Genomic DNA, 54,660 nt, shown 5'->3' with positions numbered 1-54,660 from the left:
AGACCATCATCTTCGTCAGCCACGACCTCGAGGAAGCGCTGAAGATCGGCAGCCACATCACCATCATGGAGGGCGGCCGCATCGTCCAGACCGGCGCGCCGGAAGACATCGTGCTGCGGCCCGCCAACGACTATGTCCGCGACTTCATCGCCAATGTGAACCCGCTCTCGGTGCTGACCGCCTGGAACGTCATGCGCGACCGCCGCGATCTCGAACAGGGCAAGGACGGCTGGGTGTGGCTCGACCGGCGCAAGACGACGCGCTTCAAGATCGACGAGCACGGGCTGGTGGCGGCGGCCGAACGCGACGGCAAGCCGGCGGTATGGGTGTCCTGCGCCGATGTCGAAAGTCAGCCGGAGGAGTTGGCGCAAGTGTTCTGGGCCAATCCCGGCACGTCGCTGAAGACTGTGATGCTGGCCATGCACCGTTCGCAGACCGCGCCCGTGGCGCTGTTCGACGACCAGTCGCGCTTCGTCGGCGCGATCGGTATACGCGACGTGCTGTCGGCGGTGCTGCGGCGGTAAGCCGGCACATCGATCGAAGATTTTCGGGGCGCATCGGAGGCGCTTTGAAACGGATCTTGAACTGGTTGTCGACAGCGCGCGCCGCGCAAGTGGCGTTCGGCTTGCTGATCGTCATCACAATGCGGTCCATCACGGAGTTCTTCCGCGTTGGAGGCGCGAGCGGCGGACCGGTCGGCGGCGGACAGATATTCTATCTCGAAGGGGCTCTCGCCGCGTCGATCGCGGCACTGATCGTTCTCGTCATGCATGTGTTCGGACGGCACCGCTGGGCAACGCTGTTCACGGCGGCGGTCATCGTCGCTCTGCTGGCATGGAAAATCATTGTAATAGGCTGACGTGCGGGGCTGGCAACCAGCCTCAAGCCGCCAGCGGCAAGCGCAATTCCGTCAGCAGGCCGCCGCCCGAATGATTGGACAGGCGGACGTCGCCGCCCGCCGCGCGCGCGATGTTGCGGGCGATGGTGAGACCCAGGCCAAGGCCGCCTGTCTGGCGGTTGCGGGACTGTTCGAGACGCACGAAGGAGCCGAACACGGCGTCGATCTGGGCCTGGGGTATGCCCGGCCCCTCGTCGCGGATGGCAAGCGTGATCGTGTCGTCCGAGTGGCTGAGGCTGAGATGCGCCTTCGTGCCGTAAGTGACGGCGTTCTGCACCAGATTGGTGACGCAGCGCTTGAGCGCCACCGGCCGCGCCATGCAGATCAGGCCGCGGGGGCGGGTGTCGTCATTGTCGAAGGAGACGGTCTCGTAGCTGTCGGCGACCGATTCCACGAGCGACCAGAAATCGAGGCGCTCGGCCTTTTCCTCCGTGACCTCGAACTTGGCGAAGTCTATCACGGAACTCGCGATGCTTTCGATGTCGGCGAGATCATGGGCGAGCGCAAGGCGCGCCGGTGATCTGCGCAACAGCTCCAGGCGCAGCCGCATCCTGGTGATCGGCGTGCGCAGGTCGTGCGCGAGCGCTGCTGCCAGGTGCTCACGGTCCTCCACATATTCGCGCAGCCTCGCCTGCATGGCGTTGATCGCCTTGGCGGCGGCGCGCACCTCTCGGCTGCCGCTCTCGGTGACCGGCGGGCTCTTGAGGTCGTTGCCGATCCGGTTGACGGCTGTCTCCATCATCCGGTAGGGCGCTGTCAGCCGACGCAGCGACCAGATCGACATGATCACCACCAGCCCGGCGATCAGCGCATAGAGAGGCAGGCTGTCGAAGCTCAGGATCGGGCCAACGGGCGTGATCGGCTCCGTGAAGTTCAGCCACTGGCCGTCGGCGAAGCGCAGCGAGGCCGTCAGCTTCTCGCTCTGGGCGAAATCGGCGGCCAGCACCAGAAGGTCCCGCTCGACCTGGCCGATATCCGCCCCCGGCGCCGCGCCGCTGGTGTCGTCGGCTTCCTGTGTCGCCGGATCGCGGCGCACGCGCGCGTCGGTGACGCCGAATTTGGACAGCCGGCCGACAAGGATGTCCTCAAGCTCGGCCAGTTGGTCGTCGCCGGCGATCGAGGAGGTGACGGCGGGCGTGTCCGAGACGGTGAGCGCGTAGGTAGAGTTGAACAGGCCGATCGCCGTCGCCTTGCGCTCCTGCGGCGTGGCGTCATGCATCAGCTGAACGAGCGAGAAGGCGCGGTCATTGAGGCGGTAGAGGTCGACCACGTCATTGGCGGCGGCGCGGTCGCGCGACACGATGTAGAGCGTCGCGACCTGGCTGATCAGCAGGCCGGCAATGACGATCAGCAGCACCCAGACAGGCAAGGTCTGCGGCAGGAAACGTCTCATTCGGAGGTCGTCTCGGGCAGGAATTGGTAGCCGCCGCTGCGCACGGTGTGGATCAGCTTGGGCGTCTTGGGATCATCTTCCATCTTGCGCCGCAACCGGCTGACCAGGATGTCGATGCTGCGGTCGAAGGAATAGTCGCTGTCGCCGCCGGACAGCTCGATGAGCTGGTCGCGAGTCAGCACGCGTTGGGCGCTCTTGACGAAGGTCTGCAAGAGATTGAATTCGGCCATCGTCAGTTCGACCCTGACGTCGTCAGGCGCGGTCAGCCGGCGCCGCGAGCAGTCCATCGTCCAGCCGGCGAAGCGGTATATCTGCTTGGTGGTGGCGCGCTTCGGCTCGGCGGCGCCGTTGCGCCGCAGCACGGCGCGGATGCGGGCCAGCAATTCGCGCGGGTCGAAGGGTTTGGGCACATAGTCGTCGGCGCCCATCTCGAGACCAACGACACGGTCCGTCGTCTCGGTGACGGCGGTCAGCATGATGATCGGCGTCGTATACTGCGCGCGCAGGTCGCGGCACAGTTCCAGCCCGCTCCTGCCGGGCAGCATCACGTCGAGGACGATGAGGTCCACCTGCGAGCGGCGCAGGATGGCTTCCATTTCAGTGCCGTCGGCCGCAACCGAGGTGTGGAGCCCCCGCTTCTGGAAGAACTCCTGAAGCAGGTCGCGGATGTCCTTGTCGTCGTCGACGATCAGTATATGCGCATTGGATTTCACAGCTGCCCTGTCTGGTTTGCCGGCCAAGCCATTCCTGGCTGATGAGCCACACGATAGAATTCGGGCCATATGTTGGCCAGTGCCTTGCTTTTCAAGGGAGAATGAATTCCGCCTTCTCCACATGGAAAGCGACGCCCAGCTTGGCCCGGCCCGGCCAGACACAATCCAGAAACAAAATTCTACAATCGGGAAAAACTCCTGAAAAGGTAGGTCGGCATAACAGTGCCGTGGCGGTCAGGTGATCGGCTGCGACGCTCGTCTCCGGGTTCACGGATAAACCAATGCCAAGATTGTCAGTCAGTTTGTTGGGAGTTTTGCTGGGCCTTGGCCTGGTCACTGCCGCTGTCGGCCAATCGGATGCAAAGGCGCCGCTCACCCGGACCGAACGGTGCGCCAATCTCAGCCACCAATTTGATGAAGCCATCGAAACCCATGCCACGGCAACGCAGGTCACCGCGGCAAAGGCACTTCAGAGAAAGGGCAACCGGTACTGCGCCGCCAAGAAACAGGCGCAGGGCATCCGGATGCTCGCCAACGCTTTGAAGCTGCTTGGAGTGACACCGAATGACCCGGTCCAGTGACACTCAAAACGACCCGCATAAAAAGGAAATGAAGCCATGAACAAGTCCCTCCTGTCCGCCCTTGGTCTCGCCGTCGCCCTCGCCTTCTCGATGCCGGCTCTGGGCAACGCAGCCGCGACCACGACCGCTGCCCCGGCTGCCGCCACCACGACCACCGCTCCGGCCGCTGCCGCAACGACAACCGCTCCGGCCAAGGCCGCTCCGAAGAAGGTCGCCAAGAAGACCGCCTGCAAGGTGACCAAGAAGCACAAGTGCCCAGTCAAGAAGGCCCCCGCGAAAATGGCTCCCGCGAAAATGGCTCCCGCGAAGGCCGCTCCGAAGAAGCCCTGATCGGTTTCGAGGTCCGTTCCAGCAAGGCCGCCCCAGCCGCAAACCGGCTGGGGCGGCCTTCTGCCAAGGGCATGGTCGATGAGCTGAACGCCGACGGCTTCCAGCCACGCACCCGATCCTGCTTAACCCGTTTACAACGCCGGCCGTGTAGGCAATCCGCATGAAGAAGCGGCTTTCGTCCATCTTGCGCTCGATCGTGCTTAGCGGCCTGGTTGCCACCGGCGTTGCCAGGACACTGATCCTGTTCACCGCCAGCCCGGTGCCGGATCCGGCGAGCGGGCGCACCGAGCCCTCGCTGTTCGCGCCGGCCATTTCCAGCAACTGGGATTACATCACGCCGGCACAGACCTGGCTGCTGATCCTGCTCACCAGCGTGACGCTGATCTGCGTTGTCGCATGGCCGGTCGCGGCATGGATGGAACGCCGGGCGGATGCCGAAATGAATCGCCGCATCTTCGGCCGCCAGGGCCGTTGAACCGCGATCGACGATTTCCCACGTGATTGTGAAGGACCGGGCTTGCCCGCCGACGGGTCCGTAAATGGACGATCGCTGCCGCGCGTGGCAAAATGCGGATTGAGCTCGATCGCAAACCAGTCGGTTCGGATGCCTGAAAACACCACAAAGCCGCGCCTGAAGGTCAAGCCGCAGACCGAGCGGCCGAAGCTTTACAAGGTGATCCTCGTCAACGACGATTTCACGCCGCGCGAGTTCGTGGTGACGGTGCTGAAGGGTGAGTTCAAACTCAGCGAAGACCAGGCGCACCGGGTCATGATCACCGCGCACCGGCACGGGGTCTGCGTGGTCGCTGTCTTCACCAGGGATGTCGCCGAGACCAAGGCGACACGGGCCACCGATGCCGGCAAGGCCAAGGGTTACCCGCTGCTGTTCACGACGGAACCGGAAGAGTAGGGCAGGGGCTTGGCTCGCCTCTGTAAACGCCGACAATTGGCGAAACCATCCGCGACGGCGTCTTTTCTCCCCGCAGACGAGACAGGGAGAAGGCAAGAGCGCGCCGCTACCGTCCTTCGCGGTACCACATCGAGCCCATCGCCAGAAGCAGCAGGCCGAGGCCGAGGAAGCCGCCGAACAGCGGCACGCGCGAGACGGCCTTCAAGACGCTGTCGTCGGTGGTGCGCAGGCCGATCCAGTCGCTGCCCGACGCTTCGCCGGCCGAACGCACCGGCACGATGGAAGGCAGCGTCACGTCGCTGGGCGTGGACGAGGCCAGCCGGCGCACGCTGCCGCCGGTGGCTTCCGCCGGCGCCTTCAGCCGCTCCTGCGTGGAGACGACATCGGCGAATTCGGGCGCGTTGACCGGTCCGACATGGGCGAGCGCGGTGAGATCGCCATTGGCGACCTGGAAGAGGCCGATCTCGCTGGTCTGGACGCTGCCCAGGAAGACGCCCGGTTCGGATTTTTCGAGCTTGACGGTGACCGTCTTGCCGGACGGAGTGATGATCTGCGCCGGGCCGGGATCGTCGGCCATCGTCTGGCGGCGGATCTCCAGCACCATGCCGCGACCCTCGGCGGTCAGCCGCTCTTCCTCGAGCTCGGGCTCCTTCATCAGCCAGTGGGCGATGCGCCGGTAGAGCTGGACATGCGGGCCGCCGCCCTCGAAGCCGCGCGCCCACAGCCAACCCTGATCGGACAGAAGCATGCCGACGCGGCCCTCGCCCTTGCGGTCGAGCAGCAGCAGTGGCCGGTTGTCGGCGCCCTTCATCACCACTTCGCCTTGCGGGTTCTGCACGCCGATGGTGCGGAACCAGCGGCTCCAGTGCGGTGGCTCGGTGGCCGAACCGTCGAGGCCACGTGTCACCGGATGACGCTGGCCGAGTTCGGTGAGGCGGGGATAGAACGCCTTGTCGACGACCTCGCCGGTCGGCATGGCCGGCAGGGCCGACATCAGCGGCGTGCGCGCGATCGACGCCTCGCCGGCATATTCGGGACCAGCGGCGATCAGCAGCGCGCCGCCCTTTTCGACATATTCGGAGATGTAGTCGTAATAGAGGATCGGCAGCACGTCGCGGTGCTGATAGCGGTCGAAGATGATGAGGTCGAAATCCTTGATCTTCTCGACGAACAATTCGCGGGTCGGGAAGGCGATCAGCGACAATTCGTTGATCGGCGTGCCGTCCTGCTTTTCCGGCGGCCGCAGGATGGTGAAATGGACGAGATCGACCGAGGCGTCGGATTTCAACAGATTGCGCCACGTGCGCTCGCCCGCGTGCGGTTCGCCCGAAACGAGCAGCACGCGCAGGTTCTCGCGGATGCCGTCGACCAGCGCGATGGCGCGGTTGTTGGTGTCGGTCAGTTCCCCCGGCTCGCGGTCGATGGCAAGTTCGACGATGTTGCGGCCAGCGCCCGGGATGGTCACCTGAAGCGGCATGGCCTGGCCGACGGTGGCATGCTCGACCGCGACCTGCTCGCCATTGACCGAAACCCTGACATCGACCGGTCCAGCCTCGTTTTCGGTCGAGATGACGCGGTAAGTCATGTCGAGCGGCTTGCCGACAAGGCCGAAACGCGGCGCATTCTCGAAGCGGATACGGCGGTCCTTCTCGTGCTCGTTGCCGGTGATCAGGGCGTGCAGTGGGGCATTGAAATCGGGGGCTCCGGCCGGCGTGTCATGCACCTCACCATCGGTGATCATGATGGCGCCGCCGATGCGCGAGGGCGGCACGTCGCGGAAAGCGCCTTCCAGCGCGCCGAACAGCCGCGTTTGGGTGCGCTCCTCGGCGGCGTCGGACTTGCCGGCCTCGACGACGCGGACGTCGAACTGCTTGAAGCGGCCGAGACGCTGCTGCAGCCCCGCCACGGCCTCGTCGGTCTGCCTGGTACGGTCGCCGATATCCTGGCTCTGGCTGCGGTCGACGATCAGCGCGACCACGCTTTTCAGCGGCTCGCGCTCCTCATTGAGGAACACCGGGTTGAAGAGGGCGGCGGCGAGCGCCAGCAGAGCCAGCAAGCGCAGGACCGCGCCGCGCTGGCGAAACCACAGGCCGACGAGCGCCAGCAGTGCCAGCGGCACCAGCACCAGGGCCAGAAGCGGCCAGGAGATCAGCGGTTCGAAGGAGATCGACCAGTTCATGCCTTATCCTCCCGCATCAGCGGAGAATCAATCGACATGGGGAGTGCAAGAAAGAGCATCATCCTACTGCCCCAGACGTTCGAGCAGGACGGGGACATGCACCTGGTCGGATTTGTAGTTGCCGGTCAGCATGTACATCATGATGTTGACGCCGGCGCGCAGCGCGTAGACCCGCTGCATCGGATCGTTCGGCACTGTCGGCAATAGCGGATCGCCATTCTCGTCGACCGCCCAGGCGCCGGCGAAGTCGTTGGCGGTGATCATGATCGGCGACACGCCATCTCCGGTGCGCACCGGCCGGTTGTCGGCATTGCTGGCCTCGAGCGATGCCTCGACCCAGAGCGGGCTGCCGGCGAAGCGGCCGGGAAATTCGGGCAGGATGAAGAAGGACTTGGTCAGCACATGGTCCGACGGCACCGGCTCCAGCGGCGGCACGTTGAGGTTGCCGAGGATGTCGCGCAGCCGCTCGGTGGCCGGGCTGGTGGAATCGGCGCCGATACCGTTGGCGAACTGGTCGCGCGTGTCGAACAGCACGGTGCCGCCCTGCTGCATATAGGCGTCGATGCGGGCGATCGCGGCCTGGCTCGGCATGGGCGCCGCCGGGTCGATCGGCCAATAGATCAGAGGATAGAAGGACAGCTCGTCCTTCGAGATGTCGACGCCGGCCGGCGCGCCCGGCTCGAGCGCCGTCTTCTCGATCAGGAAGCGGGTCAGGCCCTCGAGCCCGGCGCGGCTGATCGAATCGACACCCGGCACGCCGGTCAGCACATAGGCGATGCGGGTTTTTGAAATCGCCTCGATAGCGGCCTGGTCGCCCGGCTTGGCATCGTCGGCACGGGCAAGGTCGGCATGGCCGAACAGTGCGCCAAGCGCGATCAGCACGGCGGCCGTTGTTGCCGCCGCACCGGCGCGGCGCGGCCGGCGCGAAAACAGGCCGCCCATCCACAACACCGCAAGGGTGTCGAGCAACATCAGCAGCAAAGCCGCCGCGACCAGCGCCCCTTTCAAATTGCGCGATTCATCAAAAGCATACTGGACCGTGGTGACCGGCACCGTCACTTGCGGGCGTGCCAGCGGCTCGAACGTGCTTGCGGCGTCGAGCAGATTGTGGGCGAAGACGCCGGTCTCCGAGCCATAGAGGCCTGGCGGGTTCTCGAAGGTCACCGGCAATGCGCCCGCGCCCGGCACCAGCGGCCGCGCATCCGGCGTCGGCGGCACCAGCGAGCCGTCGGCCGCGATCATGCGGTAGGGCGCCAGCGAGGTGGCGGCGGCTTCGGCGTTGGCGATCGCCGCGCCCTGGTTGCGCGACAGTTGCACGATGCGGCGCAGCATCTCGACGAAGCTGCCGGAGATCGGCAGGTTCGACCAGGTCGCCTCGGGAGTGACGTGGAACAGCACCACCGTGCCCTTGCCTTTCTTCATGCCGGTGACCAGCGGCGTGCCATCCGCAAGGGCTGCCCAGGTGCGCTCGACGATATCGGGTGTCGGTTCGGCCAGCACCTGCCTGGTCACGGTGACCTCGGTCGGCGGCGCCAGGTCGGCGAAGGGACCGGCCTTGGGGAATTCGGTGACCGGCTGTGGCGATGTCCACGACAGCGCGCCGCCCAGCGAACGTTCGCCGGTGCGCAGGCGAACCGGCAGCAGGTCGTCATCATTGCCGGCGGCGGCCAGCCGCGAGCCGGCGAAACGCACAAGCGTGCCGCCATTGTCGACCCAGTCGACCAGTCTCTGTCGAACCTGCGTCGGGATGGTGCCGATGTCGGCCATGATGATCATCGCCGGCTTCTGGTCGAGGATCTGCGGGATGGCGTCGGCGAGATCGGCGCTGGTCGGTTCGACCAGATCGGCGAAGGGCCGCAGCGCGCGCCTGATGTAGTAGAGTGGCGACAGAAGCGGCTGCGCCTGGTCGGCTTCGGCCTGCGACAACAGCCCGACACGGCGGCGTTTGGAGTTCTCATCGAGCACGCGCACGGCACCCGCATGCCGTTCCCCGTCGAGCGCGATGGAGGCGAAGTCGTTGCGCAATTCGAACGGCACCGCCATCGTGCCGGTGGCCGTGGCTTCGCCCGGCGCGAAGGTCAGGGTCGCATCGGCGATACGGCGTCCCTTGTCGTCGAAAGCGCCGGCGGTGACCTGCGCGGGGGCGGGATCGCCGGGCGCGCGGATGGCGGTCAGGGCAAAGCCGTCAACCTGGTTTTCGGCTGATGTCAGTCCGGTGAGGGAAAGCCGGTCGGCCACCGCCCAGACGACGCGGGCGGCATTTTTCGACAACAGCGTGTTGAAGGCGGCCCCGTCGCCACTGGCCGCAAGGCCATCGGCCAGCACGGCGACGCTGGCGCCGGGCAAGGTCTCCAGCACGCCGGCGACGCGGGCATAGACGGCGGGCCGGTCGGTGGGGATCGGCCGCGGCTTTGCGGCGCGCAGCCGGTCGAGCGCGGCGGCGGCATCGAAGGGGCCGATCTCCGCATTGGGCTTTTCGGCGGTGAAGGCGATGACGACCGGCACGCCGTTCGAGCCGGCGTCGTTGATCAGCCGCTCGGCGGTGGCGACGCGTTTGTTCCAGTCGGCGGCACTGGCCCAGTCATTGTCGATGACCAGGGCAAGCGCGGCACCCTCGGCCGGCAGCTTTTCGCGCGGGTTGAAGACCGGTTCGGCCAATGCCGCGACGACGAGGGCGGCCATCAGCAGCCTGAGCAACGTCAGCCACCAGGGGCTGCGCTGCGGCGTTTCCTCACGCCTCAGCACACGTGCCAGGATCTTCAGCGGCGGGAACACCTCGGCCTGCGGCTTGGGCGGCGTCAGCCTCAGCAGCCACCAGATCACCGGCAGCGCCAGCAGACCCCACAGCACCATGGGGGCGCCGAATGAGAGCGGCAGCCAACTCATGCGACGGCCTTTCCAAACGGATTGCCACCGGAAATCATGCCGGCATGCCCGCCATCAGCCGTCATTGCCATGTGCAGGCGCACCAGCGCGTCGGAAGCAAGCCGGTCGGTGTGGTTGACAGTAAAACTCCAGCCGAGCCGCTTGCACCAACTGGCCAGTTCATGGCGGCGGGCGGTGTAAAGCAGGCGGTATTCGTCGGCGAGCATCTCGGCGCGGCCGGCGGTCAGTTTGTCGCCGGTCTCCGGGTCGGTGAATTCGGTGCGGCCGGCATAGGGGAAGGTTTCCTCGGCCGGGTCGGCGACCTCGATCAGATGGGCGCGCACGCCGTGACGGGCGAGCACGTCGAGCCAGGCCATGGTCTCCTCGACCGGATCGAGGAAATCGCTGGCGATGACGATGTCGCAGAAGCGCCTGATATCGGAGAAATCGGGTTTTGCCGGCAGGTCGCCGGCATGCATCAACCGAGTGGCGATGCGCTCGGCGCCGTTGCGGGCGGTGAATGGATCGGTCAGCCCCGGCCACGCGATGCGCTCGCCGCTGCGCGACAGGAGCTCGGCCATGGCCAGTGCCAGCACCAGCGCGCGCGACTGCTTGGAAACACCGACAGCGGTCGATTTGTAGAGCATGGACGGCGAGGGGTCGGCCCATAGCCAGACCGTGTGGGCCGCTTCCCATTCGCGGTCGCGCACATAGGTATGGTCGTCACGGGCCGAGCGGCGCCAGTCAATGCGCGAGGAATCGCCTTCGACGTAGGGCCGGAACTGCCAGAAATTCTCGCCTATGCCGCGCTTGCGGCGGCCATGCCAGCCGGCGATCACGGTGTTGACGATACGGCGCGCCTCGACCAGCAGGTCGGGGATAAGCGAAGCCCGCAACCGGCCGCGGGCGAGCGCGTCACGCGTCGCTGCCGGAGCCTGGACCTCGCCGATACGCGCCATCAAACGCCTTTCACGAGCTTCGCCACCACGTCGCGCACGCTGGTGCCTTCGGCACGGGCGGCGAAGGTCAGCGCCATGCGATGCTGCAGTACCGGCTCGGCCAGCGCCCTGACGTCGTCGACCGAGGGCGCCAGCCGTCCGTCATAGAGCGCGCGGGCCCTGGTGCACAGCATCAGCGCCTGGCTGGCGCGCGGGCCGGGGCCCCAGGCGACATGCTTGTCGGTCTCGGCATTGCCCTGGCCCGGACGCGCCGAACGCACCAGGGTGAGGATCGCCTCGATGACGCTTTCCGGCACCGGCATGCGGCGGATCAGTGTCTGGATCTCCTTCAGCCGCGCCGGCTGCAGCACGTTGGTTGCCTTGGCGTCCTCGACGCCGGTGGTTTCCAGAAGGATGCGGCGCTCGGCCTCGATCTCGGGGTAGAGGATATCAACCTGCATCAGGAAGCGATCGAGTTGAGCTTCGGGCAGCGGGTAGGTGCCTTCCTGCTCCAGCGGGTTCTGCGTCGCCAGCACATGGAAGGGCGCCGGCAGGTCGTAGCGCGCGCCGGCAATGGTGACATGGTATTCCTGCATCGCCTGCAGCAGCGCCGACTGCGTGCGCGGCGAGGCGCGGTTGATCTCATCGGCCATCAGCAACTGGGCAAAGATCGGGCCGGCGATGAAGCGGAAGGAACGCTTGCCGGTTTCGTCCTGCTCCATGACCTCGGAACCGAGGATGTCGGACGGCATCAGGTCGGGGGTGAACTGGATGCGACGCGAATCGAGGCCGAGCACGACGCCCAGCGTCTCGACCAGCTTGGTCTTGGCGAGGCCCGGCACGCCGACCAGCAGCGCGTGGCCACCGGCCAGCAGCGCCACCAGCGTTCGCTCGACGACGTTCTCCTGACCGAAGATCACCCGGCCAACCCCGTCGCGGATCCTGGAGATGTCGGCAAGCGCCTTTTCGGCCTCGGCGACCATGTCCTTTTCACTGATCGGGCTTTCCTTGACCATCACGCTCATGCCGCATCGATCCTTTGGTTGGAAATGCCATGGTTTGGAAATGCAGGCTCGCACCATACCATAGGCTGCCGCGATTCGGCCTCGCGGGGCGCCCATGGTTGAACTTAAATCACAGACTTAGGCTGACAAGCGGAACAACAGTGACTATTTCGTGACGATGACGGAACACCACGAACATCGGCAACAAAGCCTTACGCGGGCCACCGAGGTCCGGGGCCTCGAGGCGCTGATCTCGCGCGCGGCCCGTGCCGGCAAGGGCGCGGCGCCGGTCGAGCGCTGGAATCCCGACTTTTGCGGCGACCTCGACATGGAGATCAAGGCCGACGGCACCTGGTTCTACCTGGGCACGCCGATCGGCCGCATGCCGCTGGTGCAGCTTTTCTCCTCCGTTCTGCGCAAGGACGCCGACGGCAGGACCTATCTGGTGACGCCGGTGGAAAAGGTCGGCATCCGCGTCGCCGATGCGCCGTTCATCGCCGTCGAGATGGACGTTTCGGGCAGTGGCGAGGATCAGGTCATCACCTTCCGCACCAATGTCGGCGACGTGGTCGAGGCCGGACCGGAGCGGCCGCTGCGCTTCGTCGACGAGAACGGCACCGGCGGATTGAAGCCCTATCTTCTGGTGCGCGGCCGGCTGGAGGCGCTGGTGGCGCGGCCGGTCATGTATGAACTGGTCGGGCACGGCGAGGAGATCGAGGTCGACGGCAGGACGATGTTTTCAGTGCGCTCGAACAAAGCCGTGTTCCCGATCATGCCGGCGGATCAACTGGAGCGGTTGAGCGCATGATCAACCAGGTCTCGCCGGCGCCGTTTTCTTCGGCGGACTTTCGCGCGCGCTTTGCCGCGCAGCCGGACGCGCATGCCAGCGACGACTTTGGCGATCACCGCTTCAATCCCGGCCATCCGCGCCTCAACCCGGGCAAGCCGCTGCGCAATGCGGCGGTGCTGATCCCGGTGGTGGACCATGACGGCGAGGCGACGGTTCTCCTGACCAAACGGGCCGAGAAACTACGCAACCATTCGGGGCAGGTGGCCTTTCCCGGCGGCACCATCGATGCGACCGACGCGAGCCCGGACGCGGCGGCGCTGCGCGAGACCTTCGAGGAGATCGGCCTTGCCGAAGATCACATCGAGATCATCGGCCGCATGCCGGATTACGTCGCGGGCAGCGGCTACCGCATCGCGCCGGTGCTGGGCATCGTGCGGCCACATTTCCAGCTGACCCTGAACGCCGATGAGGTCGACGCCGCCTTCGAAGTGCCGCTGCGCTTCCTGATGGATCCGGTGAACCATAAGCGCGACAGCCGGATGTGGAACGATCTTGAATGGTTTTTCTACGACATGCCCTATGGCGACCGGCGCATCTGGGGCGTCACCGCCGGCATCATCCGTACGCTCTATGAAAGGCTCTATGCGTGAGTGTTTCGATCGCGGGCAGGGCGGACTGGCTCTTCGACAAACATCTTCAGCGCCTGCTTGCCGTGCTCACCGAAGGCGGTGAAGAGGCACGTATCGCCGGCGGCGCCGTGCGCAACGTGCTGATGGGCCGGCCTGTCACCGACATCGACATAGCCACCACCTGCCTACCGCAGGAAACCATGCGCCGCGCGAAGGCGGAAGGTTTCAAGGCGGTGCCGACCGGAATCGATCATGGCACCATCACGGTGGTCGCCGACGGCAAACCCCACGAGATCACCACCTTGCGCGCCGATGTCGAAACGGACGGCCGCCGCGCCAAGGTGTCGTTCGGGCGCGACTGGAAGCTCGACGCGGAGCGGCGCGACTTCACCATCAACGCGCTCTATGCGGAGGCCGACGGACGGGTTGTCGACCTTGTCGGTGGCATCGCCGACATCGAGGCGCGCCGGTTGCGCTTCATCGGCGACCCGGAGGCTCGCATCCGCGAGGATTATCTGCGCATCCTGCGCTTCTTCCGCTTCTTCGCCTGGTACGGCGAAGGCCGGCCCGACGCCGAGGGGCTGAAGGCCTGCGCCCGGCTGAAGGACGGCCTCTCCCAACTCTCCGCGGAGCGCGTCTGGTCCGAACTGAAGAAGCTGTTGTCGGCCCCCGACCCTTCGCGGGCGCTGCTCTGGATGCGGCAGGCGAGTGTCCTGACCGCCGCACTGCCGGAAAGCGAGAAATGGGGCATCGATGCTATCCACGGGCTGACCAAGGCAGAGAAGGATCTGGGCTGGGCGGTGGACCCGATGCTGCGGCTGGAGGCGATCGTGCCGCCGGATGCAGCGCGAATGAAGACGCTCGCCGAGCGTCTCAGGTTATCGACGAGCGAAGCGGACCGCCTGCGCCACTGGGCGTTGGCCACCGCTGTCGCGTCGAAGACGACCGAGGGCGAACTGGCGAAAAGGCTCTACCGAGGCGACCGGCAAGGGTTTGTCGATCGCCTGCGGCTGGCGCTGGCATCGATGCGGATGCGCGCCGTCGAGGACAATGATGCGCTGCTTGAAGCCGGCGGCTTCTCACGCTTGCTTGCCTTTGCGGCAAGGTGGGAAAAACCACTGTTTCCTTTGAAAGGCGCCGATCTGACCGCGCTCGGTGCAACGCCAGGGCCGAAACTCGGCGAAATCCTAAAGAACCTGGAGGCGGAATGGATCGAGGCGGGATTTGCGCCTGATCGCGGTGCGCTGCTTGACCGCGCCGCAAAGGCATTGGAAACGTAAAGCGCGCCGCGTCGAAACGGATTCATGCGCCGCGCTTCGGGTCAGGTCCTTGTCTCGCTGCTCTCCCAAAACCGAGATTACTTTGGGAGTCCTGCATGCCCATCTACCTGATTGCTACGGGAGCCAGGGCGCGTGACAGGCTCGCTTCACCCTTGCCATAGACCGAGGCGCTATAGTTGACCAGCGTGTCGGTCCGAGCCGTATTGAGCAGATCGTTGGTGACCTGGGTCGGCGTGGCCTTGGTGAACTTGCTGCCTATGATCGCCGCATATCCTGAAATGATCGGCGCGGCGAAGGAGGTGCCATAAAGGCCGGTCTTGCTTCCATCGACGCCAACCACGAGGAAGTGGCTTTGCACCAGCGGATTGGAGCCGGCGTAATCCGAGTACCAGGCAAGCTGCGCCTTGTTGGCCGTCGTGCCATTCGTCGACAGCGCGCCGACGAAGATCGCCGACGCTTTGCCGACCAGGGCAAGGTCGAGATAGTCCTGCTGGCCGTTCGTGACACCGCCCACGGCAACCGAGTCGTTGCCCGCTGCCTTCGAAATGACGGCCGTGCCCCTGGTGGCATAGGAGATGATGGATGCTTCCTCGGCGCTCCATCCGATCTGGTTCGAGCTGTATCCTGCCGTGGTGTACATCCCATAGCTCAGGTTGAGCACGTTCAGGCCCGGCGCGAGCGCCACTGACGAGCCGGTCGTGAAGTCTTTCGACCTTATGGTTGCCGAAGGCGCGATCATGCCGGCTTCCTCGCGGGTCCATTCACCGTGCCGCTGATATTGAACCCCGAGGCCGAAATTACCGGAGAAGCGCGACGTGCTGCTGAAGTCGTCCACGATGGTGATCGTGACGCCCTTGCCCTTGTATCCGGCGGCCCATGCCGCGCCGACGTCGGGGCTCATCCATCCTGGCGTCGCCGCCTGCGTGCGAGCGGTTGGGATCGTTGCGCTCACGCAAATGGATGGGCCGCCGTGGCAGAGCGCGGCCATCTCGTCCGCATCGGGGGCCTCCTGTGCCGACGCGATCGGCGCCGACAGAACAGCGAAAGCCAGGACGATACCGAATTTCAAGTGATTACCTGACATGTTCCAACTCCGGTCAAACAAGAAACTGGGACGGGCGATCGCGAACTTCGGGGCGAGATGGCTCTCGATCCAAGCATCGGCGATCAGAAAGTAACACGGTAATTCAGCCAGAGATGCTGGCTCTCCGGTTTAGCGTTAACCAGATATTTCAGTGTTTCCTCAGGTGCCAACTGGCTGGCAGCGAGGCGGCAATTGACGCTGTAGCTTCCGAAATCGCCATAATCGGCTTCGCAGGGCTTCTCGGTGAGCTTGCCGCCGAAGGTCGTGGTGAGCGACAGGGAAAGCGTACTGTTCGGACTTGGGTGTATCTGCGTGAGGAAGCCAAGCTTCAGGCTGGGCTCGATCCGATACTTCTCGCCCTCTTCTCCGGTCCCAAATCCCCAAAGGATGCCGGTATCCTCGGTGACCTGGGTCAGCAGGTCCACATGCATGTCGACCCAGCGTGCGCGGTACCATTGGTTGAACGAAACCCAGTTTCCGTTCTGCAATTCGTAGCCGCCATTGCCGAGGCTTCGCGCGCGCTCGCTGAGCGACGAGCCCTGATGGATGTCGACGAACGATGTCGTCATTTCCTGGGCAACGGCCGGAAACGCCGCAAGGAGCGCGCACAGAAGCAGTGCCAGCCTGCGGAAACTCTCTCGATTGCCGGATTTTTCGCGCATGCGCGAAATACCTCGCCCCCACCGCATCCGGATCAGTGCCTGGTGGCGACAGGCTTCTCTTGCAGCCCCACTGTTGCCGGATTATCCGCGCGACAATGACATGGGTTCGGTTACCGACGGGTTTACTTTAGCTCGGCCAGATATGAATTTCTGACCCGACCGGGCCTGGCCCGCATCGCGATCGCGTCGTACGCCGGTCGCGGACGCCGCGGCCCAACGCTGTCTATCCGCTTACGCTCAGTTTCGAGCGCCAACGCTGCTCTCTTGCCGTGTCCGATCAACCGCGGCCGGCCAGGACCTAAGCCGCGTCGCGGACCTTCTCGATCCGGGAACGGATGGCCTCGATCATCGTCTCGCGGATGATCGTCTCGCCATGCGTCTGGCGCATGTGTTCGACGGCACGGCGCATCACCTCCGCTTCCTCGTCGGCGCGGGTGTGCCATTCGCAGCCGGGAACCAACGAACCGCAGTGGAATTCCTTCATGGGATTTCTCCTCTTCCTCAGATGGAGCCGGGATCGACTGCCTCGCAGGGGACAGGCCGAAGCCCCGCAACTCCTCGACCCGCTGTCGGCCTTGGAGCAAGACCACGGGCAGGGTGAAGACCTTAACACAGATAGAGCGTCATTGGTTGCCGCCAACGGCAAAAAAGGCGGAGCCGCATTGCTCCGCCTCGTCAGGCAGCCCTATGGGCGGGTCATCACTTCATGACCTTGACGGTCTCGGCAACCTTGTTCTTGCCACTCATGTCCCACGAAACCCTGACCTTCTCGCCGACTTTCAGGCCAGGATCCTTGAAAGCCTTGGCAAGCGTGAAAGACGATCCATTGTCGAGAACCAGACTCTTGGCCGCTGCATCGAAGGTCCTGACAGTGCCTGTGGTCTGCTTGACGGCGGCGAACGCCATCGAACCGGACGCAAGAAGGGCGGCCGCGGCGGCCGAAACGATGATCTTTCTCATGCTGATACGCTCCTGCAAGGGCGGGCATCCTTGTTGGCGAAGATGGCCCACCTCGTCTTCGGGCCGTCCGGTCGCGTCGAGTCGCGATTCGCCTGTTCCGACGCAATTCCGAGAGAAAACGGCTTGCATTTTTCCTGGAATTGCCCTCAGGCAAACCACCGGCGCTTCCCGACCCGAATGGGACAAATAAGCCAGTCTTTTCAGATGGATATTAGACGAAAAAGATATTCCTGCCGTCACATTCCGCGCCCATTTTCGATAAATGGGACATCAATGCGGCCTCACATGGCGCTCACCATCTTGTTACGGCCAGCGCACCTCCGGCGGCAGGCTGGACAGGATCGCGGCGACATTGCCGCCAGTCTTCAGACCGAAGATGGTGCCGCGATCGTGAAGAAGGTTGAATTCGACATAGCGGCCGCGGCGGATGAGCTGTTCGTCGCGGTCGCCGTCGGTCCAATTCTCGTTGAAATTGCCGCGCACCAGGTGGCCGTAGACGACGAGGAACGAACGCCCGACATCCTGGACGAAGTTGAAATCGGCGTTCCAGCCGCCTTTGTCCTCGCCTGAATGCAACCAGTCGAAGAAAATGCCGCCGGTGCCGCGAGGCTCGTTGCGGTGCGACAGGAAGAAGTACTCGTCGCACCAGGCCTTGAATTTCGGATAGTCTGCGACGCCGGCGTTCTTCTCGCAAGCGAACTGCATGGCACGGTGGAAGGCCGCCGTGTCGGGGTCATCCTGCGTGCGGCGTCGGTCGAGCACCGGCGTCAGGTCGGCGCCGCCGCCGAACCATTGCCTGGATGTGACGACCATGCGCGTATTCATGTGCACGGCCGGAACGTTGGGATTCCAGGGGTGCGCGATCAGCGAAATGCCCGATGCCCAGAAACGCGGGTCTTCCTCGGCGCCAGGCATCTGCTTCCTGAATTCGGGCGAGAACTCGCCATGGACGGTCGAGGTGTGGACGCCGACCTTCTCGAAGACGCGGCCATGCATCATGGACATGGTGCCGCCACCGCCCTTGCCCTGATCGCGTTCCCACGGTGTCTTTTCGAAACGGCCCGGCGACCACGAAGCCAGCGGCCCGCCGAGATCCTGCTCGATCTGCTCGAAGGTGGCGCAGATGCGCTCGCGCAGCGCCTCGAACCAAAGCCGGGCCTTCATCTTCTTCTCTTCGATGTCGGCGGGCAGTCCCGCCGGTATTTCGGGTCGTTCCAAGTGCCGTCTCCGATTGCGGGGCGGTGAGTCGACAAAAGACTCGTCTTTTCCGGGCGCGATCCCTAATCTCTTAAGGGACAGGGTCAAGTCACTTTGGTTTTGCGCAGGATCCTTTCCGAAACTCGATTCCCGTTTCGGGGTCATGCGCCAGGAGCAAGGAGGTGTTTCGTGCGCACCCCGGCAAGACCGCCGCTGGATGGGCTCAAGAAAAGGCTCGACCAAAGCCGGGCCGAACGCGCGCGCATGCCGCGCGACGGCTTTTTGCGCGAGACCTTCGTCCTGCCGCGCTCGGATGCCCGCTTGAAGGCGAAAGAGTGGTTCGAGCGCTTTCCCAAGCAGGCCTACTGGACCGAAATCGAAAGTTGGTTCGAGCGCCCGGGCGACCTGATCGAATTCACGATCAGGCGGCTGCCGGCGGCGGATTAACGCTCGACCAACAGGCGCCTCGCGCCCGTTCCTTCGCTTGCCAACCGATCCCCCTTGTTCCTGAGCGGGCATTTGTCGATCGACATGCAGCCGCAGCCGATGCAGTCGGTCAACCCGTCGCGCAGCTTCTTTAGCTGGCTGATTTTCTGATCGAGGCTATCGCGCCAAGCCGTTGAAAGCAGATTCCAATCCTCGCGCGTCGGCGTGCGGCCTTCAGGTAAAGATTCAAGGGCCGCACTGATTTCAGCAAGCGAAATGCCGACCTCCTGCGCAACCTTGATGATCGCCACCCGGCGCAGCACGTCGCGGCCGTAGCGGCGTTGGTTGCCTGCCGTGCGATGGCTGCGGATCAGACCGCGCGTCTCGTAGAAATGCAGCGCCGACACCGCCACGCCGCTGCGCGCAGCCACCTGGCCGACCGTCAATTCCGTTACTGGCGCCATTTTCGCACTTTTCCGCTTGACCTCAAGTTAAGTTGAGCTTGTAGCCAAGAAAGCCTCGATGTGCAAACGAAGGAGGGGCGGATGTGTGCCTGGGCAAAAATTACCGCGGATGGCGCTGCCGGCGATCCCCTATCGGAGCTGCCGGATGGCTTCGCCCGCCACCATGGCCACGGAAAGCGCGACGTTGATGCTGCGCGCGGTGCCTTGCATGGGGATGATCAGCCGTGCGTCCGCCGCCTGATGGACTGGATCCGGCACGCCCGCGGATTCGCGGCCGAACAGCAATATGTCGCCGTCGGCGAAGCTGAAGCTGGTATAGCCTATGGTGGCCTTGGTCGACATAAGCACCAACCGGCGCGCGCCGGCCTTGCGCCATTCCTCGAAGGCGTTCCAGTCGACATGCCGGGTCAGGGCGGCCATTTCGAGGTAGTCCATGCCGGCGCGCCTGAGCGCCTTGTCGGAGAGCGGAAAGCCGGCCGGCTCGATGATGTCGACGCCAAGCCCGAGGCAAGCGGCGAAGCGCAGGATTGTTCCGGTATTGCCGGCAATGTCAGGCTGGTAGAGCGCGATGCGGAAACCATGGTTCACTTCCGCGTCCTTCTAATAAGTGGCAGATCGGCCACAGCGGCTTCCTGGTTTTGGAAATTCCTGGACCTGCGGGTGGCCATATTCTGCGAAGTCCGGTATACGACCGGCATTGTCAACCCGAACCGATGGAGGGGTAATTCATGATGACCATGCACATCCTACACCTCTCCAGGGGGCCAGTATGCCCCGCGGCGGTTTCGGTACGACGATTCTCCTGACACTCTAAGACTTGATCGCACCGATTCCCGCCGAAACGTCTTTTCGGCCGTCAAAGGAATCCCGCGATGTTTTTCAAGAAGTCCAAGGGGCTGAACGCCTCAACTGAGCGTGTCCGGACCGATACCTTCAGTCATATCCAAACCGATGCAGACCGCGCCTCCGGCCGAATGCCGGCGGACGACATTGCTTCGCCTTTTCATCTCTATTTTCACACGGAGGACGGACCGATGTTCGATCCCTACAGAATTCCAGGCTCGAGGAGCCTGCATATCCACCGGATGCCGACCTGGGCGCTGCTGATCGGTGAAACCTATTCTTCGGCGGTCCATGCCGAAGTCCGCCGCCGTCCGCATCGCGGCATGCTGCCGGATGTCGATTTCTCGCACGCGGTTCCCGATCCGAGCCGGCCGTCGCTGGTGCGCCGGATCATCCGGCTGATCCGGCCCGGCGCGAAGATCCGGACTATCGGCGCCGCGCCGTCAGGATCGTCGAAAGAGCCAGTCGGCGAAAAGCCCGTGAGCCCCTATACTGCGCGAAGCAGGGCCGACGGTCCGGATGATTCCGGACCGTCGGCCCACGACGCCATGCGGTCCGAGGACTTTGTACGTCTCCAAGCCGCGTAAGCGGAACAGATTTCACAGGCATGACCTATGTTGTTGTTTAGCTGGTTTGAAAGAAGGCTCGATCCGTTCCCGGCCGCGGAACCGGTCGAGCCGCCCAGGACGCTGGTTGCCTTCTGCCTGCATTATACGCGCGGGGCATGGCCTTATATCCTGGTCGATGCGGCGCTGGTGGCGGCCATCGCCATCGCGGAAGTGTGGATGTTCGGCTTCCTCGGCCGCATCGTCGATTGGCTGTCGGGGCAGAATCGCGAGACCTTCCTGCAGACGGAGGGCTGGAAGCTCGCCGGTATGGCCTTCATCGTGTTGTTCGCGCTGCCCGGCACGGTCTGGCTGCATTCGCTGCTCAACCAGCAGACGCTGATGGGCAACTATCCCATGCGCATCCGCTGGCAGGTGCACCGCTACCTGCTCAAGCAGTCGATGAGCTTCTATCAGGACGAGTTCGCCGGCCGCATCGCCACCAAGCTGATGCAGACGGCGCTCGCCGTGCGCGAATGCGTCATCAAGGTGATCGACGTCCTGAACTACGTCATCGTCTATTTCCTCGGCATGCTGCTGATCGTCGGTTCGGCCGACTGGCGGCTGGCCGCGCCGCTGGGTGTCTGGATAGTGGGCTATATCCTGTTGCTGCGCTTTTTCATCCCGCGCCTGGGCAAGGTCGGCGAGGAACAGGCCAATGCGCGCTCGACCATGACCGGCCGCGTCGTCGACAGCTACACCAACATCCAGACGGTCAAGCTGTTTTCCCATTCGCGTCGCGAGGCCGCCTTCGCCAGGGAAGGCATGATGGGCTTCCTCGACACCGTCTACCGGTCGATGCGGCTGGTGACGGTGCTGTCCGGCTCGCTCTACATACTGAACGCGCTGCTGCTGTTCTCGGTCACCGCGATCTCGCTGTGGCTGTGGATGGGGCAAGCGGTGACGATCGGCGCGGTCGCCGTGGTCGTCGGCCTGGTGCTGCGGATGTGGGGCATGTCGCAATGGATCATGTGGGAGATGTCGGGCCTGTTCGAGAATGTCGGCACGGTGCAGGACGGCATTGCCTCCATCTCGCTGCCGCGCCTCGTCGAGGACAGGCCGGATGCGAAGGAGATCAGCGTTTGCGAAGGCAATATCCGTTTCGAGGACATCCGCTTCCACTACGGCAAGCAGAGGGGCGTCATCGAAAACCTGTCGCTGGTGGTGAAGCCGGGCGAGAAGGTCGGCATCGTCGGCCGCTCGGGCGCCGGCAAGTCGACGCTGGTCAATCTCCTCCTGCGCTTCTACGACCTGGAGTCCGGCCGGATCCTGATCGACGGCCAGGAGATCGCCGGCGTGCAGCAGGACTCGCTGCGCGCCCAGATCGGCATGGTCACACAGGATACCTCGCTGCTGCATCGTTCGGTGCGCGAGAACATTCTCTATGGCCGGCCCGATGCCAGCGATGACATGCTTGTCGAGGCGGCGCGGCGGGCCGAGGCGCTGGATTTCATATCGGGGCTTTCGGACCATAGCGGCCGGAAAGGCTTCGACGCCTATGTCGGCGATCGCGGCGTCAAACTGTCCGGCGGCCAGCGGCAACGCATCGCCATTGCTCGCGTTATGCTGAAGGACGCGCCTATACTTATCCTCGACGAGGCGACGTCGGCGCTCGATTCCGAGGCGGAAGCCGCCATCCAGGAGAATCTCTACAAGCTCATGCAGGGCAAGACCGTCATCGCCATCGCGCACCGGCTGTCGACCATCGCGGCGATGGACAGGCTCGTCGTGATGGATCAGGGCCGCGTCATCGAGGAGGGTTCGCACGAGGAACTTGTCGCCAGAGGCGGACTCTACGCGCAACTCTGGCAGCGCCAGTCGGGCGGGTTCCTGCTCGAGGACGGCCCGGTCGACGCCGCCAACGATAGTGTTGCCGACGACATCGGCGCAAAGGGGCAAGCCGCAGAATGATGGCCGCCGCATGATGACAGCCATCTATCGCTGGTTCGAGAGCTGGGTCTATCCGTTCAGGGAGCCGGCGAATCTTCGGCCACCGTCCAGCGTCGGCGGTTTTCTCTGGCACTATGTCGGCCAGGCGAAGTTCGCCTTCTTCGCCATGCTGGTCATTGGCGGCATCGCGCCGCTGGTCGAGGCAGGCTTGTTCTATTTCGTCGGGCGGCTGGTCGATATTCTCGACCAGCTTCCCGGCGAGCGCAGTTGGCACGCGCTGTGGAGCGCCGCCGGCCCCGAACTGGTGTTCATGGCCGCCGTGGTGCTGGTCATCCGCACCGTGGTCGTGGGCCTGTCGGCGCTGGTCGACGAACAGACGATCACGCCCGGCTTCTATAATCTGGTGCGGTGGCAGGCGCACCGGCATGTCTCGCGCCAGTCCTATGCCTTTTTTCAGAACGATTTTGCCGGCCGGATCGCGACGAAAGTCTGGCAGGCCGGGCAAGCGACCGGCGATCTGATGGAGAGTTTTATCGAGGTCGTCTGGTTCATGATCGTCTATACGGTGACGACCTTGGCGCTGGTCGCCGGGCTCGATCTCAGGCTGGCGGCGCTGGTGGTGGTCTGGATCACGGCCTTCGGCTTTCTGGCCAGGCGCTATTTGCCGGCGATCCGCAAGCACGCCGAGGCTACCGCCGAGGCGGGCTCGATGATCAATGGGCGGATCGTGGATTCCTATTCCAACGTGCAGACGCTGAAACTGTTCGCGGCCGATGGCGACGACCGCTACATCAGGAACGGTTTCGACATCTATCTCGACGCGCTGCGGCCCTTCACCCGCCGGCTGACCGGCGTGCGCATAGCGCTGACGACGCTTTCAGGGATCATGATCACGGCGATCGGCTGCTTTGCCGTCTATCTCTGGGTCGAGGGTTCGATCACCGTCGGCGCCGTCGCCTTCACGCTCAGCCTGGTGCTGCGGCTCAACATGCTGCTTGGCCGATTGATGATGCAGATGAACGGCATCTTGCGGAATCTCGGCGTGCTGGAGAACTCCAAGGCGCTGATCTCGCAGCCGCTCGGCCTGACCGATGCACCGGACGCGAAAGAACTGGTCGTCACGGGAGGGCGCATCGACGTGAAGAAGGTCGAATTCCACTACGGCAAGGGGTTCGGCGTGCTCAACGGCATCGACCTCGTGGTCAAGCCCGGCGAAAAGGTCGGGCTGGTCGGGCCATCGGGCGCCGGCAAGACGACGTTGGCCAACCTGATCCTGCGGCTCTACGACCTCGAAAGTGGCCAGATCACCATCGACGGCCAGGACGTTGCCGAGGTGACGCAGAACTCGCTGCGCGCCAATATCGGCGTCGTCAGCCAGGACACGGCCCTGTTCCACCGTTCGCTGCGCGACAACATCAAGCTCGGCATGCCCGACGCCACCGACGCGCAGGTGATCGCGGCGGCGAAGAAGGCCGAGGCCCACGAATTCATCCTGACCCTGCGCGACAACAGGGACCGCCAGGGCTACGAGGCCTTTGTCGGCGAACGCGGCGTCAAACTGTCGGGCGGCCAGCGCCAGCGCGTGGCGATCGCCCGCGTCTTCCTCAAGGACGCGCCGATCCTGATTCTCGACGAGGCGACGTCGGCGCTCGATTCCGACATCGAGGCGGCGATCCAGGAGAATCTGACGCGGCTGATGGAGAACAAGACGGTCATCGCCATCGCCCACCGGCTGTCGACCATCGCGGCGCTCGATCGTCTCGTGGTGCTCGACGGCGGCCGCATCGTCGAGCAAGGCACGCATGACGAGCTGGTGGCGCTCGACGGGCTCTATGCCCGGCTATGGAAGCGCCAGTCCGGCGGTTTCCTCTATCATGAGGAAAGCGTGCTGGAAGAGACGCGGCCGGCGGAGTAGGCGCATGGGTGAATCGCCAGAGGCAGGCCCGGAGATCGGCCCGAAGATCGGCTATGTGCTCAAGCGTTTGCGGCCAACTGTGGCCGCCTTCGACGCGTTGAAGAAAGAGAGCCGGCTGGAAGGCTACTGGATGCTGGTGCGCCTGGGCGATGGCTGGGCAAGCGGCCGCAACAAGTTCCTGAAGCGGGGGGAGGCGCTGTTCGGGGCATGGCATGGCGCCGAACTGGCCGGCGTATGCGGGCTGAACATCGATCCCTATTTCGAGGGAAGGGACCAAGGCCGGGTCCGGCACCTGTTCGTCAGCGCGCACCACCGCCGCGCCGGGCTTGGCCGCGTGCTGGTCGAGACCGTTGTCGGTCGGGCGCGCCAATACTTCGCCGTGCTGAACACCCGCGCGCCGCGGGAGGCCTTTGGCTTTTATGAACGGCTTGGCTTTCAGCGCGTGGAAGGCGAAGAATTCGTCACCCACCGCATGGTGTTCGGGAAGAGGAACTGAAATGTCCTTGCGTCCGCCATCTCATCTTGCAGGCGCTTCCGCCGCCGAAGCCGCTTTCGACGCGCTCGGCCATGAAATCCTCGCCGAAAAGGCGGCGGCACTCGGGCGCGCCGGTCAAAAGGTCGAGGAAACGCTGGCCCGGCTAACCGGCAATGCCGACGAGGACCTGCGTGCCCTGCTTCTCAAGGAGGCTGCCGTGGCCGTTCACGCCTATTTCATCCAGCGCGAACTGTGCGGCCTTCGAAAGCACGATGCCGTCATCCGCGAATACAACATCCCCAGGGCGGTGCTGGTGAGGCTCGGCGCCGCGTAGCGCGGTTCAGTGTTTTTTGGCGATCACTCCAGCCATTCCGTGATGAAGCTGCCGTTCTCGTGGATGTCGGTCGTTTCCAGCGGGCCGGGGCCCAGATTGGTGAATTTGTGCGGCGTGTGCGGCGGCACGATGACGATCTGACCGGCGGTGGCCTCGATTTCCTGGTCGCCGACCGTGAACAGGCCGGTTCCCTGGCGGATGATGAAGATCTCCGCGTAGGGATGGGCGTGCAGCCGCGGGCCGCCGCCGACGCCGGGCAGATAGTTGAAGATCAGGCAGGAGTTTGAGCCATACGGGCCGCATTGCAGCTCGCCCTTCCAGTGATCGGAACGAACGGCCCATTCCTCGCGATCGATGACATGCGCCATGCAGCCAAGGATAGATCACGCCGATGCCCCGTGTCGAGGCAAAGCCGAGCGCGGGATTTGCGGTTGTTTCCCGGTTGTTTAGCCACCTTTCGCGCGGCATGGCGGTCCCGCCGGGCGAGAGGGTATTTTGTCCCCGCGACAATCTGCCCTTGTGCCTTCACCCGTCTGGACAAAAACGGGCTTCACGCATAAACCGAAGTCCAAATGCCGGAGGAATCCGCTAGCGCGATGCGCTGTCGGGTTGGCGTGATTGAGCGGGGACAAGGCTCGGCCACCGGCGCGGAAGAGGCGAAAGGATCAGGCACCCGTGAGCGCAACTGACATCCACGATCCCAACCGTCGAGATTTTCTCTACGTCGCCACCGGCATGGCCGCCGTGGTCGGCGCCGGTGCCGTCGCCTGGCCGTTCATCGACCAGATGCGCCCCGACGCCTCGACGCTGGCGCTCGCCTCGGTCGAGGTCGATGTTTCCTCGCTGACGCCTGGCAGCTCGCTGATCGTCAAATGGCGCGGCAAGCCGGTCGTGGTGCGCAACCGCACCGAGAAGGAAATGAAGGAGGGCGAGGCCGTCAGCCTCTCCGATCTCAAGGATCCGATCGCCCGCAACGCCAATTTGCCGTCCGATGCGCCGGCGACCGACGCCAACCGCACCACGCCCGGCAAGGAAGCCTGGATGGTGATGGTTCAGGTCTGCACCCATCTGGGCTGCATCCCGCTCGGCCAGGAAGGCGATTTCGGCGGCTGGTTCTGCCCGTGCCACGGCTCGCAATACGATACGGCCGGCCGCATCCGCAAAGGCCCGGCGCCGGAGAACATGGCGATTCCGGTATTCAAATTCATTTCCGATACCAAACTCCTTATCGGTTGAGGCAGGGGATATTTCGATGAGCGAGGGACACTCGACCTATACGCCAAAGACCGGTATCGAACGCTGGTTCGACGCCCGCATGCCGCTGCCCAGGATGGTCTATGACAGCTTCATCGCCTATCCGGTGCCGCGCAACCTGAACTATATGTGGACGTTCGGCGGCATTCTCTCGATTATGCTGGTGGCGCAGATCCTGACCGGCATCGTGCTGGCCATGCACTATACGGCCGACACCAATCTCGCCTTCGGGTCGGTCGAGAAGATCATGCGCGACGTGAACTCTGGATGGCTGCTGCGCTACATGCATGCCAACGGCGCCTCGTTCTTCTTCATCGCCGTCTACCTGCACATCTTCCGCGGTCTTTATTACGGCTCCTACAAGGCGCCGCGCGAGCTTCTGTGGATCTTGGGCTGCATCATCTATCTCCTGATGATGGCGACCGGCTTCATGGGCTATGTGCTGCCATGGGGGCAGATGAGCTTCTGGGGCGCCACTGTCATCACCGGCTTCTTCAGCGCCATTCCGCTGGTCGGCGACTGGATCCAGCAGCTGCTGCTCGGCGGCTTCGCCGTCGACAATCCAACGCTGAACCGTTTCTTCGCGCTGCATTACCTCCTGCCGTTCATGATTGCCGGCGTCGTCGTGCTGCATGTCTGGGCGCTGCATGTCGTCGGCCAGTCGAACCCGACCGGCATCGAGGTCAAGTCGAAGACCGACACTGTCGCCTTCACCCCCTACGCGACCATCAAGGACGCGTTCGGCATGATCGTGTTCCTGTTTATCTTCGCCTATTTCGTCTTCTATCTGCCGAACTATCTCGGCCATCCGGACAACTACACGGTCGCCAACCCGCTGAAGACGCCGGCCCATATCGTTCCGGAATGGTATTTCCTGCCGTTCTACGCGATCCTGCGCGCCATCACCTTCAATGTCGGGCCGATCAATTCCAAGCTCGGCGGCGTGCTGTGCATGTTCGGCGCCATCGTCATGCTGTTCCTGGTGCCGTGGCTCGACACTTCCAAGGTGCGCTCGGCCGTCTACCGGCCCTGGTACAAGCTGTTCTTCTGGCTGTTCGTGGCCGATGCCATCCTGCTTGGCTGGCTGGGCTCGCAGCCGGCGGAAGGCAGCTATGTGTTCATGGCGCAGATGGCAACGCTGTTCTACTTCGCCTTCTTCCTGATCGTCATGCCGGTGCTCGGCCTGATCGAGACGCCGCGCAGGCTGCCGAACTCGATCACCGAGGCGGTGCTGGAGAAGAACAAGGGTGGCAGCGGGCATCCGGCGGGCGCTACGGCCGCACCACAGACCAAGGGCTGAGCGGTAGAGAATCTAAGGGGATTTGGCATGAAAAAGATTCTCACCTCGCTTGCACTGATCGGCCTCGTGGCCGCCGGTGCGGGAGTTGCAGGCACTGGGGCGTTCGCGGCCGAAGAGGCGCACAACGCCGCGGCTCCAACGCATTTCCCGATCAACGAGCCGAAGGAAATGAGCTGGAGTTTCACCGGCCCGTTCGGCACCTATGACAAGGCGCAGCTGCAGCGCGGCCTGAAGGTCTACAAGGAGGTCTGCTCGGCCTGCCATTCGATGAACCTGGTGGCGTTCCGCACCCTGTCGGACCTCGGCTACAGCGACGCGCAGATCAAGACGCTGGCGGCCGAATACACTGTTCATGACGGTCCCAACGATGCCGGCGACATGTTCGACCGTCCTGGCAAACCGTCGGACCATTTTCCGGCGCCGTTCGCCAATGAGGAAGCCGCCGCTGCCTCCAATGGTGGTGCGGCGCCGCCCGACATGTCGCTGCTGGCCAAGGCGCGCGGCGTCGAGCGCGGCTTTCCGCAGTTCGTCTTCGACATCTTCACCCAGTATGATGCGGGCGGCCCCGACTACATCCACTCGCTGCTGACCGGCTACGACCAGACGCCGCCGGATGGAATGGTCATTCCGGAAGGTACCCACTACAACCCGTACTTCATGTCCGGCGTGTCGCTGAAGATGCCCAAGCCGCTCTCCGACGGCCAGGTGACCTATGACGACGGCTCTCCGCAGACCGTCGACCAATATGCCCGGGACGTGGCGGCCTTCCTGACGTGGGCGGCCGAGCCGCACATGGAGGACCGCAAGAAGATGGGTTTCCGCGTGCTGGTGTTCCTGCTTCTGTTCGGCGCCCTGGTCTACATGACGAAGCGCAAGGTGTGGGAAGCTGTCGCGCACTGAGCCGCGCAACCAACCGATCCACAAAGGGCGCCGAAGGCGCCCTTCGTGCTTCTGGTCGCTCGGTTGGCGACTGTTTCCGCGGCAACGGAATGGTCCTATGGTCGTGAGGGCAGAGAGCACCGGAAGGGCCGACCATGCAGGACAGCCAACGCCATAGCGATGAGAATGCGATCCGGGCGGTCATCGCCCGCCAGTTCGCCAGTCTGAGCTGGGGTCACGATGTCGCGCCGGGGTGGGACGACTTCGCCGGCGATTTCCTTGCCGGCGCCAGCCTCTATCCTGCCAGGCGACCGGCAACACCGGTCGGTGTTGCCGATTTCGTCGCGCGCATGCGCGCTCTGTCGGAGACGTCACTGCGGACGTTCGATGAGGTTGTGCTTGGCGTCACCGTTCAAGTCTTCGGCAACATCGCCATTGCGGCGGCCGCCGCCGAGATGACCGAGAACGGCACCGAGACCAGCCGGTCCGTGGAGATGCTGCTGCTGGTAAAGAGCGAAGGGCAGTGGAAGATCGCCGCGCAGGCATGGGACAAAGCGAGCGAGGACAATCCTTTGCCGGATGCGCTTGTCTCGGCCGCCACATCGCGCTAGCCGTTGCCGGTCGCGCGGGGTTACGATCGGTGCCCGCGCCGTTTCGCTTCTGTCTGCTGGATCATCCGGAGCCGCTTCATGAAATCCTCGCTCGAAGACACGCTGCTGGCGTCGATCCGTACCATTCCGGACTATCCCCGGCCCGGCATCCTGTTTCGCGACATCACCACGCTGCTCGGCAATGCGCGCGCCTTCCGCCGCGCCATCGACGAACTGGTGCATCCCTATGCCGGCCAGAAAATCGACAAGATCGCCGGCATCGAGGCGCGCGGCTTCATCCTTGGCGGCGCTGTCGCCCATCAGCTTTCGGCCGGCTTCGTGCCGATCCGCAAGAAGGGCAAGCTGCCCTTCGACACGGTGCGTGTGGCCTACAGCCTGGAATACGGGCTGGACGAGATGGAGATGCACAAGGATGGCGTTGCGCCCGGCGAGAAGGTGATCCTGGTCGACGATCTGATCGCCACCGGCGGCACTGCGGAGGCAGCGGTCAAGCTGCTGCGCCAGATCGGCGCCGACATCCTTGCCGCCTGCTTCGTCATCGACCTGCCGGATCTGGGAGGCCGCGCCAAGCTCGAGGCGCTTGGCGTGCCGGTGCGGACGCTGATTGGATTTGAAGGGCATTGAGGTTTTTACCTTCTCCCACAGGGGGAGAAGGAGAGAAGCTCCGGCGCTACTCCACCTTCACCAACACCGCGCTCTCGAATTCCAACACCTTGGCGCCGGCCGAATCGGAGGCCTCGCAGAGCAGCGCCAGCAACCGCCAGCCGGGGCGCGACGCGATCGGGCGGTGGGAAAGCGCCGTGCGCGTGAAGGTGATGGTTTGCCCGGCATAGACCGGCTTCAGCCATTTCAGGTTCTTGAAGCCGGGCGAGGGGCCGAATTCAGGCACCGGGCCATCCCACCCCTCGGCGTCCAGGCGGCTCTCCAGATTAAGCTTCATCCAGGTGGCCGCAGTGTGCCAGCCGGAGGCGCAGAGTCCGCCAAGCACGCTCTTCCTCGCGGCATCTTCGTCGATATGGAATATCTGCGGATCGTATTTGCGGGCGAAGGCCTTGATCGCCTCGGGGTCGAATGTGTGCGAGCCCAGCGTCACTGTCGTTCCGATGCGAAAGAATTCATCCAGTGTCATGGCAGGCTCCCCGCGGCATCGCGCGTCAGGAACATGACGGAATTCTCCAGTTCGAAGACGCTTTCGCCTCGCTGATTGACGAGTTCGCTGCGCATGGTCACGAAGCCGAGTTGCGGCTTCGACTTCGACAGGCGCCTGGCCAGAATCACGAGGTTGCCGCGCAGCGTATCGCCGGCGAGGACCGGCTTCTTCCATTTGACCTGATCGACGCCGGGCGCGCCCTGGCAGGTGGAGTCCAGCAGGAAGGCATCGCACAGCATGCGCATGAACATGGCGCAGGTGTGCCACCCTGAAGCGGAGAGGCCACCGAGGATGCTGGCCTTGCCGGCCTCTTCATCGAGATGCATCGGCTGCGCATCGAATTCGCTGGCGAACTCGATGATCTCGGCCGCGCTTACCTGTTTGGTGCCGAGGTCGAACGAGACCCCCTCGGCGAAGTCCTCATAGGCCCAGGTTTTTGCAGTCATGGTCTGAAATCCGGCTCACCAACCAGCGATCCTCAGGATCGTGGGTTTCCGGATGCAGGCCGAGCGGCTTCTGGTCAAGCGATTTTTACTACGCCAGGCTGTGTTCAGAGCCAGCCCCGGCGGCGGAAATACCAGAAGGGCAGGATCGCCGACAGGATCATCAGGCCAATGGCGAAGGGATAGCCGAGTTCCCATTTCAGCTCGGGAATGACGGCGAAGTTCATGCCGTATATCGAAGCGACCAGCGTCGGCGGCAGGAAGATGACGGCGGCGACCGAGAAGATCTTGATGATGGCGTTCTGCTCGATCGAGATCATGCCGAGCGTGGCGTCGAGCAGGAAGGAGATTTTCTGCGACAGGAAGGTGGCGTGGTCGGCAAGCGACAGCACGTCGCGCGACAGGGTCTTGATGCGGGCGCGGACATCCTTGCTCATCTTGGTCAGGGTCGCGACATGGGCGAGGAAGCCGGCCAGCCGCTGCAGCGAGATCAGGCTGTCGCGGACGGAGGAAGCGATGTCCTCCTTGCGGCCGATGGCCTTCAGGAGTTCCTGGAAGTCGCGGTTGCGCTTCGACACCTTGGTCGAGCGCGCCTCGAAGATGTCGCGCGAGATCTGCTCGATGTCGCGGCCGGCGCGCTCGAGGATATCGGCCAGGCGATCGACGATCGCCTCCAGCAGGCCGATCAGGATGGTGTCGCCGCTGGTGCAGCCGGTCGCCACCTTCTCGGCGCGCAGCGGGAAGGTCTTGAACGCCTTCGGCTCGTGATAGCGTACGGTGACCAGCCGGTTGCCGGCGAGCGCGAAGGTGACCGGCGACATCAAGGGATCGTCGACCTCGGTCTGGGCGGGCAGCGTGGCGGTCATGAAGTAGGCGCCGTCCTCGATGTAGAGGCGGCTGGAAATCTCGATCTCTTCCATCTCCTCGCGGGTCGGGATGGCGATGCCGAGCCAGTTCTCGATGGTTGCTTCTTCTTCCTTGGTCGGATTGACCAGATCGGCCCAGACGATCTTGTCACCATTGGCGAGGAGATCGTCGGTAAGGCGCAGGCGATCATTGTCGACGACGAAGGCCTTGATCATCGCAAGATCTCCCTTAAAGGGTGCGCTCACACAGACGCATGGTGTCGGATTGCACAGGACAGGCGCTTTCGACGAGGGCGCCGATCCCTGCAGCAGCCGATTAGACCCGCCATGTGACAAGGTCAAGGCAGGCGGGAAGGCATCGCCGCAGCGCACTTTCCAGCTCGATCACACCTCTCCTGATTTTGTTCAAGAGATGTAAGGCAGTTCGCAGGATTGACGTCGTCGATCCCCTCATATGGTAAGGTATCTAGACACCTTTCTATTTTCCGGCTTGGATAATGCTCTGAGACGGGGATGTTGAAATTGGCAAAGCATGTCTTCGCCCAGACACATCGAGAAAACTCCGGTGCTTGCAGGAGTATTTGCAGGCATTTTCGATTGCGCTTCAAAACCAGGAGTTCGCTTGCATCTACATTGACGCATTTGCTGGTTCTGGTAGCCGCACGGAAGTACGTCCCGGGTTACCGTTATTCGGACCAGCTTTTGCTGAGCCGGAGGAAATAACGACACCAGGATCGGCGCGGATCGCGATTGAGACCCCCCGATGCACTCAATTGTCCTCATTGAGCAAGACGCGTCCCGGTTTTCAGAGATAAAAACACTGGTAGATGAGTATCCAGATCGCAAAATCATCGTGCGGAATGGTGATGCCAATAAACTTGTGCAGCGTTTATGCGCGAATACCCCTTGGCGCGGCTTTGAGATTGTTGGCCGTGGAATACGCGGGGTCATTTTTCTAGATCCGTACGGCATGGAGGTGTCTTGGCAGACAGTGGATGCAATTGCCAAAACCGAGGCACTGGATTGTTGGTATTTTTTCCCGTTGTCCGGCCTCTACAGGAATGCTCCGCATGATCCGGCAAAACTCGATCTTGGTAAGCAAACGAGTTTAGATAGAGTCCTAGGTGCTACTGACTGGCGTTCCCGTTGGTATAATCATGAAATTGCGCCTGAAGACATTTTCGAAACGCAAGCGCAAGCGGTGCGCCGAGCCGATGTGAACGCAATTGAGTCCTATGTGAAAGAGCGCCTCGAAACCGCTTTCAAAGGTGCTGTCCTTGATCCGGTTCGGCTTCATCACAAAAACGGTGCTCCGCTTGCATCGCTTTTCTTTTGCGGTCTCGAACACTAGCTCGGCGGCTATAAAACTGGCGACCAAGATGGCATCTCACATTCTCAATTCTGGTAGGTCATCCCACAAGCGCTCGCGATAGGTGCGTCCCGTCGCTTTCTTATTCTTTCCGCCCCATTGTTTGAAAAAGAAGGCTGCATCAGCATCAGTACATTGGTCGAAGATCTCATCGATCCAAATTGAGTCCATTGGGCGCGCGTTGGGACCACTCTCTCCGCCCACAATTGCCCAATGAATACCCGCTAAGCTTCCACCCGCCACGGACCCTATCAATGGCTCATAGGACACAAACCTGATGATCGCTGGGACAGATCGAAGTTCGTCCAATCTGTGAAGCACGCGATTGTCTTCTACGCTTGTCCCGAGCCAGACGTTTGGCAGTACTTTGAAACCGTTATCTGACAGGGTTTCAGCCATCCTATCCGGCCGCTTGGTAAGGATCTGATAGGTATGGCGCGGAGTGGTTTCCATGACGCGCCAGACCTCACGAATGAAGTCTTTGGGCACATCCGGATGGAAAAGATCCGACATTGAATTGACGAAAACACGTCTTGGTTTCTTCCAAGAAGCCGGAATGTCCAGGGATGAATGGTCAAGCTTGACTTTGCCTGTCCACTTCGCCCTTCCACCGCTTTTTCGAGTTAGCCCCGCGTACTTCTCCGCTCCCATCGCTTCGAGTCGGGAGGCCATCCGCATGGCATAGCAGTTGGTGCACCCTGCCGTGAGGATGGTGCATCCTGCGACCGGGTTCCACGTTGCGTCAGTCCACTCGATCGACGTCTCGGCCATGTAAGCTTCTTCTCTAACTCAGCTTTGAGGCTCCGGAAGATTGCAAAACACCCCATGAACATGCTATAGGAATTTGTTCATATCAAGGTCAGCCGGTAATCATCCACTGACGCCGGCAGTACAGCACATCAAGTATTGAACTTGAACAGCATGACGTCGCCGTCCTGGACGACGTATTCCTTGCCTTCGTCGCGCGCCTTGCCGGCCTCCTTGGCCGCCACTTCGCCGCCCAGCGTGACGAAGTCGTTATAGGCGATGGTCTGGGCGCGGATGAAGCCGCGTTCGAAATCGGTGTGGATGACGCCGGCGGCCTGCGGGGCCTTGTCGCCCTTGTGGATGGTCCAGGCGCGCGTCTCCTTCGGACCGGCGGTGAAATAGGTGATCAAATGCAGCAGGTCGTAGCCGGCGCGGATGACCTTGTTGAGGCCAGGCTCGTCGAGCCCAAGCGAGGACAGGAACTCCATCTCTTCCTCGTCCGAGAGCTGGGCGACTTCGGCCTCGATCGCGGCCGAGATCACCACGGTGCCGGCGCCCTGCGCGGCGGCCATCTTCTCCACGGCCTTGGTGTGCTCGTTGCCGGTCGCGGCATCGGCCTCGGCGACGTTGCAGACATAGAGCACGGGGTGCGAGGTCAGGAGGTTCAGGCCCTGCAGGATGCGCAGGTCCTCCGCCGAAATACCCTTGAGCAGGATGCGGGTCGGCTTGCCGGCCTGCAGCAGCTCGAGTGCTGCCTCCATCATCGGCAATACGGCCGTCGCTTCCTTGTCCTTGCTGCCGGCGCGCTTGCGGATCTGCACGATGCGGCGCTCGAGGCTGTCGAGGTCGGCGAGCATCAGCTCGGTCTCGACGGTCTCGGCGTCGGCGACAGGATCGATGCGGCCCTCGACATGGGTGATGTCGTCATCCTCGAAGCAGCGCAGCACATGCACGATGGCGTCGACCTCGCGGATGTTGGCGAGGAACTGGTTGCCAAGCCCTTCGCCCTTCGAGGCGCCGCGCACCAGGCCGGCAATGTCGACGAAGGAGATGCGCGTCGGGATGATCTCCTTCGACTTGGCGATCTCCGCGATCTTCTGCAGGCGCGGGTCGGGCACCGCAACCTCGCCGGTGTTCGGTTCGATGGTGCAGAAGGGATAGTTGGCGGCCTGCGCGGCGGCCGTCCTCGTCAGCGCGTTGAAAAGCGTCGACTTGCCGACGTTGGGCAAGCCAACGATGCCGCATTTGAAACCCATTTTGTCCGGTCCTATCGGGAAAAGCGAAATTTGATGAGGGCTATGGGCGATAGGGGTGAGGAACGTCAAGCCCCGTAACGTCGATGGTCCCGACCTCAGTCCTTGTTGCCGAAGAGTTTCTTCAGCATGGCGGCCATCGGGCCGGTCTCGGGCAGTTTGGCGGGCGCCTGCTGGGCGCGGGCCTGGCGAATGTGGCTCTGCTGTTTCGGAGCCTGCTTTTGCGCCGGCTTTTCCGGTTCGGCGCCGGCCTTGCCCTGGACGGCAAGGGCGGCCTTGTTCATGAAGCCGGATTCGTCGCCCTCGACGATCATCGCCGCATTGTCGGCAATCGCGTCGAGCAGCGGGTCGAGCCACTCGCGGTCGGCCTTGGCGAAATCGCCGAGCACATGGTGCTGGACCATTTCCTTGACGCCGGGATGGCCGACGCCGATGCGCACGCGGCGATAGGTATTGCCGACATGGCCGTCGATCGAGCGGATGCCGTTGTGGCCGCCGGCGCCGCCGCCGGTCTTGATGCGCAGCTTGCCTTCGGCGAGGTCGATCTCGTCATAGAAGACGGTGAGGGCGGAGGATTCAAGCTTGTAGAAGCGCAGCGCCTCGCCGACCGACTGGCCGGACAGGTTCATGAAGGTCTGCGGCTTGATCAGGATGATCTTTTGGCCGCCGAGCGTGCCTTCGGAAACAAGGCCCTGGAACTTCTTCGACCAGGGCGAAAAGGAATGGCGGCGGGCGATAGCGTCCGCCGCCATGAAGCCGACATTGTGCCGGTTTTGAGCGTATTTCGCGCCCGGATTGCCGAGGCCTGCAAAGACAAGCGCTGTCTTCTCTGGCATCGTCGCCTCCGGGCGGGAAAGACTTACTTCTCTTCGGCGGCGGGAGCCGCTTCAGGGGCCTCGGCCTCGACCGTCTCTTCCGTCTCCGGCTTCATCGCCGCCGAACCTGCAATGGTCGCGATGGTGAAGTCGCGGTCGGAGATGACCGGCTTGACGCCGGCCGGCAGCTTGACCGCCGAGATGTGGATCGAATCGCCGATGTCGGCGCCGGTGAGATCGACGGTGATGAATTCCGGGATCGCATTGGCCGGGCAGTGGAACTCGACCTCGTGACGCACGATGTTGAGCACGCCGCCGCGCTTGATGCCGGGGGACTTGTCTTCATTGATGAAGTGGACAGGCACGTCGACATTGACTTCCGTGTCCTTGCCGATGCGCAGGAAATCCACGTGCATCGGGAAGTCCTTGACCGGATCAAGCTGGAAGTCCTTCGGCAGGACCTGGATCTTCTTGCCGTCGACATCGATCGTGGCGACCGTGGTCAGAAACCCGCCGCCATGGATCTTGTAGAAGATGTCCTTGTAGGTGAGCGCGATCGCCAGGGGAGGCTGCTTGTCACCGTAAATTACTGCAGGCACTTTACCGTTGCGGCGAACTGCACGGGCGGACCCCTTACCGACCTGTTCGCGCGCTTCGGCCTTGAGCTCGTAAGTATCGTGGCTCATGGCACTTCCTTTCGTGTGTTATGGAGCGCCTACGGTTGGCGATGCCAGGCCGTAAACGTCGAAAGCCGCCAGACCTCGATGTCCGATACCGGAGACCGCGGTGAGCGGATCTTTGTTCGGGATCACAAGGGGAAGGCAGCCTTCCGCCGCGTTGCCTCCAAGGGTGTCTACGCGGGTGGCGGCTCTATAGCGGAAGGAGGGCAGCGGTGCAAGCCATGGCCGGAGGCGGGTCGCTATCGGTCGCCACTCAACGCGTCACGCAGGGCCTGGACCTGCCGGTTCAGGGCGTCGAGCTTGGCCAGCGTCATGCCGGAGCGTTCGATCAGGGTCTCGTTCAGGCAGTTGCATTTGACGAGGAGCGCGCGCCCGGCAGATGTCAGGTCGACCTGGACCTGGCGCTCGTCGCTCTGGCTGCGCTGGCGGGTTACCAGGCCGGCCTGCTCCATCCGCTTGACCAGCGGCGTGACCGTGCTCGATTCCAAGGCGAGCCTGTGCGCGATCGTGCCGACCGACATGCCGTCGGCCTCGCCCAGCGCGTTGAGCACGAGATATTGCGGGTAAGTGATGCCCATCTCGTCCAGCATCGGCTTGTAGGTGCGATTGATCGCCATGCTGGTCGCGTAGAGCGTGAAGCAGAGCTGATTGTCCAGCGGGAGAGGCACGACGCATTCCTTTGCCGATTAAACGCCTGTAATATGTACCACGAAAAATGCTATCGCGATACATATTTTTATGGACAGGGAGATCAAGCTGGGCTAGCGGTATTTATATCGCGATATTGTTTATCGCGATATAAATCTAATGGAGATTGAGATGACCTCGCAGACCAAATCAGGCTCAGGCAGCGGCACGATCACCACCAAGGACGGCACGCAGATCTACTACAAGGACTGGGGAACCGGACAGCCCATCGTCTTCCATCACGGCTGGCCGCTGAGCGGCGACGACTGGGATGCCCAGATGCTGTTCTTCCTGGCACAGGGCTATCGCGTCATTGCCCATGACCGGCGCGGCCATGGCCGTTCGACGCAGACGGATACCGGCAATGAGATGGACACCTATGCCGCCGACGTGGCCGAGCTTGTCGCGCATCTCGACCTCAAGGGCGCCATCCATGTCGGCCATTCGACCGGGGGCGGCGAGGTGGCGCGCTACGTCGCCCGGCATGGCTCGGGCGGCCGTGTCGCCAAGGCAGCGTTGCTCGGCGCGGTGCCGCCGATCATGCTCAAGACCCCAGCCAATCCCGGCGGCCTTCCCATCGAGGTGTTCGACGGCTTCCGCTCCGGCGTCGCCGCCAACCGCGCCCAGCTTTACGTGGATGTTCCCGCCGGCCCGTTCTATGGCTTCAATCGCCCGGGTGCCGAGGTTTCGCAGGGCGTCATCGACAACTGGTACCGCCAGGGCATGATGGGCGGCGCCAAGGCGCACTATGACTGCATCAAGGCCTTCTCGGAGACCGACTTCACCGAGGATTTGAAGGCGATCGAGGTACCGGTGCTTGTCATGCACGGCGACGACGACCAGATCGTCCCCATCGCCGACTCGGCGCTGCTGGCGATCAAGTTGCTCAAGAAGGGCGAGCTCAAGGTCTACAAGGGCTTTCCGCACGGCATGGCCACAACCCACGCCGAAATCATCAACGCCGACCTGCTGGCCTTCTTCAAGGCATAGGTTTTCCGAACGGACGAAAGAGCACCTGCGGATCTGGCGGGTGCTCTCTTCGCCCGGTCATCGACTGGCACATGGCCACCCACGCATCGAACCGGTCAGGTCTGCGGATTTCGGACGATACTCATGCCGCCATCGATCAGCATTTCCGAACCGACCATGAAGCGGCATTCGTCGGAGGCGAGAAACACCACCGCGTTCGCAATCTCCTCTGCAGTGCCGAACCGGCCCGCCGGTATCATGCCGACGACCGCCTTCGCGCGCGCCTTCGACGCCGCCGGGTTCAGGCCAAGCTTCTCGTTGAGCGGCGTATCGATCGGCCCCGGGCTGATCACATTGGCGCGGATGCCGCGCCCTATCAGTTCACCGGAGAGCGTTCGGGCAAGCGAGATCATCCCTGCCTTGGCCAGCGAATAGACGTCGGTTCCGGCCATACCCATATGCGCGTTGACCGAGCCGCTGAGGATGATCGACGACGGGTTGGAAAAGAGCGGCGCCAGCGCCTTGATCAGGAAGTACGGTCCCTTGAGATCGATGTCGATGCTCCTGTCGAAAGCCGCTTCGGTCCATTCGCCGAGCGGACGCAGATCAGCGATGCCAGCGTTGACGAAGACGGCGTCGAGCTTGCCGAAGGTCTCCCCAATCCGCCGCGCTATCTCGCTCTGAGCGGCGATGTCTCCGGCGTCGGCGACGATGACGAGCACATCGCCGCCGAGACTGTCGCGGGCCGTCTCCAGACGTTGTGCATTGGTGCCGGTGATGGCGACGCGCGCTCCCTGCTCGACGAAGCGCCGCGCCGTGGCGAGGCCGATGCCGCTGGTACCGCCAGTGATCAGCGTGGCCTTGTCCTGCAGTCTGGCCATGACGAAATGCTCCTTTGCGACTGGCGATCTCACCGGCGTTCAATTCTTAAGGTGCGCGGCAACCCAAGCCTTGATGTCGGCCATGACGATCTCCTTGTCCAAGTCGTTGAGGAGGTCATGGAAATGGCCGTCATACAATTTCAACGTCCTGTCCACGGAACCCGCCGTGTCGTAGAAAAGCTGGCTGCCGCTGGGCCTTGTCGCCTTGTCGGCCTTGCCATGCAATATGAGCACAGGGAGCGTTATCCGCGGGAACTCCTTCTTCAGTCTCTCATCGGCGCGAACCATGGCGGCCATGGTCTTGGTCGGCTGGGTTTCGTGCGCGATGAGCGGATCGGCGTTCATGGCTTCGACAATGGCCGGGTCGCGGGAAAAGTCCTCGTTCTTAAGATGCAGGACGCGCGCATGCGGGGCCAAATGGCTGAGCCCCTTGAGCACCGCAAGGACAAAGTCGGGCGCCGGCACCTGAAAAGCGAAGCTCTCGCAGATAAGCCCCGCAAGCCCGGCTTGGTTCTGCAGCGTATAGAGGCAGGCCACGACGCCGCCGACGCTGTGGCCCAGCAGGAAGACCGGCAGGCCGGGATCCCGCGATCCGGCGATCTCAACAACGCTCGCGACATCACCGGCATAGTCGTCGAAGGCATCGACGTAGAAGCGCTCGCCGTCCGACTTGCCACGTCCGCGAAGGTCGACGGCGTAAACCGCGAGACCGTCGGCCGTCAGTTGCTCCGCCGCCCAGCCGTAGTAGCCGCTGTGGGAATTGAAGCCGGGGACCATAACGACCACGCCGCGCGACTTGGCGGCCGGTCGCCACGATCGAAAGGCTATTGTCAAACCGCCGGCACCCTCGAAGCGGTCTTCAGTTGGGTTTAGGACTTCCTGGTTCATCTCTTCTTTCCTCGTTCAATGCCCTTCGACGGCGAAGACGATTTCGGCAAAGCCCGGCACGGTCTCCTCGCGCAGCCAGTCTCGCTGCAACTCGCAGGCGAACTGCACCCAAGTGACGGGCATGGCGCCGGCCTGGACGATCCGGTCGAGGCCGGCTCGATGCGCGTCTGCGGACGTGCCGCCCACGGCATCGATCATGGGGTAGACCTCAAACCCTTCCCGCAACGCGTCGAGCGCGGGAAACGCCAGGCACACTTCTGTCCATAGCGCGGCCATCACAAGCTTCTTGCGACCGGTCTTTCTGACGGCATCAACGAAATCGCTGTCTTCCCAGGCGTTGATCGCCGTTCGGTCGATCGGATCGATGTCCGGAAAGATGTCGTGCAGCTGATGGATGATCGGCTGGTTGCGGCCGGTGTTTACGTTGACGGTCGTCAACACCACGGGCACGCCGTAGAGTTTTGCTGTCCTGGCCACGGCGACGATGTTGGCGACCAGGGTTCGCCGGTCCATCGACGCGACGGATGTCACCTGGATCGGCTGATAGTCGATGATCAGAACGGCGCAGTTCTTCGGGGTCAGAAGATGATCCTGTTCCGGACTGCGCATGGGCTGGCTCGTCATAATACCTCTCCCTTTGTTGGCACGATCTTTCAGCCTGCCGGCGGCTATTTGGCGAGGAAGTCGAGGACCAGCTTGATCGTTGCGTCCGGGTTCTCCTCCATGATCCAGTGACCGGAGTCGGGGACGATGCCGGTCGTCACATCGGCGGCGACGAAGCGCAGGTCATCGGCTTGCGCGGTGCCGAAGGATTTTTCCGCGCCGACCGCCAGCACCGGCATGGCGAGCTTGCCGCCCTTGGCGAGAAACTCTTTGTTGTCGGACGCGTCTTGGGAGAATGCGGCGAATTGCTCGAAGGCGTCGTGCATAGCGTGAGGCCGTGCATAAAGCGCGGAGTAGTGCTCACGCGTCGCCTCGTCGATGTTCTTGGGATCGCCCGAAAGTTCGTTCCAGAAGCGGTCGAGATAAATGCGTTCGCGCCCCGCGACCAGGCGCTCCATGTCAGGACCACGGAAGTTGAAGTGCCACAGCAGCGGCAGGCGGATGATGTTATCCCAATCACCGATCCCGGGCAGCGGCGCGTCGATGTTGACCCACCGGCTGACGCGTTCGCGGTATTGGGCGACAAACGCGTAGCCCACCATATTGCCGATGTCGTGGGTGACGAGGTCGACCTTGTCGATCTTCAAATTGTTCAGGACGCCGGCAATGTCGACTGCCTCGTTCTTCTTGGTGTAGCCGGTGTCTGGATGGGCCGAAAGGCCCATGCCGCGCAGGTCCGGGACAATCACCGTGTGGTCTTTCGCCAGCTTAGCGGCGAGCGGAGCCCACATGTCGCCGCTGTCGCCGAAGCCATGAAGCAGCAGGACTGCGGGGCCCTTGCCGCCGACGCGGACGTAGAGGCTAGTGCCGTTGGTGTCGATTGACTGTGTCCTGAAGTCTGCTGGGAACGGGACGACTGTCGCCCACGCCGGCAGAGTACCCAGCAGCACACCGAATCCAGCCATGATTGTTCTAAGCATATTATCCTCCTTAACATTGAGCAGTGAAGCTTGGCCGCCATCAGCGCGAGGCAAGCGATTGCTTCTACAAGGAGCATAGGCAGGGGCTAGCGGATCGCCTTGCCCGATTCTGACCTGGAATGTACGAACCGTACCTTTTGTGGCGACCGCCGATGCCCGCGAAAAAAGTTTTTCGTTCCGTGTGTGAAACCGAGGGTGCTAGGTTCATACGATGCGCGATCGAGGAAGCGTCATGGACACCAGCGTCATGGACACCAGCACGGGAACAGCGGACGATCCGGGCGGGAAGCTTAAACTGCTCGATCAAGAACTGGCCCACGCGAGGAATGACCTCGATGCCAGCAGGAAGCTTTCAGCCCGGCTCACTGAAGAGAACGAATTACTTCGTATCCATGCGGACCGGCGGCAGTGGGAGGCGAGCTTTCGGCTCGCCACCGATACGACACCCGGATTGATATGGTTCGGCCGTGCGGACGGTTCGGTCGAGTTTTTGAACAGCCAATGGTGTGCCTACACCGGCCTCTCCATGGAAGAGGGATTGGGCTGGAACTGGGTAAGCGTAATCCACCCGGAAGACCTTCCCGGCCTGGAGGAACATTGGGGCGAGATCATCAAATCGGCACGTCCAGACGAGCATGAAGCGCGGATGCGCCGATTCGATGGCGCGTATCGGTGGTTTTTGTTGCGTTGCGCGCCGCTGGTCGACGAGGCGGGCGCGGTGATTCGGTGGTACGGCACGAACACGGACATCGAAGAGCGCAAACGCGTCGAGCAGGCGCTCAGTGCTTCAGCAAATGTCTCGCGCGGCCAGGTCGAGGCACTCAAGAGCACGCTCGATGCGCTGGCGATGGAACCCGTGGCCGATAAGTTGGTGGAACACGTGCTGCGCATCATCACCGAGCAATTCGGTGCGCATAGCATCAGCGTCTGGCGACGGGATGCCGGAAGTGGAATGATAGGCATCGAAATGGCCTTCGAAGAGGGCCGGGTGGTAACCAGCGCCGATCCTCGGTTCGCCGGGATAGACAAGTGGCTGCCGATGGAAGAGCGCTGGCCCTGGCCGGAGGTCTTTCGTACGAGTAAGCCCAGCCTCATCGAAGACATCCGCACCGTTCCAGCCTTTTCTCTGCGCGATCGCCTGCTGCCGATGGGCATCATCACTGTGTTGCTAGTACCAATGTTCGTTGCTGGCCATCTTGAAGGGGCGATCGGTCTTCGCTTCGTCGAGAAACGGATGTTTGGCACCGAGGGGATGGACCTCGCCCAGGCGCTGGCCAACCAAGTGATGCTGATGATCCAGTTCGCGCGCCTTTCCACTCAGACACGCGAAACGGCCGTGATCGCAGAACGCAATCGCATCGCTCGCGATATACACGACACTCTTGCCCAAGGGCTTACGGGCGTGATCGTGCAGTTGGAAGCTGCAGAGGATGCAAACCTGCGGGGACTTTCAAGAGAAGCCGGAGAGCATCTGGACCGCGCCCGTCGCTTGGCCCGCGAAAGTCTCAATGAAGCCCGGCGTTCCGTACACGCACTGCGTCCGCAGGCGTTGGCCGACAGCAATCTCAGCCGAGCGCTGGCCGAGTTGTTCACGAAGATGACGGCAGGAACCAGCCTGAAATTGGAGTTCGCGGTGCTTGGCGCACCGCGATCGCTGCCTCCGAATTCGGAAGAGAATCTGTTTCGTATCGGTCAGGAGATTCTTACCAACGCCTTACGCCATGCACAGGCGAAACTCGTCACCGCTAAGCTGATTTTTCTGCCAGGAGAAGTCTGCCTTGATCTGATCGATGACGGACGCGGCTTTGATCCTTCGAGCAAGAATGATGGATACGGCTTGCTCGGAATCAGGGAGCGGGTCGAAAGAATAGGCGGTCAGCTCGTTGTTCAAAGCTCGCCGGCCAAGGGCACGGCCGTGCGCATCACCTTGCCCTCGCAGGAGGCTTGAACGTCATGAGCGTTGCGCCCGAAAAAACGCCAACCGCCAAGATCAGGGTTCTGGTTGCCGACGACCACGTAACCGTGCGCGAAGGCTTGGCCGCAATCATCGGCCGTCAGCCGGACATGCTGGTCGTCGCGGAAGCCGCAACCGGCCGCGATGCCGTCGATTTCTGGCGGCAGCAGCATCCTGATGTCGTGCTACTCGACCTACGTATGCCGGTTCTCGACGGCGTCGCGGCTATGGGCGAAATCCGACAGCAGGATCCTTCCGCGCGCGTTGTCGTTTTGACCACCTTCGACACCGACCACGAGATTTCCCGCGCCATCAAGGCTGGCGCCAAGGGTTACCTTCTGAAGGATGCGCAGCGTGAGGATTTGCTCGACTGTATCCGCAAGGTGCACGCCGGTGAAACCTGCATCCCGTCGCTGTTGGTGGCAAAGCTTGCGGCCGCCGTCAGCAGCGAAGAACTGACCGGCCGAGAAATGCACGTGCTAACCCTGCTGGCGCAGGGCAAAGGGAACAAGGAGATCGGCCTCGGCCTGCATATCAGCGAAACGACGGTGAAATCGCACTTGCGCAGTGTCTTCACCAAGCTCAACGTCCTCAGCCGAACAGAGGCGATCGCAGTCGCCAGCAAGCGGGGCCTGGTTCAGCTTTGAGATCGACCCCTGATTTTGTATGTCTTCCTCCTTCTCGCCTCGCCGAATTCGACAAGCGCCGGTGCCATCGTTCGAAAGTATGAGGCCGCGACGGTTCGTTAGAGGCATCTAAATTTCCCTCGCCTCACCAATTTCGCCAGGCATCCACGAAGCGCATTCTGTCCGTCTTGAAAAGCAGGAAGTGTTGCGCTGAGGGGTGAGCTGTGACCAGTCAAACGATTGACCGTTTAGGTGAGGCGAGGTTGAACCTTGGGCCGGCTGCCGAGGGCTCTGCCCATAGATACCTGCGATCCTTGACCGGGGTCACGGTCGAGATAGCCCATCTGCATGGGCCAAGCAGCGATCCGGAGGACCTTCGCTCGACACTGCCGCGCCTCACTGTGATTTTGGAGCAGATCGGCGGTCATGCCGAAATGGGGCTAACGCCGCACCGCCTGGCACCTTTGCCGGTTGCCGGATATCGGGCTGCAAGTCATCTCACTTTCGTTCCAGCCGACACGCCTCTGTGGCAGCTTGCCCAGCGGTTCCGCTACATCCGCCGGCTGGTCATCGATTTCGACCTTTCCGTGCTGGCGGCCACTTTCGGGGACGCGCTCACGCTCGCATCATGCGTCGAGCCGCGCCTGATGTTCAGGGACAGCGGCATTCTTGCTCTAGCCGAACTGTTGGCCGACGCCTGCCTTGGCAGCGGGACGGACTGTCGCCTTTACGGCGACAGTCTCGCATTGGCCATGTCGTACAAACTGTTCGGTGCCGACAGAGCGCGACGAAACCGGGGCGGGCTTGCGCCTTCCCAACTCAGGCGCGTGATCGCGCTCTTGGAACAGAGCCTGCCCAATGCCGTCGCGCTGAAGGATCTGGCCGAATTGACCGGGCTTTCCGAAGCCTATTTCAGCCGCGCCTTCAAGGCTTCCACCGGCATGCCGCCGCAACGCTGGCGCGTGGCTGCCAAGGTTCAGCGCGCACAAACGCTGCTTGTGGAAACGGGCGACAGCCTGGCTGCCATCGCCCTTGCCTGCGGATTCGCCGATCAGAGTCATTTTTCGCGAGCTTTCCAGACCATTGCCGGCGCTTCGCCTGGCGCATGGCGAAAGAGACACTGCGTCTAAGTCTTCAAAGCTGACCCGGTGCCAACCGCTCGGCGTCGCAAGGCCAATGTCGAGCCGATCTACCAGGCCCGTTCAGGCCTTGCGGGCTTCCTTCATGTTGGGCAGGAACACCGTCAGCAGCCCCAGCAATGGCAGGTAGGAGCATATCTGGAAGACGAAATCGATGCCCTTCATGTCGGCGACGACGCCAAGCACCGCCGCCGCGATGCCGCCGACGCCGAAGGCGAAGCCGAAGAAGATGCCGGCGATCGTGCCGACACGCCCCGGCACCAGTTCCTGCGCGAAGACGACGATGTTGGAGAAGGCCGACGACAGGATCAGGCCGATCAGCACGGTCAGCACCATCGTCCATTCCATGTTGGCGTAGGGAAGCGCCAGCGTGAAGGGCAGGACGCCGACGATCGAGAACCAGATCATCGCCTTCTGTCCATAGCGGTCGCCAAACGGACCGCCAAGCAGGATGCCCAGCGCCGAGGAACCGAGGAAGAGGAACAGCATGACCTGCGACATCTGCACCGAAACGCCGAACTTATGGATGGAATAGAAGGTGTAGTAGCTGGAAAGGCTGGCGATGTAGGCGTTCTTGGTCAGCACCAGCAAGGTCAGCACCGCCAAGGCCCACATCACCTTGCGGCGCGGGAATGGCGAGACGAAGCTTGCCGTCTTGCGATTGCCCTGCGCGGCGCGCAGGCGGCTGTACCAACCGCCGACCTGCCACAGGATGACGATGCCCAACAGCGATCCGACGGCGAACCAGGCGATGCTGGTCTGGCCGAAGGGCACGACGATGAAGGCGGCCAGCAAGGGACCCATGGACTGGCCGAAATTGCCGCCGACCTGAAAGAGCGACTGCGCCAGGCCAAACCGGCCGCCGGAAGCGAAGCGGGCGATGCGCGAGGATTCCGGATGGAAGATCGCCGAACCGATGCCGATCAGCGAGGCGCCGATCAAGAGAAGGTAGTAGTGCCCGGCATAGGCCAGCACGACCAGGCCAATCAGCGAGGACGCCATGCCCCAGGGCAGCGAATAGGGCATCGGCCGCTTGTCGGTGACTGCGCCGATGATCGGCTGCAGCAGGGATGCCGTCACCTGGAAGGTGAAGGTCAACAGGCCGATCTGCCAGAAGTCGAGGCCGTAATTGTCTTTCAGAAGCGGATAGATGGCCGATAGCAGCGACTGCATGATGTCGTTGATACAGTGGCAGAGGCTCACCGCCAGGATGACGGTGAAGGCCGTCGCCTGGGCTGAAGCCTGGCCGGCGGTCGGTGGTGTCGCGACGCTGGTGGCTGTCGTATCGGTCAAGATAGCTCCGTGGTCTTTTTGGCGGGTTTCTTCCCGCAGGGCGGCGTGGCGGGCGCTTCCCGCAGGCAGCCTTATAGTCCGGTTGCCAAGCGACTTCTTTCGTGGTTTGGTCCAATAGTTTCGCAAGTGGGCCATAGCGAATGCCAAACACCAGGGAGATTTTCGGCGCCGGCCACTCCGATCTGGAGCAATTGCACGGGCTGCGATGGCAGTGGCTCGAGCAGGCGGTCGGGCCGGCGGTGGTGTTGCCGACGGAGTATCCGGACGGCTACCACGTACCGCACCACCACCACAGCCGCAGCCAGCTGCTGCATGCGCTGGTCGGCGTCGTGCTGGTGACGACGCGGCATGGGCGCTGGATGGTGCCGCCGGACCATGCGATGTGGATTCCGGCCGGCATCGAACATTCCGTCGAGATGCTGGGCGATGTCTCGATGCGCTCGGTCTATGTCATGCCCCAGGCGATTCCGGGCCTGCCGGAGGGCATGCGCGTCGTCGGCGTCACCGACCTGATGCACAGCCTGATCGTGGAATCCGAAAAGCTGCCGCAAGGGGGCGAACTGGAAGGGCGCGGCGGCCTGATCATGAACCTTCTGCTGCATGAGATTCCGCACTTGCCGGAGCGGCCGCTCGGCCTGCCGTTTCCGTCCGATCCCAAACTGGCGGCGCTCTGCCGGCGTTTCGTCGCCGCACCCTCACCGCACGCAACGATCGACGAATGGGCAGATACCGTCGGCATGAGCCGGCGCTCCTTCACGCGCGCCTTCCAGCGCCAGACCGGCCTGTCGCTGTCGACATGGCGCCAGCAGGCCTGCCTGTTCGCGGCGCTGCCGAGGCTCGCCGACGGCGAGCCGATCACGCGGGTCGCGCTCGATCTCGGCTATGACAGCGTGCCGGCGTTCATCACCATGTTCAAGCGCATGCTGGGCTCCTCGCCGCGCGGCTATATGCGCGGGGCGCGTGATGCCGGCGAAGGCATGCGGCGAGCCCCGGCCCGGTTAGAGTCCCCGGCGCCGTCGGCCTTGCCGCGGAGGTGACTGGATTTTCAGTCGAACAGGCTCGACACCGATTCCTCGGTCGCCGTGCGCGAAATGGCTTCGCCCATCAGGTCGGCGATCGAAATGACGCGGATGTTGGGCGCATCCAGCACGCTTTGCGTCGGCTGGATGGAATCGGTGATCACCAGTTCCTGCAGCTTCGAGCCGCTGATGCGGGCGACCGCGCCGCCCGAAAGCACGCCATGGGTGATGTAGGCGGTGACGCTGGTGGCGCCGTTGGCCAGCAGCGCGTCGGCGGCGTTGCACAGCGTGCCGCCGGAATCGACGATATCGTCGATCAAAAGGCAATCTTTGCCGGCGACCGCGCCGATGATGTTCATGACTTCCGATTCGCCCGGACGCTCACGGCGCTTGTCGACGATGGCGAGCTGCGCGTCGAAGCGCTTGGCCAGCGCGCGGGCGCGGACCACGCCGCCAATATCGGGCGACACCACCACGACGTTGCCGAGCTGCTTGTATTTCGCCTTTACGTCGCGCGCCATCACCGGCACCGAGAACAGATTGTCGGTCGGGATGTCGAAGAAACCCTGGATCTGGCCGGCATGGAGGTCCAGCGTCAAAACCCGGCTGACGCCGGCGCGGGTGATCATGTTGGCGACGAGCTTGGCGGAGATCGGCGTGCGTCCGGAAGCGCGACGATCCTGCCTTGCATAGCCGAAATAGGGGATAACCGCCGTGATGCGCTTGGCCGAGGAGCGCATGAAGGCGTCGATCATGATGAGCAATTCCATCAGGTGATCGTTGGTCGGGAACGAGGTCGACTGCAGGATGAAGACATCCTCGCCGCGCACGTTTTCCTGGATTTCGACGAAGATTTCCTGGTCGGCGAAGCGCCTGACACTGGCCTTGCCCAGCGGGATGTTGAGATAGCGGGCGACCGCTTCGGCCAGCACCCTGTTGGAATTGCCCGCGAAGAGTTTCATGCACCGTTCCTGGTGGAGGACGGAGAGGCCTGGCGGACTCTCCTGCGCCTTTTAACCGGGCTTTTAGCGGCCCGCGCTGGTATTGCAAGCGCCGAGATCGCGAATCCGCCGGCTAAGCCCAGGAAAACTGTTAGCCATCACCGGCTGGCAACAGGAAGCAGCGGACTCCCGCTGCTCCCTCTTCTAGTTTGGAATTGCTCTAGCTCGCCTTGCCGCTGAGAAAGGCCGCGAACTGATCGATGGTCTGGTCGGCGATCGCCTGCATGGTGGCTGGCGAGACCGACTTCCAGCTGTCGGCGCCAACGCTGTCGCCGGAACCGGTCGAAGGCGCCTTCATCTGGCCGTTGATGCGGTGCAACCTGTTGCCGGAAGGGTCGTAGACGTCCCAGACATAGATGACGGTGGTGTCCTTGCCCTCCGTCATCGCCGAGAAGTAGCCCTTGAGCACATGGGTCGCGGTCTGGTCCTGGCTGCCGGCGAGCGTGATGCCGCGCTGTTTGGCGCGTGTCTGAAGCTCTGCCGTCAGCGGCGTGGCGGCTTCCACCGACGCGCCGACGATCGGCGCGATCTGCAGCCGGGTCTTCGACAGGATGGCCGCGGCCTGGGCGGAGGTAACGGGCGCGGCGGTCGTGGTGGCCGGCGCGACCGACGATGGGGCGGGAACAGTGGCCGCGGCACTGCCTTGCGCGGAGGGTGCGGGCTGTGACGAGGCCGCCGGCGGGGTGATGGCGGAAGGTTCGAGGACGTCTTTCGCGTTTGTGCAGGCAGTCAGGGCCAATGCCACAAGCAATGACACGGTCGTCACATGCGATCGTCTCATTTGCCTTCTAACTCCTTGACGAAGAACGTCTCCCATCATGGATTCACTGCACGATCAAGTCGAGATCATGGCGGGACAGCGGCTTCGGCTGGGATTCGGTGGTCAGGTAGGTGCGGCCAAGCGTCATCGCCGTCTCGGTCTCGGAATCCATGATGATCATGTGGGCGAACAGCGTCATGTTCGGCGCGATCGGCTCGGGATTGCCCTGGTAGAACATCGGCATGTCCATCCAGGACGGCGTGAAGCGGGCACCGACCGAATAGCCGCAGGCGTTCAGCCGATGCTTGGTCAGGCCGTGCGCCTCCATGGTGCGGGCATGAGCGTCGAACACGTCGCCGAAGGTGTTTGCCGGCGTCATCACCTTTTCGACGGCCAGAAGCGCTGCACGCGCCGCGTCGAACAGCTCCTGATGGCGCTTGGAGACCTTGCCGGTCAGCACCGTGCGCATCATCGGCGCATGGTAGTGGTGGAAGACGCCGGCCCATTCCAGCGTCAGCTGGTCGTTCTTGGTGAGCTTGCGACGGCCGGCCTTGTAGCGGCACAGCAGCGCATCGACGCCGGAGCCGATGATGAACTCGTTGGCCGGATAGTCGCCGCCGCCGGCGAAGATAGCGCCCTGCATGGCGGCCAGGATCATGGCCTCGTCGCCGCCCTGCCTGATCAGCGGCAGGGCCGCGTCCAGCGCGTCGTCGGAGAGATTGGCTGCCTTTTCGGCCTTGGCGACCTCGGCCGGGCTCTTGAACAGGCGCAGCCGCCCGACAATGCCGGAGGCATCGGCGATCTGGCCGAAGGTCTGCAACTGCTCGTCCAGGCGGCGGCCATTGTAGGCGGTCAAGCCGTGGGTATCGTATTCGACGCCGATGCGGGCGCCGAGCAGGTCGAGTTCGTTGAGCAGGTTGCGCAGGTCGACCGCGGGATTGGCACCGTCGCGGTCGGTCCACAGCACGATGTTGTCGATGATCGAGGTGTGGCGCGCCTGGCGCAGATCGGCCGAACGGGTCAGAAGCACCATGGAGCCGTCGGCCTTCACCACCAGGCACTGGAAGAAGCAGAAGCCGAACGTGTCGTAGCCGGTCAGCCAATACATGCTCTCCTGCGCGAACAGCAGGATGGCGTCCAGCTTCTTCTCGGCCATCTCGATCATCAGGCGGTCGCGCCGCGCGTCGAATTCCGATCGTTCAAAATGCAGCGCCATTATACCTTCTCCAAAACGATCGCCGAAACCTGCCGGCCGTAATCGGGCTCCTTGCGGTGCGTGGTGCGCCGGTAGGAGTAAAACAGGTCTTCCTCGGCATAAGTGCAGCGGCCAAGGCCGTCGGCCGTCACTCCGGCCCTGGTCAGCCGGTCGACCGTATAGCGATTGAGGTCGAACATCGAATGGCCGGCCTGTGCCGAAGGCACGAAATACCGCGCATTCTCGCTGTCGGCCTCGATGAAGCGGGCGACGAATTCCGGTCCCACTTCGTAATTGTCGGGCCCGATCGAAGGGCCGAGCACAGCAAGGATGTTTTCGCGACGGGCGCCAAGGCTCTCCATGGCGGCAATGGTGTTTTCGAGTACGCCGGTGAAAGCGCCTTTCCAGCCGGCATGCGCCGCGCCGATGATTCGCGCGCCGGCATCGGCGAACAGAACCGGGCCGCAATCGGCTGTCGAGGCGCCGATGGCGATGCCGGGCCGGTCGGTGACGATGGCGTCGGCCTTGGGCCGCTCGCCCGCGAAGGGTTCCCTTGCGATGACGACGTCGGGCGAATGGACCTGCCAGGCGGTCAGCAGATGGTTTGCGGGCACGCCCATCCAGGCGGCGACGCGGCGGCGGTTCTCCGCCACCAGCGCCTGGTCGTCATCCGACCCGGTGCCGATGTTGAGACCCTGGTAAATGCCCGTGGAGACGCCGCCATTGCGGGTGAAATAGCCGTGGCGGATGCCTTGTGCCTGCGCCTTGTCCAGCAGCGGCGACCGAACGGGATTCGGTTTGGTCTGATTGAGCATGCGGGCGTTGTTGTCCGTGTAGGCGGTTTCGTCAAGGAAAAGCGGCCGGCGGTCCTGCCGCTCTTTTACCGAACGGGAGATTGGGAGAGGCAGCGGTGAAAAGTCAATCCGCCGTGGCGAACGGCCGAATGACCACGCCGCGCGGAACGACGGCAAGGACCTTGAAGAGTTCGCCCATGGCTTGCGGGCCGGCGAGCCGCTCGACCGCATCGGATATCTTGTCGCGTGCCGCCTGGCCGGCATCGGCGCCGAGCTGGCCGGCGCGCTCCAGAATGCCCATGCCGAGCAGGAAATTGCCCTGCGTCGAGAGATGGGCGTCGAGACCATGCGCGCGCACGATCGCTGCAAGGGCGGCGAAATCGACATGCGAGGTGAGGTCGGCTTCGCCCGGATTGGCCAGCACATCTTCGTGACTGTGCCGGCGCAAGGCCTGCAGCGTGTCGCCGACACCAGACCGCAGATGGCCGTAGTCGAGGAACAGCCCGGCGCCGCCATCAGCGGCTATGCGCCCGGCGATCGCCGCCATCAGGGCGATGCGGGCGGGCGCGATTTCGACGATCGCGCCTTGCGGCGCGTCGGGCGCATCCGTGGGCAGCAGGGTCGAGTCGATCGAGCCGGCGCCGGCGAAGAAGCAAAGATTGTCCGCGTCGTCGAGGCCGACCATGCGCTCGCGCCACCCGGCGCCGGCGCGGACGAACTGGCGGATGGGCACGGCATCGAACAATTCGTTGCCGACGATCAACAGCGGCTGCCGCGGCAGCGTGTCGACGGTTTCGTGCCAGGAAACAGCGAATGGCAGCGCGCCGAGTGTTTGTTTCTGGATCTCCGTCAAGCGCCGGCTGGTCTCGACCATGGCGAAGGCGACGCCATTGGCCAAGGCCGGATCGAGCCGCGACAGGGTGCGCAGCATGTCTTTCATCAGCGTGCCGCGGCCAGGACCGATCTCGGCGATGGTGACCGGCATCGGCCGGCCGGCCGCTGCCCAAGCCTGGTAAAGCCACACGGCGACGAGTTCGCCGAACATCTGGCTGATCTCCGGCGCGGTGATGAAGTCGCCGGCGGCGCCAAACGGTTCGCGTGTCGTGTAATAGCCGTCGCGCGGGTCGAACAGACAGAGCGCCATGTACTCGTTGACGGGCATCGGGCCCACAGCCTCGATCAGGTCGACGATGCGGGATTTCAGCCGCGTCATGTCGCCTGCGGTTGTGCTTGCGTCACCGGCTTGGCTGTCGCCATCGCCCAGATGCCGGCCAGCACCATCGGCGTCGACAGGATCATGCCCATGGTCAGCCAGTTGGTGCCGAGGAGATAGCCGAGTTGCTGGTCGGGCTCGCGGAAGAATTCGACAAAGATGCGCGACAGGCCGTAGCCGCAAATGAAGGCGCCACCGACGAAGCGCGGCGTCTTCAGCTTGAGGCGCGAATGGGTAAGGATGCGCAGCACGAGAAACAGCACCAACCCTTCGAGCAGGGCTTCGTAGAGCTGGCTCGGATGGCGGGTGAACGGACCGCCATTGGGGAATTCGATCGCCCAGGGCACATCGCTGGGCCGTCCCCAGAGCTCGGAGTTGATGAAATTGGCGACGCGTACGAGGCCAAGGCCGACCGGCACGCCGGCGGCGACGACATCGAACAGCGACCAGGTGCGGATGCCGCGCTTTATGGAAAACAGCGTCATGGCGAGGATCACGCCGAGCAGGCCACCGTGGAAGGACATGCCGCCTTGCCAGACAGCGAAAATATCGAGCGGATGGGCGATGTAGCGCGGCAGGTCGTAGAACAGCACATAGCCGGTGCGGCCGCCCAGGACGACGCCGATGGCCGCCCAGACGATGAAATCGTCGAGGTCCTCCGGCTTCATCGGCAGGACGCCGTCGGGCCAGAGTTTCGGATTGGCGGCGAGCCGTTTGGCATACCACCAGGCAAACAGGATGCCGACGATGTAGCCGACGCCGTACCAGTGCACCGCCAGCGGCCCGATCTGGATGAGGATCGGGTTGATGTTGGGGAAAGGCAAGGAGGCCAGCGGCAGCAGGAAATATTCGTTCAACGGGAAAGCTCTCGGTTGCGATCGGCGCGGACCATGCGGCAGGGTTTTGGCAGGGTCAAGGCAAGGTCACGGCCCGGGAGCACGATCGCTTCAAGGCCCATTGCAGGGTGGCCGTGCTCAACGCCTGGACTTGGCGGCCACGACTTCACGCAAGGCGTCGTTGATCCTGTCCTGCCAGCCGGGACCATCTTCCTGGAAATGATCGAGCACGGCCCGGTCGATCCGGATCGAGACAAGCTCGCGGACATTCGGAGCGGTGGAGGGTTCGCGTGGCGGGGCCGCGGCCGGCTTCTTGACCGGCTTGAAGACAGCCTCGGCGGCTTCCATCGGATTTGTCGGTCTGCGCGGGGGCGTTGCCATTGGTTGTCCTGACTGAAAACTGCCTGAAGGGAGACGAGGCGCCACAATAGGCGACTTGCCACCACCAAGTACAGCTTCGGAGCCGTCCGGAAGGCTGCGTCGCCCACCATACGGGCCGTGCGCCATAGCAACGCAGAGGCCGCACCAGCCTTCAACGTTCTTGCATTCCGGGCGCAGCACCACTAACTCAAATCAAGCAAGCGAGGATCTGCCATGTCGACCGGACCGAACCGCATTCTCGATGAATTCGCCAAGCTGATGACCGACGCCGCCGGTGCCGCCCAGGGTGTGCGGCGCGAGGTGGAGACGGCGTTCAAGGGCCAGGCTGAGCGCATCCTCAACTCCATGGATGTCGTGCAGCGCGAGGAGTTCGAGGCCGCGCGCGAGATGGCGGCCAAGGCGAGAGAAGAGAACGGCAGGCTCGCCGAACGCATCGAGGCGCTTGAGGCCAGGATTGCCGAACTGACCGGTCAGGCCACACCTGCGGCTCCGGCGAAGCCCAAGCCGAAAAAATAATTCGTTAAACTTTTCCACAAAGCACCAGCCTGAAAATCGCTTTGCCGTGAATCGCTTACCGGCATTGCGTGACTCTTTGTGACAGCCACCTTTCCACATGCGAATGACGCAGTGCGAAAAATTGGGCTGTTCACGCGACTCCCGATCAATAGACTGAATTTGTTGCATGATTCGGAGCAGGGTCATGCGCCGG

The 54,660-nt window shown here is 63.2% G+C and carries 62 protein-coding genes (1 of these 62 cut by a window edge); 28 read left to right on the top strand and 34 right to left on the bottom strand.

The features are described from left to right. Positions 1–524, top strand: partial view of a choline ABC transporter ATP-binding protein gene (gene choV / locus LB556_RS26925; protein ID WP_224570601.1) — the final stretch only. 658 nt of this gene lie to the left of the window's left edge; the window shows 524 of its 1,182 coding nt (coding positions 659–1,182); its start codon lies off the left edge, out of view; the stop codon is at positions 522–524. 44 nt (positions 525–568) lie between these two features. Then, on the top strand, positions 569–859 hold the full coding sequence (locus tag LB556_RS26920; protein ID WP_224570600.1) for a hypothetical protein: 291 nt from the start codon (positions 569–571) through the stop codon (positions 857–859). Between the two features lie 22 nt (positions 860–881). Here the strand turns inward: LB556_RS26920 and LB556_RS26915 are convergent, their stop codons facing one another. Next, complete coding sequence (locus LB556_RS26915; protein ID WP_224570599.1) at positions 882–2,291, bottom strand: ATP-binding protein; 1,410 nt, start codon at positions 2,289–2,291, stop codon at positions 882–884. Beyond that, on the bottom strand, positions 2,288–3,004 hold the full coding sequence (locus tag LB556_RS26910) for a response regulator (RefSeq protein ID WP_224570619.1): 717 nt from the start codon (positions 3,002–3,004) through the stop codon (positions 2,288–2,290). Before LB556_RS26910 ends, LB556_RS26915 begins: the two co-directional genes overlap by 4 nt. 281 nt (positions 3,005–3,285) lie before the next feature. Here LB556_RS26910 and LB556_RS26905 point away from each other — a divergent pair, with 281 nt between their 5' ends. From LB556_RS26905 to clpS, 4 genes are all read left to right on the top strand, one after another. Continuing rightward, entirely contained in the window at positions 3,286–3,585 is a 300-nt protein-coding gene (locus LB556_RS26905) for a hypothetical protein (RefSeq protein ID WP_224570598.1), read from the top strand. Positions 3,586–3,621: 36 nt separating this feature from the next. After that, a complete protein-coding gene (locus LB556_RS26900; RefSeq protein WP_224570597.1) occupies positions 3,622–3,915 on the top strand; it encodes a hypothetical protein in 294 nt (97 codons plus the stop codon). A 160-nt stretch (positions 3,916–4,075) separates the two neighbouring features. Further along, entirely contained in the window at positions 4,076–4,390 is a 315-nt protein-coding gene (locus LB556_RS26895; RefSeq protein WP_224570596.1) for a hypothetical protein, read from the top strand. A 129-nt stretch (positions 4,391–4,519) separates the two neighbouring features. Continuing rightward, positions 4,520–4,825, top strand: coding sequence for an ATP-dependent Clp protease adapter ClpS (gene clpS / locus LB556_RS26890; protein ID WP_224570595.1), 306 nt, complete (start codon positions 4,520–4,522; stop codon positions 4,823–4,825). Positions 4,826–4,931: 106 nt separating this feature from the next. Here the strand turns inward: clpS and LB556_RS26885 are convergent, their stop codons facing one another. The 4 genes from LB556_RS26885 to LB556_RS26870 form a co-directional block, all read right to left on the bottom strand. Next, positions 4,932–7,004: a hypothetical protein gene (locus tag LB556_RS26885; protein ID WP_224570594.1), complete on the bottom strand. Its 2,073-nt coding sequence runs from the start codon at positions 7,002–7,004 to the stop codon at positions 4,932–4,934. 63 nt (positions 7,005–7,067) lie between these two features. Then, the gene (locus LB556_RS26880) at positions 7,068–9,890 is read right to left on the bottom strand and encodes a DUF4159 domain-containing protein (RefSeq protein ID WP_224570593.1); all 2,823 of its coding nucleotides are present in this window, start codon (positions 9,888–9,890) and stop codon (positions 7,068–7,070) included. Further along, positions 9,887–10,828, bottom strand: a complete 942-nt coding sequence (locus LB556_RS26875; RefSeq protein ID WP_224570592.1) for a DUF58 domain-containing protein — start codon at positions 10,826–10,828, stop codon at positions 9,887–9,889. Before LB556_RS26875 ends, LB556_RS26880 begins: the two co-directional genes overlap by 4 nt. After that, the gene (locus LB556_RS26870) at positions 10,828–11,832 is read right to left on the bottom strand and encodes an AAA family ATPase (protein WP_224570591.1); all 1,005 of its coding nucleotides are present in this window, start codon (positions 11,830–11,832) and stop codon (positions 10,828–10,830) included. The genes LB556_RS26875 and LB556_RS26870 overlap by 1 nt, the downstream gene beginning before the upstream one ends. 157 nt (positions 11,833–11,989) lie before the next feature. Between LB556_RS26870 and LB556_RS26865 the strand changes: the two genes are divergently transcribed. From LB556_RS26865 to LB556_RS26855, 3 genes are read left to right on the top strand one after another with little or no spacing between them, the layout of a single operon-like run. Further along, positions 11,990–12,619 carry a DUF1285 domain-containing protein gene (locus tag LB556_RS26865; protein WP_224570618.1) on the top strand — a complete coding sequence of 210 codons (630 nt, stop codon included), beginning with the start codon at positions 11,990–11,992 and terminating at the stop codon, positions 12,617–12,619. Then, positions 12,619–13,251, top strand: a complete 633-nt coding sequence (locus tag LB556_RS26860; RefSeq protein ID WP_224570617.1) for a CoA pyrophosphatase — start codon at positions 12,619–12,621, stop codon at positions 13,249–13,251. The genes LB556_RS26865 and LB556_RS26860 overlap by 1 nt, the downstream gene beginning before the upstream one ends. Beyond that, the gene (locus tag LB556_RS26855) at positions 13,248–14,510 is read left to right on the top strand and encodes a CCA tRNA nucleotidyltransferase (protein WP_224570590.1); all 1,263 of its coding nucleotides are present in this window, start codon (positions 13,248–13,250) and stop codon (positions 14,508–14,510) included. The genes LB556_RS26860 and LB556_RS26855 overlap by 4 nt, the downstream gene beginning before the upstream one ends. A 103-nt stretch (positions 14,511–14,613) precedes the next feature. On the opposite strand, the gene LB556_RS26850 is transcribed toward LB556_RS26855, so the two are convergent. The 5 genes from LB556_RS26850 to hemF all read right to left on the bottom strand — a co-directional run bounded on the left by LB556_RS26850 (position 14,614) and on the right by hemF (position 18,434). Continuing rightward, entirely contained in the window at positions 14,614–15,594 is a 981-nt protein-coding gene (locus LB556_RS26850) for a S8 family serine peptidase (protein WP_224570589.1), read from the bottom strand. 83 nt (positions 15,595–15,677) lie between these two features. After that, positions 15,678–16,256 carry a hypothetical protein gene (locus tag LB556_RS26845; protein WP_224570588.1) on the bottom strand — a complete coding sequence of 193 codons (579 nt, stop codon included), beginning with the start codon at positions 16,254–16,256 and terminating at the stop codon, positions 15,678–15,680. A gap of 298 nt (positions 16,257–16,554) precedes the next feature. Beyond that, entirely contained in the window at positions 16,555–16,740 is a 186-nt protein-coding gene (locus tag LB556_RS26840; RefSeq protein ID WP_224570587.1) for a DUF1059 domain-containing protein, read from the bottom strand. A 215-nt stretch (positions 16,741–16,955) separates the two neighbouring features. Next, entirely contained in the window at positions 16,956–17,216 is a 261-nt protein-coding gene (locus LB556_RS26835; protein WP_224570586.1) for a DUF1344 domain-containing protein, read from the bottom strand. 303 nt (positions 17,217–17,519) lie between these two features. After that, a complete protein-coding gene (hemF, locus tag LB556_RS26830) occupies positions 17,520–18,434 on the bottom strand; it encodes an oxygen-dependent coproporphyrinogen oxidase (RefSeq protein WP_224570585.1) in 915 nt (304 codons plus the stop codon). A 168-nt stretch (positions 18,435–18,602) separates the two neighbouring features. Here hemF and LB556_RS26825 point away from each other — a divergent pair, with 168 nt between their 5' ends. Then, on the top strand, positions 18,603–18,860 hold the full coding sequence (locus LB556_RS26825) for a hypothetical protein (RefSeq protein ID WP_023770299.1): 258 nt from the start codon (positions 18,603–18,605) through the stop codon (positions 18,858–18,860). Here the strand turns inward: LB556_RS26825 and soxR are convergent. After that, positions 18,857–19,303, bottom strand: coding sequence for a redox-sensitive transcriptional activator SoxR (gene soxR / locus LB556_RS26820; RefSeq protein ID WP_224570584.1), 447 nt, complete (start codon positions 19,301–19,303; stop codon positions 18,857–18,859). The two genes, LB556_RS26825 and soxR, sit on opposite strands and share 4 nt — an antisense overlap. A gap of 129 nt (positions 19,304–19,432) precedes the next feature. Next, positions 19,433–19,891 carry a tRNA (cytidine(34)-2'-O)-methyltransferase gene (locus tag LB556_RS26815; protein ID WP_224570583.1) on the bottom strand — a complete coding sequence of 153 codons (459 nt, stop codon included), beginning with the start codon at positions 19,889–19,891 and terminating at the stop codon, positions 19,433–19,435. A 284-nt stretch (positions 19,892–20,175) separates the two neighbouring features. On the opposite strand from LB556_RS26815, the gene LB556_RS26810 reads away from it, so the two are divergent. Genes LB556_RS26810 through LB556_RS26790 form a run of 5 tightly spaced genes read left to right on the top strand, consistent with a single transcriptional unit; the run spans position 20,176 to position 25,365 of the window. After that, positions 20,176–20,733, top strand: a complete 558-nt coding sequence (locus LB556_RS26810) for a hypothetical protein (RefSeq protein ID WP_224570582.1) — start codon at positions 20,176–20,178, stop codon at positions 20,731–20,733. 27 nt (positions 20,734–20,760) lie between these two features. Then, the gene (locus LB556_RS26805; RefSeq protein ID WP_224570581.1) at positions 20,761–22,662 is read left to right on the top strand and encodes an ABC transporter ATP-binding protein; all 1,902 of its coding nucleotides are present in this window, start codon (positions 20,761–20,763) and stop codon (positions 22,660–22,662) included. 10 nt (positions 22,663–22,672) lie between these two features. Then, positions 22,673–24,556, top strand: a complete 1,884-nt coding sequence (locus LB556_RS26800) for an ABC transporter ATP-binding protein (RefSeq protein WP_224570580.1) — start codon at positions 22,673–22,675, stop codon at positions 24,554–24,556. A 4-nt stretch (positions 24,557–24,560) separates the two neighbouring features. Further along, positions 24,561–25,052: a GNAT family N-acetyltransferase gene (locus LB556_RS26795; protein WP_224570579.1), complete on the top strand. Its 492-nt coding sequence runs from the start codon at positions 24,561–24,563 to the stop codon at positions 25,050–25,052. A 1-nt stretch (position 25,053) separates the two neighbouring features. Further along, complete coding sequence (locus LB556_RS26790) at positions 25,054–25,365, top strand: DUF6665 family protein (RefSeq protein ID WP_224570578.1); 312 nt, start codon at positions 25,054–25,056, stop codon at positions 25,363–25,365. Positions 25,366–25,388: 23 nt separating this feature from the next. Here LB556_RS26790 and LB556_RS26785 read toward each other — a convergent pair whose 3' ends face one another. After that, positions 25,389–25,733, bottom strand: a complete 345-nt coding sequence (locus LB556_RS26785; protein ID WP_224570577.1) for a cupin domain-containing protein — start codon at positions 25,731–25,733, stop codon at positions 25,389–25,391. 307 nt (positions 25,734–26,040) lie between these two features. Between LB556_RS26785 and petA the strand changes: the two genes are divergently transcribed. The 5 genes from petA (at position 26,041) to LB556_RS26760 (ending at position 30,033) form a co-directional block, all read left to right on the top strand. Then, on the top strand, positions 26,041–26,601 hold the full coding sequence (gene petA / locus LB556_RS26780; protein ID WP_224570576.1) for a ubiquinol-cytochrome c reductase iron-sulfur subunit: 561 nt from the start codon (positions 26,041–26,043) through the stop codon (positions 26,599–26,601). A 16-nt stretch (positions 26,602–26,617) separates the two neighbouring features. Then, a complete protein-coding gene (locus LB556_RS26775) occupies positions 26,618–27,919 on the top strand; it encodes a cytochrome b (RefSeq protein ID WP_224570575.1) in 1,302 nt (433 codons plus the stop codon). Between the two features lie 27 nt (positions 27,920–27,946). Then, a complete protein-coding gene (locus LB556_RS26770; protein WP_224570574.1) occupies positions 27,947–28,819 on the top strand; it encodes a cytochrome c1 in 873 nt (290 codons plus the stop codon). A gap of 134 nt (positions 28,820–28,953) precedes the next feature. After that, the gene (locus LB556_RS26765) at positions 28,954–29,409 is read left to right on the top strand and encodes a nuclear transport factor 2 family protein (protein WP_224570573.1); all 456 of its coding nucleotides are present in this window, start codon (positions 28,954–28,956) and stop codon (positions 29,407–29,409) included. Between the two features lie 78 nt (positions 29,410–29,487). Further along, complete coding sequence (locus LB556_RS26760; RefSeq protein WP_224570572.1) at positions 29,488–30,033, top strand: adenine phosphoribosyltransferase; 546 nt, start codon at positions 29,488–29,490, stop codon at positions 30,031–30,033. 46 nt (positions 30,034–30,079) lie between these two features. Here the strand turns inward: LB556_RS26760 and LB556_RS26755 are convergent, their stop codons facing one another. The 3 genes from LB556_RS26755 to corA all read right to left on the bottom strand — a co-directional run bounded on the left by LB556_RS26755 (position 30,080) and on the right by corA (position 32,084). Further along, a complete protein-coding gene (locus tag LB556_RS26755; protein WP_224570571.1) occupies positions 30,080–30,538 on the bottom strand; it encodes a MaoC family dehydratase in 459 nt (152 codons plus the stop codon). Then, complete coding sequence (locus LB556_RS26750; RefSeq protein ID WP_224570570.1) at positions 30,535–31,005, bottom strand: MaoC family dehydratase; 471 nt, start codon at positions 31,003–31,005, stop codon at positions 30,535–30,537. Before LB556_RS26750 ends, LB556_RS26755 begins: the two co-directional genes overlap by 4 nt. A gap of 104 nt (positions 31,006–31,109) precedes the next feature. Next, positions 31,110–32,084, bottom strand: a complete 975-nt coding sequence (corA, locus tag LB556_RS26745; protein WP_224570569.1) for a magnesium/cobalt transporter CorA — start codon at positions 32,082–32,084, stop codon at positions 31,110–31,112. Positions 32,085–32,437: 353 nt separating this feature from the next. On the opposite strand from corA, the gene LB556_RS31755 reads away from it, so the two are divergent. Beyond that, positions 32,438–32,683, top strand: a complete 246-nt coding sequence (locus tag LB556_RS31755; protein ID WP_318011326.1) for a hypothetical protein — start codon at positions 32,438–32,440, stop codon at positions 32,681–32,683. Next, a complete protein-coding gene (gene tcmP / locus LB556_RS26740) occupies positions 32,632–33,219 on the top strand; it encodes a three-Cys-motif partner protein TcmP (protein WP_263485529.1) in 588 nt (195 codons plus the stop codon). The genes LB556_RS31755 and tcmP overlap by 52 nt, the downstream gene beginning before the upstream one ends. A gap of 36 nt (positions 33,220–33,255) precedes the next feature. Here tcmP and LB556_RS26735 read toward each other — a convergent pair whose 3' ends face one another. From LB556_RS26735 to LB556_RS26715, 5 genes are all read right to left on the bottom strand, one after another. Continuing rightward, positions 33,256–34,008: a DUF5131 family protein gene (locus LB556_RS26735; protein WP_224570568.1), complete on the bottom strand. Its 753-nt coding sequence runs from the start codon at positions 34,006–34,008 to the stop codon at positions 33,256–33,258. A 128-nt stretch (positions 34,009–34,136) separates the two neighbouring features. Continuing rightward, positions 34,137–35,240, bottom strand: a complete 1,104-nt coding sequence (gene ychF, locus LB556_RS26730; protein WP_224570567.1) for a redox-regulated ATPase YchF — start codon at positions 35,238–35,240, stop codon at positions 34,137–34,139. A 95-nt stretch (positions 35,241–35,335) separates the two neighbouring features. Next, complete coding sequence (gene pth / locus LB556_RS26725; RefSeq protein WP_224570566.1) at positions 35,336–36,073, bottom strand: aminoacyl-tRNA hydrolase; 738 nt, start codon at positions 36,071–36,073, stop codon at positions 35,336–35,338. A 23-nt stretch (positions 36,074–36,096) separates the two neighbouring features. Next, a complete protein-coding gene (locus LB556_RS26720) occupies positions 36,097–36,738 on the bottom strand; it encodes a 50S ribosomal protein L25/general stress protein Ctc (RefSeq protein WP_224570565.1) in 642 nt (213 codons plus the stop codon). A 233-nt stretch (positions 36,739–36,971) separates the two neighbouring features. After that, the gene (locus LB556_RS26715) at positions 36,972–37,400 is read right to left on the bottom strand and encodes a MarR family winged helix-turn-helix transcriptional regulator (RefSeq protein ID WP_224570564.1); all 429 of its coding nucleotides are present in this window, start codon (positions 37,398–37,400) and stop codon (positions 36,972–36,974) included. A 151-nt stretch (positions 37,401–37,551) separates the two neighbouring features. On the opposite strand from LB556_RS26715, the gene LB556_RS26710 reads away from it, so the two are divergent. Next, positions 37,552–38,409, top strand: coding sequence for an alpha/beta fold hydrolase (locus LB556_RS26710; protein ID WP_224570563.1), 858 nt, complete (start codon positions 37,552–37,554; stop codon positions 38,407–38,409). 95 nt (positions 38,410–38,504) lie between these two features. On the opposite strand, the gene LB556_RS26705 is transcribed toward LB556_RS26710, so the two are convergent. The 4 genes from LB556_RS26705 to LB556_RS26690 are packed head-to-tail and all read right to left on the bottom strand — an operon-like array spanning position 38,505 to position 41,725. After that, positions 38,505–39,269, bottom strand: a complete 765-nt coding sequence (locus tag LB556_RS26705) for an SDR family oxidoreductase (protein WP_224570562.1) — start codon at positions 39,267–39,269, stop codon at positions 38,505–38,507. Positions 39,270–39,308: 39 nt separating this feature from the next. Further along, a complete protein-coding gene (locus tag LB556_RS26700) occupies positions 39,309–40,157 on the bottom strand; it encodes an alpha/beta hydrolase (protein ID WP_224570561.1) in 849 nt (282 codons plus the stop codon). A gap of 15 nt (positions 40,158–40,172) precedes the next feature. Further along, a complete protein-coding gene (locus tag LB556_RS26695) occupies positions 40,173–40,781 on the bottom strand; it encodes a hydrolase (RefSeq protein WP_224570560.1) in 609 nt (202 codons plus the stop codon). Between the two features lie 44 nt (positions 40,782–40,825). Beyond that, the gene (locus LB556_RS26690; RefSeq protein ID WP_411908620.1) at positions 40,826–41,725 is read right to left on the bottom strand and encodes an alpha/beta fold hydrolase; all 900 of its coding nucleotides are present in this window, start codon (positions 41,723–41,725) and stop codon (positions 40,826–40,828) included. 247 nt (positions 41,726–41,972) lie between these two features. On the opposite strand from LB556_RS26690, the gene LB556_RS26685 reads away from it, so the two are divergent. From LB556_RS26685 to LB556_RS26675, 3 genes are all read left to right on the top strand, one after another. Next, the gene (locus LB556_RS26685) at positions 41,973–43,688 is read left to right on the top strand and encodes a histidine kinase (protein WP_224570559.1); all 1,716 of its coding nucleotides are present in this window, start codon (positions 41,973–41,975) and stop codon (positions 43,686–43,688) included. Between the two features lie 5 nt (positions 43,689–43,693). Beyond that, positions 43,694–44,341, top strand: coding sequence for a response regulator (locus LB556_RS26680; protein ID WP_224570558.1), 648 nt, complete (start codon positions 43,694–43,696; stop codon positions 44,339–44,341). A 293-nt stretch (positions 44,342–44,634) separates the two neighbouring features. Further along, entirely contained in the window at positions 44,635–45,450 is an 816-nt protein-coding gene (locus LB556_RS26675) for a helix-turn-helix domain-containing protein (protein ID WP_224570557.1), read from the top strand. A gap of 72 nt (positions 45,451–45,522) precedes the next feature. Here the strand turns inward: LB556_RS26675 and LB556_RS26670 are convergent, their stop codons facing one another. After that, positions 45,523–46,752 carry an MFS transporter gene (locus LB556_RS26670; RefSeq protein ID WP_224570556.1) on the bottom strand — a complete coding sequence of 410 codons (1,230 nt, stop codon included), beginning with the start codon at positions 46,750–46,752 and terminating at the stop codon, positions 45,523–45,525. Between the two features lie 140 nt (positions 46,753–46,892). Here LB556_RS26670 and LB556_RS26665 point away from each other — a divergent pair, with 140 nt between their 5' ends. Next, positions 46,893–47,789: an AraC family transcriptional regulator gene (locus tag LB556_RS26665; RefSeq protein WP_224570555.1), complete on the top strand. Its 897-nt coding sequence runs from the start codon at positions 46,893–46,895 to the stop codon at positions 47,787–47,789. Positions 47,790–47,797: 8 nt separating this feature from the next. On the opposite strand, the gene LB556_RS26660 is transcribed toward LB556_RS26665, so the two are convergent. From LB556_RS26660 to LB556_RS26630, 7 genes are all read right to left on the bottom strand, one after another. Continuing rightward, positions 47,798–48,733, bottom strand: coding sequence for a ribose-phosphate pyrophosphokinase (locus LB556_RS26660; RefSeq protein WP_224570554.1), 936 nt, complete (start codon positions 48,731–48,733; stop codon positions 47,798–47,800). Positions 48,734–48,932: 199 nt separating this feature from the next. Further along, complete coding sequence (locus tag LB556_RS26655) at positions 48,933–49,553, bottom strand: hypothetical protein (RefSeq protein ID WP_224570553.1); 621 nt, start codon at positions 49,551–49,553, stop codon at positions 48,933–48,935. Positions 49,554–49,596: 43 nt separating this feature from the next. Then, positions 49,597–50,748, bottom strand: a complete 1,152-nt coding sequence (locus LB556_RS26650) for a M24 family metallopeptidase (protein WP_224570552.1) — start codon at positions 50,746–50,748, stop codon at positions 49,597–49,599. Beyond that, the gene (pgeF, locus tag LB556_RS26645; protein WP_224570551.1) at positions 50,748–51,542 is read right to left on the bottom strand and encodes a peptidoglycan editing factor PgeF; all 795 of its coding nucleotides are present in this window, start codon (positions 51,540–51,542) and stop codon (positions 50,748–50,750) included. The genes LB556_RS26650 and pgeF overlap by 1 nt, the downstream gene beginning before the upstream one ends. Before the next feature lie 103 nt (positions 51,543–51,645). Continuing rightward, the gene (locus LB556_RS26640) at positions 51,646–52,734 is read right to left on the bottom strand and encodes a class I SAM-dependent methyltransferase (RefSeq protein ID WP_224570550.1); all 1,089 of its coding nucleotides are present in this window, start codon (positions 52,732–52,734) and stop codon (positions 51,646–51,648) included. Further along, complete coding sequence (lgt, locus tag LB556_RS26635; protein ID WP_224570549.1) at positions 52,731–53,591, bottom strand: prolipoprotein diacylglyceryl transferase; 861 nt, start codon at positions 53,589–53,591, stop codon at positions 52,731–52,733. Before lgt ends, LB556_RS26640 begins: the two co-directional genes overlap by 4 nt. Before the next feature lie 117 nt (positions 53,592–53,708). Next, entirely contained in the window at positions 53,709–53,951 is a 243-nt protein-coding gene (locus LB556_RS26630; protein WP_224570548.1) for a BrnA antitoxin family protein, read from the bottom strand. A 213-nt stretch (positions 53,952–54,164) separates the two neighbouring features. Here LB556_RS26630 and LB556_RS26625 point away from each other — a divergent pair, with 213 nt between their 5' ends. Next, positions 54,165–54,467, top strand: coding sequence for an accessory factor UbiK family protein (locus LB556_RS26625; protein ID WP_127280606.1), 303 nt, complete (start codon positions 54,165–54,167; stop codon positions 54,465–54,467). Positions 54,468–54,660 lie beyond the last annotated feature (193 nt).

The organism is Mesorhizobium sp. ES1-4, from assembly GCF_020164745.1.
In the GTDB taxonomy this organism is placed as follows: Bacteria; Pseudomonadota; Alphaproteobacteria; order Rhizobiales; family Rhizobiaceae; genus Mesorhizobium.
The sequence above is the reverse complement of the archived record's forward strand: the minus strand, read 5'-3'. Positions and strand labels throughout refer to the sequence as shown.

Coding starts and splice junctions, on each gene's coding strand:
- LB556_RS26915 (WP_224570599.1), bottom strand. CDS start 2,291: ATGAGACGTTTCCTGCCGCAGACCTTGCCTGTCTGGGTGCTGCTGATC.
- LB556_RS26905 (WP_224570598.1), top strand. CDS start 3,286: ATGCCAAGATTGTCAGTCAGTTTGTTGGGAGTTTTGCTGGGCCTTGGC.
- LB556_RS26900 (WP_224570597.1), top strand. CDS start 3,622: ATGAACAAGTCCCTCCTGTCCGCCCTTGGTCTCGCCGTCGCCCTCGCC.
- LB556_RS26895 (WP_224570596.1), top strand. CDS start 4,076: ATGAAGAAGCGGCTTTCGTCCATCTTGCGCTCGATCGTGCTTAGCGGC.
- clpS (WP_224570595.1), top strand. CDS start 4,520: ATGCCTGAAAACACCACAAAGCCGCGCCTGAAGGTCAAGCCGCAGACC.
- LB556_RS26885 (WP_224570594.1), bottom strand. CDS start 7,004: ATGAACTGGTCGATCTCCTTCGAACCGCTGATCTCCTGGCCGCTTCTG.
- LB556_RS26880 (WP_224570593.1), bottom strand. CDS start 9,890: ATGAGTTGGCTGCCGCTCTCATTCGGCGCCCCCATGGTGCTGTGGGGT.
- LB556_RS26875 (WP_224570592.1), bottom strand. CDS start 10,828: ATGGCGCGTATCGGCGAGGTCCAGGCTCCGGCAGCGACGCGTGACGCG.
- LB556_RS26870 (WP_224570591.1), bottom strand. CDS start 11,832: ATGAGCGTGATGGTCAAGGAAAGCCCGATCAGTGAAAAGGACATGGTC.
- LB556_RS26865 (WP_224570618.1), top strand. CDS start 11,990: ATGACGGAACACCACGAACATCGGCAACAAAGCCTTACGCGGGCCACC.
- LB556_RS26850 (WP_224570589.1), bottom strand. CDS start 15,594: ATGTCAGGTAATCACTTGAAATTCGGTATCGTCCTGGCTTTCGCTGTT.
- LB556_RS26845 (WP_224570588.1), bottom strand. CDS start 16,256: ATGCGCGAAAAATCCGGCAATCGAGAGAGTTTCCGCAGGCTGGCACTG.
- LB556_RS26840 (WP_224570587.1), bottom strand. CDS start 16,740: ATGAAGGAATTCCACTGCGGTTCGTTGGTTCCCGGCTGCGAATGGCAC.
- LB556_RS26835 (WP_224570586.1), bottom strand. CDS start 17,216: ATGAGAAAGATCATCGTTTCGGCCGCCGCGGCCGCCCTTCTTGCGTCC.
- soxR (WP_224570584.1), bottom strand. CDS start 19,303: ATGGCGCCAGTAACGGAATTGACGGTCGGCCAGGTGGCTGCGCGCAGC.
- LB556_RS26810 (WP_224570582.1), top strand. CDS start 20,176: ATGTTTTTCAAGAAGTCCAAGGGGCTGAACGCCTCAACTGAGCGTGTC.
- LB556_RS26805 (WP_224570581.1), top strand. CDS start 20,761: ATGTTGTTGTTTAGCTGGTTTGAAAGAAGGCTCGATCCGTTCCCGGCC.
- LB556_RS26800 (WP_224570580.1), top strand. CDS start 22,673: ATGATGACAGCCATCTATCGCTGGTTCGAGAGCTGGGTCTATCCGTTC.
- LB556_RS26795 (WP_224570579.1), top strand. CDS start 24,561: ATGGGTGAATCGCCAGAGGCAGGCCCGGAGATCGGCCCGAAGATCGGC.
- LB556_RS26790 (WP_224570578.1), top strand. CDS start 25,054: ATGTCCTTGCGTCCGCCATCTCATCTTGCAGGCGCTTCCGCCGCCGAA.
- LB556_RS26785 (WP_224570577.1), bottom strand. CDS start 25,733: ATGGCGCATGTCATCGATCGCGAGGAATGGGCCGTTCGTTCCGATCAC.
- LB556_RS26775 (WP_224570575.1), top strand. CDS start 26,618: ATGAGCGAGGGACACTCGACCTATACGCCAAAGACCGGTATCGAACGC.
- LB556_RS26770 (WP_224570574.1), top strand. CDS start 27,947: ATGAAAAAGATTCTCACCTCGCTTGCACTGATCGGCCTCGTGGCCGCC.
- LB556_RS26765 (WP_224570573.1), top strand. CDS start 28,954: ATGCAGGACAGCCAACGCCATAGCGATGAGAATGCGATCCGGGCGGTC.
- LB556_RS26760 (WP_224570572.1), top strand. CDS start 29,488: ATGAAATCCTCGCTCGAAGACACGCTGCTGGCGTCGATCCGTACCATT.
- LB556_RS26755 (WP_224570571.1), bottom strand. CDS start 30,538: ATGACACTGGATGAATTCTTTCGCATCGGAACGACAGTGACGCTGGGC.
- LB556_RS26750 (WP_224570570.1), bottom strand. CDS start 31,005: ATGACTGCAAAAACCTGGGCCTATGAGGACTTCGCCGAGGGGGTCTCG.
- corA (WP_224570569.1), bottom strand. CDS start 32,084: ATGATCAAGGCCTTCGTCGTCGACAATGATCGCCTGCGCCTTACCGAC.
- tcmP (WP_263485529.1), top strand. CDS start 32,632: ATGCACTCAATTGTCCTCATTGAGCAAGACGCGTCCCGGTTTTCAGAG.
- LB556_RS26735 (WP_224570568.1), bottom strand. CDS start 34,008: ATGGCCGAGACGTCGATCGAGTGGACTGACGCAACGTGGAACCCGGTC.
- ychF (WP_224570567.1), bottom strand. CDS start 35,240: ATGGGTTTCAAATGCGGCATCGTTGGCTTGCCCAACGTCGGCAAGTCG.
- pth (WP_224570566.1), bottom strand. CDS start 36,073: ATGCCAGAGAAGACAGCGCTTGTCTTTGCAGGCCTCGGCAATCCGGGC.
- LB556_RS26720 (WP_224570565.1), bottom strand. CDS start 36,738: ATGAGCCACGATACTTACGAGCTCAAGGCCGAAGCGCGCGAACAGGTC.
- LB556_RS26710 (WP_224570563.1), top strand. CDS start 37,552: ATGACCTCGCAGACCAAATCAGGCTCAGGCAGCGGCACGATCACCACC.
- LB556_RS26705 (WP_224570562.1), bottom strand. CDS start 39,269: ATGGCCAGACTGCAGGACAAGGCCACGCTGATCACTGGCGGTACCAGC.
- LB556_RS26700 (WP_224570561.1), bottom strand. CDS start 40,157: ATGAACCAGGAAGTCCTAAACCCAACTGAAGACCGCTTCGAGGGTGCC.
- LB556_RS26695 (WP_224570560.1), bottom strand. CDS start 40,781: ATGACGAGCCAGCCCATGCGCAGTCCGGAACAGGATCATCTTCTGACC.
- LB556_RS26690 (WP_411908620.1), bottom strand. CDS start 41,725: ATGGCTGGATTCGGTGTGCTGCTGGGTACTCTGCCGGCGTGGGCGACA.
- LB556_RS26685 (WP_224570559.1), top strand. CDS start 41,973: ATGGACACCAGCGTCATGGACACCAGCACGGGAACAGCGGACGATCCG.
- LB556_RS26680 (WP_224570558.1), top strand. CDS start 43,694: ATGAGCGTTGCGCCCGAAAAAACGCCAACCGCCAAGATCAGGGTTCTG.
- LB556_RS26665 (WP_224570555.1), top strand. CDS start 46,893: ATGCCAAACACCAGGGAGATTTTCGGCGCCGGCCACTCCGATCTGGAG.
- LB556_RS26660 (WP_224570554.1), bottom strand. CDS start 48,733: ATGAAACTCTTCGCGGGCAATTCCAACAGGGTGCTGGCCGAAGCGGTC.
- LB556_RS26655 (WP_224570553.1), bottom strand. CDS start 49,553: ATGAGACGATCGCATGTGACGACCGTGTCATTGCTTGTGGCATTGGCC.
- LB556_RS26650 (WP_224570552.1), bottom strand. CDS start 50,748: ATGGCGCTGCATTTTGAACGATCGGAATTCGACGCGCGGCGCGACCGC.
- pgeF (WP_224570551.1), bottom strand. CDS start 51,542: ATGCTCAATCAGACCAAACCGAATCCCGTTCGGTCGCCGCTGCTGGAC.
- LB556_RS26640 (WP_224570550.1), bottom strand. CDS start 52,734: ATGACGCGGCTGAAATCCCGCATCGTCGACCTGATCGAGGCTGTGGGC.
- LB556_RS26630 (WP_224570548.1), bottom strand. CDS start 53,951: ATGGCAACGCCCCCGCGCAGACCGACAAATCCGATGGAAGCCGCCGAG.
- LB556_RS26625 (WP_127280606.1), top strand. CDS start 54,165: ATGTCGACCGGACCGAACCGCATTCTCGATGAATTCGCCAAGCTGATG.